This is a genomic window from Rhizobium sp. YAF28 (genome assembly GCF_052113285.1).
Lineage (GTDB): Bacteria > Pseudomonadota > Alphaproteobacteria > Rhizobiales > Rhizobiaceae > Rhizobium.
Map to the genome: position 1 here is coordinate 57672 of NZ_JBFRCX010000013.1, position 55990 is coordinate 113661.

Annotated in this window: 53 protein-coding genes and 4 pseudogenes (2 of these 57 only partly in view); 26 read left to right on the forward strand and 31 right to left on the reverse strand. The window is 60.8% G+C overall.

The features are described from left to right. From AB4Z13_RS26275 to AB4Z13_RS26315, 9 genes and pseudogenes are all read right to left on the reverse strand, one after another. On the reverse strand, window positions 1–82 hold the start of the coding sequence (locus tag AB4Z13_RS26275) for a nuclear transport factor 2 family protein (RefSeq protein ID WP_442207209.1). Its footprint begins 410 nt before the window's first position; 82 of the gene's 492 nt are visible here — the first part of the coding sequence; the start codon lies at window positions 80–82; the stop codon falls past the left edge of the window. Between the two features lie 265 nt (window positions 83–347). Further along, window positions 348–1390: pseudogene (locus tag AB4Z13_RS26280) on the reverse strand (IS110 family transposase). Between the two features lie 158 nt (window positions 1391–1548). Then, a complete protein-coding gene (locus AB4Z13_RS26285) occupies window positions 1549–2076 on the reverse strand; it encodes a nuclear transport factor 2 family protein (RefSeq protein WP_442207210.1) in 528 nt (175 codons plus the stop codon). 37 nt (window positions 2077–2113) lie between these two features. Further along, on the reverse strand, window positions 2114–3073 hold the full coding sequence (locus AB4Z13_RS26290; RefSeq protein ID WP_442207211.1) for an alpha/beta hydrolase: 960 nt from the start codon (window positions 3071–3073) through the stop codon (window positions 2114–2116). 113 nt (window positions 3074–3186) lie between these two features. Next, window positions 3187–3936, reverse strand: coding sequence for a helix-turn-helix domain-containing protein (locus tag AB4Z13_RS26295; RefSeq protein WP_442207212.1), 750 nt, complete (start codon window positions 3934–3936; stop codon window positions 3187–3189). 266 nt (window positions 3937–4202) lie between these two features. Then, window positions 4203–4556: a hypothetical protein gene (locus AB4Z13_RS26300; protein WP_442207213.1), complete on the reverse strand. Its 354-nt coding sequence runs from the start codon at window positions 4554–4556 to the stop codon at window positions 4203–4205. Window positions 4557–4826: 270 nt separating this feature from the next. Next, the gene (locus AB4Z13_RS26305) at window positions 4827–5564 is read right to left on the reverse strand and encodes a dienelactone hydrolase family protein (protein ID WP_113320267.1); all 738 of its coding nucleotides are present in this window, start codon (window positions 5562–5564) and stop codon (window positions 4827–4829) included. 309 nt (window positions 5565–5873) lie between these two features. Then, window positions 5874–6131, reverse strand: coding sequence for a CrpP-related protein (locus AB4Z13_RS26310; RefSeq protein WP_442207214.1), 258 nt, complete (start codon window positions 6129–6131; stop codon window positions 5874–5876). Between the two features lie 171 nt (window positions 6132–6302). After that, window positions 6303–6446: a hypothetical protein gene (locus AB4Z13_RS26315; protein ID WP_442207215.1), complete on the reverse strand. Its 144-nt coding sequence runs from the start codon at window positions 6444–6446 to the stop codon at window positions 6303–6305. 386 nt (window positions 6447–6832) lie between these two features. Between AB4Z13_RS26315 and AB4Z13_RS26320 the strand changes: the two genes are divergently transcribed. Both AB4Z13_RS26320 and AB4Z13_RS26325 read left to right on the forward strand, forming a co-directional pair. Then, window positions 6833–7759, forward strand: coding sequence for a sterol desaturase family protein (locus AB4Z13_RS26320; RefSeq protein WP_442207216.1), 927 nt, complete (start codon window positions 6833–6835; stop codon window positions 7757–7759). A 78-nt stretch (window positions 7760–7837) separates the two neighbouring features. Beyond that, window positions 7838–8878 carry a substrate-binding domain-containing protein gene (locus AB4Z13_RS26325; protein ID WP_442207217.1) on the forward strand — a complete coding sequence of 347 codons (1041 nt, stop codon included), beginning with the start codon at window positions 7838–7840 and terminating at the stop codon, window positions 8876–8878. 21 nt (window positions 8879–8899) lie between these two features. Here the strand turns inward: AB4Z13_RS26325 and AB4Z13_RS26330 are convergent, their stop codons facing one another. The 5 genes from AB4Z13_RS26330 to AB4Z13_RS26350 are packed head-to-tail and all read right to left on the reverse strand — an operon-like array spanning window position 8900 to window position 13942. Next, a complete protein-coding gene (locus AB4Z13_RS26330; RefSeq protein WP_439018798.1) occupies window positions 8900–10165 on the reverse strand; it encodes an ABC transporter substrate-binding protein in 1266 nt (421 codons plus the stop codon). Between the two features lie 25 nt (window positions 10166–10190). Beyond that, entirely contained in the window at window positions 10191–11030 is an 840-nt protein-coding gene (locus AB4Z13_RS26335; RefSeq protein WP_442207218.1) for a carbohydrate ABC transporter permease, read from the reverse strand. Next, window positions 11027–11953, reverse strand: a complete 927-nt coding sequence (locus AB4Z13_RS26340) for a carbohydrate ABC transporter permease (RefSeq protein ID WP_113320260.1) — start codon at window positions 11951–11953, stop codon at window positions 11027–11029. The genes AB4Z13_RS26335 and AB4Z13_RS26340 overlap by 4 nt, the downstream gene beginning before the upstream one ends. After that, window positions 11946–13109, reverse strand: a complete 1164-nt coding sequence (locus AB4Z13_RS26345) for an ABC transporter ATP-binding protein (protein WP_113320259.1) — start codon at window positions 13107–13109, stop codon at window positions 11946–11948. The genes AB4Z13_RS26340 and AB4Z13_RS26345 overlap by 8 nt, the downstream gene beginning before the upstream one ends. Further along, complete coding sequence (locus tag AB4Z13_RS26350) at window positions 13106–13942, reverse strand: metallophosphoesterase family protein (RefSeq protein WP_442207309.1); 837 nt, start codon at window positions 13940–13942, stop codon at window positions 13106–13108. Before AB4Z13_RS26350 ends, AB4Z13_RS26345 begins: the two co-directional genes overlap by 4 nt. A 297-nt stretch (window positions 13943–14239) precedes the next feature. Between AB4Z13_RS26350 and AB4Z13_RS26355 the strand changes: the two genes are divergently transcribed. Next, window positions 14240–14566 carry a hypothetical protein gene (locus AB4Z13_RS26355; RefSeq protein ID WP_442207310.1) on the forward strand — a complete coding sequence of 109 codons (327 nt, stop codon included), beginning with the start codon at window positions 14240–14242 and terminating at the stop codon, window positions 14564–14566. 160 nt (window positions 14567–14726) lie between these two features. Continuing rightward, window positions 14727–15461 (forward strand): hypothetical protein, encoded by a 735-nt coding sequence (locus AB4Z13_RS26360; RefSeq protein WP_113320257.1) that lies wholly within the window; start codon window positions 14727–14729, stop codon window positions 15459–15461. 38 nt (window positions 15462–15499) lie between these two features. Here AB4Z13_RS26360 and AB4Z13_RS26365 read toward each other — a convergent pair whose 3' ends face one another. The 4 genes and pseudogenes from AB4Z13_RS26365 to AB4Z13_RS26380 form a co-directional block, all read right to left on the reverse strand. After that, window positions 15500–15712 (reverse strand): type II toxin-antitoxin system VapC family toxin, encoded by a 213-nt coding sequence (locus tag AB4Z13_RS26365; RefSeq protein WP_442207311.1) that lies wholly within the window; start codon window positions 15710–15712, stop codon window positions 15500–15502. Further along, window positions 15696–15902: a type II toxin-antitoxin system VapC family toxin gene (locus tag AB4Z13_RS26370; protein WP_442207219.1), complete on the reverse strand. Its 207-nt coding sequence runs from the start codon at window positions 15900–15902 to the stop codon at window positions 15696–15698. Before AB4Z13_RS26370 ends, AB4Z13_RS26365 begins: the two co-directional genes overlap by 17 nt. Then, a complete protein-coding gene (locus tag AB4Z13_RS26375; protein WP_113320313.1) occupies window positions 15902–16147 on the reverse strand; it encodes a type II toxin-antitoxin system VapB family antitoxin in 246 nt (81 codons plus the stop codon). Before AB4Z13_RS26375 ends, AB4Z13_RS26370 begins: the two co-directional genes overlap by 1 nt. A gap of 260 nt (window positions 16148–16407) precedes the next feature. Then, window positions 16408–17289 (reverse strand): annotated as a pseudogene (locus tag AB4Z13_RS26380) (LysR substrate-binding domain-containing protein); the annotation flags it as partial. Between the two features lie 145 nt (window positions 17290–17434). Between AB4Z13_RS26380 and AB4Z13_RS26385 the strand changes: the two are divergent. Genes AB4Z13_RS26385 through fhuB form a run of 3 tightly spaced genes read left to right on the forward strand, consistent with a single transcriptional unit; the run spans window position 17435 to window position 22454 of the window. Further along, window positions 17435–19579, forward strand: a complete 2145-nt coding sequence (locus AB4Z13_RS26385) for a TonB-dependent siderophore receptor (RefSeq protein ID WP_442207220.1) — start codon at window positions 17435–17437, stop codon at window positions 19577–19579. After that, window positions 19573–20490, forward strand: coding sequence for an iron-siderophore ABC transporter substrate-binding protein (locus tag AB4Z13_RS26390; protein ID WP_442207221.1), 918 nt, complete (start codon window positions 19573–19575; stop codon window positions 20488–20490). Before AB4Z13_RS26385 ends, AB4Z13_RS26390 begins: the two co-directional genes overlap by 7 nt. Next, window positions 20490–22454 carry a Fe(3+)-hydroxamate ABC transporter permease FhuB gene (gene fhuB, locus AB4Z13_RS26395; protein ID WP_442207313.1) on the forward strand — a complete coding sequence of 655 codons (1965 nt, stop codon included), beginning with the start codon at window positions 20490–20492 and terminating at the stop codon, window positions 22452–22454. The genes AB4Z13_RS26390 and fhuB overlap by 1 nt, the downstream gene beginning before the upstream one ends. A 23-nt stretch (window positions 22455–22477) precedes the next feature. On the opposite strand, the gene AB4Z13_RS26400 is transcribed toward fhuB, so the two are convergent. Beyond that, window positions 22478–24736, reverse strand: coding sequence for a putative bifunctional diguanylate cyclase/phosphodiesterase (locus AB4Z13_RS26400; protein WP_442207222.1), 2259 nt, complete (start codon window positions 24734–24736; stop codon window positions 22478–22480). Between the two features lie 248 nt (window positions 24737–24984). On the opposite strand from AB4Z13_RS26400, the gene AB4Z13_RS26405 reads away from it, so the two are divergent. Then, on the forward strand, window positions 24985–25791 hold the full coding sequence (locus AB4Z13_RS26405) for a transporter substrate-binding domain-containing protein (protein ID WP_113320312.1): 807 nt from the start codon (window positions 24985–24987) through the stop codon (window positions 25789–25791). A gap of 69 nt (window positions 25792–25860) precedes the next feature. On the opposite strand, the gene AB4Z13_RS26410 is transcribed toward AB4Z13_RS26405, so the two are convergent. Further along, window positions 25861–26874, reverse strand: a complete 1014-nt coding sequence (locus AB4Z13_RS26410) for an AraC family transcriptional regulator (protein WP_442207223.1) — start codon at window positions 26872–26874, stop codon at window positions 25861–25863. A 118-nt stretch (window positions 26875–26992) separates the two neighbouring features. Between AB4Z13_RS26410 and AB4Z13_RS26415 the strand changes: the two genes are divergently transcribed. From AB4Z13_RS26415 to AB4Z13_RS26425, 3 genes are all read left to right on the forward strand, one after another. After that, complete coding sequence (locus AB4Z13_RS26415) at window positions 26993–28432, forward strand: APC family permease (protein ID WP_442207224.1); 1440 nt, start codon at window positions 26993–26995, stop codon at window positions 28430–28432. A gap of 14 nt (window positions 28433–28446) precedes the next feature. Then, on the forward strand, window positions 28447–28596 hold the full coding sequence (locus tag AB4Z13_RS26420) for a hypothetical protein (protein WP_439018785.1): 150 nt from the start codon (window positions 28447–28449) through the stop codon (window positions 28594–28596). Between the two features lie 67 nt (window positions 28597–28663). Next, window positions 28664–30661 (forward strand): primary-amine oxidase, encoded by a 1998-nt coding sequence (locus AB4Z13_RS26425; protein ID WP_442207225.1) that lies wholly within the window; start codon window positions 28664–28666, stop codon window positions 30659–30661. 59 nt (window positions 30662–30720) lie between these two features. On the opposite strand, the gene AB4Z13_RS26430 is transcribed toward AB4Z13_RS26425, so the two are convergent. Beyond that, entirely contained in the window at window positions 30721–32262 is a 1542-nt protein-coding gene (locus tag AB4Z13_RS26430) for a cation:proton antiporter domain-containing protein (protein WP_113320311.1), read from the reverse strand. Window positions 32263–32366: 104 nt separating this feature from the next. On the opposite strand from AB4Z13_RS26430, the gene AB4Z13_RS26435 reads away from it, so the two are divergent. Beyond that, entirely contained in the window at window positions 32367–33590 is a 1224-nt protein-coding gene (locus tag AB4Z13_RS26435; protein ID WP_442207314.1) for a flavin monoamine oxidase family protein, read from the forward strand. 92 nt (window positions 33591–33682) lie between these two features. Here AB4Z13_RS26435 and ftsZ read toward each other — a convergent pair whose 3' ends face one another. Then, complete coding sequence (gene ftsZ, locus AB4Z13_RS26440; RefSeq protein ID WP_442207226.1) at window positions 33683–34705, reverse strand: cell division protein FtsZ; 1023 nt, start codon at window positions 34703–34705, stop codon at window positions 33683–33685. A gap of 242 nt (window positions 34706–34947) precedes the next feature. Here ftsZ and AB4Z13_RS26445 point away from each other — a divergent pair, with 242 nt between their 5' ends. The 9 genes from AB4Z13_RS26445 to glpK all read left to right on the forward strand — a co-directional run bounded on the left by AB4Z13_RS26445 (window position 34948) and on the right by glpK (window position 44984). Beyond that, entirely contained in the window at window positions 34948–35721 is a 774-nt protein-coding gene (locus AB4Z13_RS26445) for a DeoR/GlpR family DNA-binding transcription regulator (protein ID WP_007812223.1), read from the forward strand. A 112-nt stretch (window positions 35722–35833) separates the two neighbouring features. Then, window positions 35834–37363: a glycerol-3-phosphate dehydrogenase gene (gene glpD / locus AB4Z13_RS26450; RefSeq protein WP_113320247.1), complete on the forward strand. Its 1530-nt coding sequence runs from the start codon at window positions 35834–35836 to the stop codon at window positions 37361–37363. Window positions 37364–37405: 42 nt separating this feature from the next. Then, a complete protein-coding gene (locus AB4Z13_RS26455) occupies window positions 37406–38482 on the forward strand; it encodes an ABC transporter ATP-binding protein (RefSeq protein WP_442207227.1) in 1077 nt (358 codons plus the stop codon). A gap of 9 nt (window positions 38483–38491) precedes the next feature. Further along, a complete protein-coding gene (locus tag AB4Z13_RS26460; RefSeq protein ID WP_113320245.1) occupies window positions 38492–39562 on the forward strand; it encodes an ABC transporter ATP-binding protein in 1071 nt (356 codons plus the stop codon). 3 nt (window positions 39563–39565) lie between these two features. Continuing rightward, on the forward strand, window positions 39566–40432 hold the full coding sequence (locus AB4Z13_RS26465) for a carbohydrate ABC transporter permease (RefSeq protein WP_007812230.1): 867 nt from the start codon (window positions 39566–39568) through the stop codon (window positions 40430–40432). A 14-nt stretch (window positions 40433–40446) separates the two neighbouring features. Continuing rightward, window positions 40447–41268: a carbohydrate ABC transporter permease gene (locus AB4Z13_RS26470; RefSeq protein ID WP_113320244.1), complete on the forward strand. Its 822-nt coding sequence runs from the start codon at window positions 40447–40449 to the stop codon at window positions 41266–41268. A gap of 12 nt (window positions 41269–41280) precedes the next feature. After that, complete coding sequence (locus tag AB4Z13_RS26475) at window positions 41281–41562, forward strand: DUF2160 domain-containing protein (RefSeq protein ID WP_113320243.1); 282 nt, start codon at window positions 41281–41283, stop codon at window positions 41560–41562. Between the two features lie 79 nt (window positions 41563–41641). Further along, the gene (locus AB4Z13_RS26480; protein WP_113320242.1) at window positions 41642–43372 is read left to right on the forward strand and encodes an ABC transporter substrate-binding protein; all 1731 of its coding nucleotides are present in this window, start codon (window positions 41642–41644) and stop codon (window positions 43370–43372) included. A 115-nt stretch (window positions 43373–43487) separates the two neighbouring features. Continuing rightward, window positions 43488–44984, forward strand: a complete 1497-nt coding sequence (gene glpK / locus AB4Z13_RS26485) for a glycerol kinase GlpK (RefSeq protein ID WP_442207228.1) — start codon at window positions 43488–43490, stop codon at window positions 44982–44984. Between the two features lie 73 nt (window positions 44985–45057). On the opposite strand, the gene AB4Z13_RS26490 is transcribed toward glpK, so the two are convergent. The 5 genes from AB4Z13_RS26490 to AB4Z13_RS26510 all read right to left on the reverse strand — a co-directional run bounded on the left by AB4Z13_RS26490 (window position 45058) and on the right by AB4Z13_RS26510 (window position 50823). Then, window positions 45058–46128 carry an ABC transporter ATP-binding protein gene (locus AB4Z13_RS26490; RefSeq protein ID WP_442207229.1) on the reverse strand — a complete coding sequence of 357 codons (1071 nt, stop codon included), beginning with the start codon at window positions 46126–46128 and terminating at the stop codon, window positions 45058–45060. A 17-nt stretch (window positions 46129–46145) separates the two neighbouring features. Further along, entirely contained in the window at window positions 46146–47666 is a 1521-nt protein-coding gene (locus AB4Z13_RS26495) for a DUF5060 domain-containing protein (protein ID WP_442207230.1), read from the reverse strand. 29 nt (window positions 47667–47695) lie between these two features. Continuing rightward, window positions 47696–48580 carry a carbohydrate ABC transporter permease gene (locus AB4Z13_RS26500; protein ID WP_007812244.1) on the reverse strand — a complete coding sequence of 295 codons (885 nt, stop codon included), beginning with the start codon at window positions 48578–48580 and terminating at the stop codon, window positions 47696–47698. Beyond that, window positions 48577–49476, reverse strand: coding sequence for a carbohydrate ABC transporter permease (locus AB4Z13_RS26505; RefSeq protein WP_113320238.1), 900 nt, complete (start codon window positions 49474–49476; stop codon window positions 48577–48579). The genes AB4Z13_RS26500 and AB4Z13_RS26505 overlap by 4 nt, the downstream gene beginning before the upstream one ends. 93 nt (window positions 49477–49569) lie before the next feature. Then, window positions 49570–50823: an extracellular solute-binding protein gene (locus AB4Z13_RS26510; protein WP_442207231.1), complete on the reverse strand. Its 1254-nt coding sequence runs from the start codon at window positions 50821–50823 to the stop codon at window positions 49570–49572. A 93-nt stretch (window positions 50824–50916) separates the two neighbouring features. Between AB4Z13_RS26510 and AB4Z13_RS26515 the strand changes: the two genes are divergently transcribed. The 3 genes from AB4Z13_RS26515 (at window position 50917) to AB4Z13_RS26525 (ending at window position 51899) form a co-directional block, all read left to right on the forward strand. Then, a complete protein-coding gene (locus tag AB4Z13_RS26515) occupies window positions 50917–51126 on the forward strand; it encodes a hypothetical protein (RefSeq protein ID WP_442207232.1) in 210 nt (69 codons plus the stop codon). A 178-nt stretch (window positions 51127–51304) separates the two neighbouring features. Continuing rightward, entirely contained in the window at window positions 51305–51682 is a 378-nt protein-coding gene (locus tag AB4Z13_RS26520) for a CHAT domain-containing protein (protein ID WP_442207233.1), read from the forward strand. Further along, window positions 51666–51899: a hypothetical protein gene (locus AB4Z13_RS26525; protein ID WP_113320234.1), complete on the forward strand. Its 234-nt coding sequence runs from the start codon at window positions 51666–51668 to the stop codon at window positions 51897–51899. Before AB4Z13_RS26520 ends, AB4Z13_RS26525 begins: the two co-directional genes overlap by 17 nt. A gap of 389 nt (window positions 51900–52288) precedes the next feature. On the opposite strand, the gene AB4Z13_RS26530 is transcribed toward AB4Z13_RS26525, so the two are convergent. The 3 genes and pseudogenes from AB4Z13_RS26530 to AB4Z13_RS26540 all read right to left on the reverse strand — a co-directional run. Next, a complete protein-coding gene (locus tag AB4Z13_RS26530) occupies window positions 52289–52612 on the reverse strand; it encodes a type II toxin-antitoxin system PemK/MazF family toxin (RefSeq protein ID WP_113320233.1) in 324 nt (107 codons plus the stop codon). After that, on the reverse strand, window positions 52609–52833 hold the full coding sequence (locus AB4Z13_RS26535) for an antitoxin MazE family protein (protein ID WP_007812256.1): 225 nt from the start codon (window positions 52831–52833) through the stop codon (window positions 52609–52611). Before AB4Z13_RS26535 ends, AB4Z13_RS26530 begins: the two co-directional genes overlap by 4 nt. A gap of 267 nt (window positions 52834–53100) precedes the next feature. Further along, window positions 53101–53271 (reverse strand): annotated as a pseudogene (locus AB4Z13_RS26540) (transposase); the annotation flags it as partial. Here AB4Z13_RS26540 and AB4Z13_RS26545 point away from each other — a divergent pair. Continuing rightward, window positions 53267–53419: pseudogene (locus tag AB4Z13_RS26545) on the forward strand (IS5/IS1182 family transposase); the annotation flags it as partial. The pseudogenes AB4Z13_RS26540 and AB4Z13_RS26545 sit on opposite strands and share 5 nt — an antisense overlap. A gap of 1003 nt (window positions 53420–54422) precedes the next feature. Then, complete coding sequence (locus AB4Z13_RS26550) at window positions 54423–55484, forward strand: ketopantoate reductase family protein (RefSeq protein WP_310380323.1); 1062 nt, start codon at window positions 54423–54425, stop codon at window positions 55482–55484. Window positions 55485–55566: 82 nt separating this feature from the next. On the opposite strand, the gene AB4Z13_RS26555 is transcribed toward AB4Z13_RS26550, so the two are convergent. Continuing rightward, window positions 55567–55990, reverse strand: partial view of an extracellular solute-binding protein gene (locus tag AB4Z13_RS26555; protein ID WP_442207234.1) — the end only. 1298 nt of this gene lie beyond the right edge of the window; 424 of the gene's 1722 nt are visible here — the last part of the coding sequence; its start codon lies off the right edge, out of view — the gene reads right to left on this strand; the stop codon is at window positions 55567–55569.

The following is a 55990-nucleotide window of genomic DNA, read 5'->3' on the forward strand; positions in this document are numbered from 1 at the left end:
TGTTCTCATCGGGACTGGCGGCCATGGACGCGCCCGCGGTAAACAGCGCGAGCGAGATGGTGAGAGCCTGTGAAATACGCATGTCGATCTCCAATGAAAGAACACAAGGGGGCAAAACACCAGCATTTGCGGGATTTTCCTTGGGTTCATTTGTTATTTGACCGGCATTTTCGCCGATCGGCTAAACGTCTATCTTCCGCAGGACAAAGATGTCCTTCGGTTCTCGAACCATGCTCCAATTCGTGATCCTGATGCCTCGGCTTCGGTCACAGAGTGGCGTTCGGCTCCCGGTTTCCCATTCTCCTTGAAGAGCGCAGCCCAGTCCTGCCGGGCTCGCTAGAACGACATCAGGACAACCGGGATATCGTCGACGCGCCTTCCGTGGTGCTGGTGCCGCGCGGCTCGTAGGCGCGCTGGTCACGCAGGATCTGGAAGGGGATCGTCAAAAGCTTGCGCGCGATGGCCACACGCGCCTTGTTTACTCCTCTGATCTTCAAGTGCTCGTATTGGGCGCGAAGCTGCGCATCTGTAGCGATGGCGGGCGTAACCGCCTGTTGCCCTGCTTGATGATCTTGCCGTGGAAGGTCTTGCCGCCGCTCGAATAGGTCGACGGTACAAGCCCGGCATAGGCGGCAAGCTTCTTCGGGTTGCGAAAGCGGGATATATCGTCAATCTCCGCGTCGATCAGCCGGGCGAAGAACTCGCCGATTCCGGGGATCGTCTTCAACACCTTCACATGGGCATTGGCCTTGGTCATCGCCCGGATCGTTGCTTCCGACTGCTTGATGCGCACGTCAATGTCGCCGATGAAGTCGAGGCCACGGTCGATCTGGATGCGGTCGATTTCCGCGACGTTGACCTGCGCCAGCTGGACGCGACCGGCCTTGCCGAACAGATCGCCGAGCTTCTTGAGTTGGGCTGTCTGCTCGGGATAGCGGTCAAACACTGTGACGATGCGGTTCTTCGTCATCGTGCGCAGCCGGACGTAAAACATCCGCTCGCGCAGCGCGACGCGAAGCTCTCTTGCGCGTTCGCCGGGTGCCCAAGCCTCCGGCACCAAGTCGGCTCGAAGCAGATGCGCCAGCACCGTCGCATCGATCTTGTCGGTCTTGAGCTTGGCGTCGGCGATCGCCTTGACCTTCAACGGGTGGGCGAGAACGACATCATCGCAAATGTCGTCGAGCCAGTCGTACATCACCATCCAGTTGCGCGTCGCTTCGACAACCGCATGCGAGTTCTCGCGGTACCGCTCTAGAAACCCACCGAGCGACTGGCGATCGTTCTTCACGCGGCCGGATCGCAGCGTCTTGCCACTGCTATCCTGCACCACAAGGTGGCTATAGGATTTGTGGTAATCCACGCCGATATGGTAATTATAAGAGGCAGTCATGCTTCCAACTCCCTTGTTGAGATCTGCGAAACCCCAACAGGATAAGCCGAAAGGCTGGAAGTGTGACTGTCCCTCGATCATCACCTGCATCTCAGTGATCCGTTCTCTCAACGGGCGCGGCCTCTTTCATGCCACCTCCTTGGGTCGAGAGGGATTGCTCAGCGGGACGCCTTGGCACGCTCCGCGGCACGGTTCACCAGGCTGCGGTCGCCGGTCTCATGCGTCGGCGTCATCACTAGCCGCGTGACCTTCCAGGCGCCGTCGCGCTTAGTGAGCTCGTACCGATAGTGGCCCATCAGCGACCAGCTATCGGCATCAATGCGATGAACGGCCTGGAAATCGGCCTCGGCTAATGCCGCCCTATCGCCCGCCGCGACGATCGCATGATTGGCGACAAGATGCAGCGTCCGGTCGAAGCCCGGCAGGAAGCCCGACCATTGGGCAACGATCTCGTCGGCGCTCTGGCTTGTCGCTTGCCCGCCCCAGAGGCCGGTATAATCGAGCGTAACCTGATCGGCGAAAGCCCCGCGCACACGGCTCCACTGGTGCCGATCGGCGCCGGCGGCGATGTCGGTGATCGTGTCGATGATGGCCATGCGGTCGTCGATGCCGATCGGCTCGGCGCCCGCTATATCCGGGCAGGCAAAGGGGGCGCAGATCGCCGCCATCAGGGTCAGGCGTTTCATCGGTCTCTCCTTGAATGGCGGGCTGGGGACGGTCGGGTCAGGGCTTGTTGAAGCGCCGGAAATGCTGGGCCGCGGCATCGGCAGCACGCGAGACATCCTCCGGATTGTCGTAGAAATCGAACTGGCTGACACTGTCGAGCCAGAGCTCTGAGTCGTCACTCGTCAGTAGCGAGAAAAAGGCATGGGCGCCCTGCGGCACGGCGGCCGCCTCCGAATGAACGATCAGCAGCGGCTTGTCGAGGCGGCTGGCGAGCGCGACGGAATCATAGGTCAACCACGGCTCCCAGGAGGCGAGGTTGAACTTGTTGTCATATTCGCGGATCAGCCCGCGGCCGGTCTCGGTGTAATAGGGGATCTGGTACATGAGCGCCGTCTCGTCCGTCAAGCTGGCGGCCGTGATGAGCTGCGGCGTGCCGTTCCGTTCGGCCTCTTCGGCCCTGCGTGACAGCGCGATCAGCCTGTCGACGCCATCCTTGCCGCCATAGACCTGCTCGACGATGCCGCCATTGTGCAGCCAGGGGGCGACCAGCGACACGCTCCGGAAATGGGCGTTCCCGGTCGCAGCCGCCGCCATATAGCCGGCCGATGCACAAATGCCGAGACCGGCGATCCTGGACGCATCGATCTCCGGCAGGCTGGCCAGGTAGTCGGCGGCGGCCGAAATATCTTCGGTCTTGGCGGTCGGGTCTTCCTTGAAGCGGATATTCCCGCCCGATTGTCCCCAGCCGCGGAAATCGAAGGCGAGCGCCACGAAGCCGCGCTCGGCCATCTCGCGGGCATAGAGGCCCGACATCTGCTCCTTGATCGACGTCCAGGCACCGGTGACCAGCACGCCGGGGCGCTTCTCTCCGGGTCGGGAATCGTTTGGCAGGTAGAGCGTGGCGGCGAGTGTCGTCCCCTCGTTCTCGAAGGAGACCTGCCGCGTCTGAATATCGGCGGCAAAGGCGTTCGCGCTCATCAGTGCCGCACCGATCGTCAAAAGAGCAAGGCGTCTCATCGCAAATCCTCCACCCGCTCCTCATTGCGGTCGAAGGGAATTTGGCAGGGATGAGCGCCGGCAGCTGGAGCCATTCTTGGCGATGGGTGGGTATTTCTTGCGCTTTGTGGCTGTCAGTCCATGCGGAAGGCGGCTGGTGTGGTGCCGACATGGCGCCGGAAATGCCGGCCGAAGCGGGAGACGTCGTCGTATCCAACGCGGGCTGCGACCTCCGCGACTGGTAGCCGCGTCGTCTTCAGGAGGATCTTTGCACGCTCCATCCGTTTGTGGATGACATATTGGTAAGGCGATATGCCGAAAGCCTTGCGAAAAGCGCGCACGAAATGAAAGCGGCTAATCGCGGCCGCAGAAGCGATCTCGTCCAGCGACAGATCTTCGGCGATATTGTCATGGATATAGCTGACGGCGCGCTGCAGGCGCCGGTCATCGATCGTTGCCGCCCCATCCGTGCGCGGCGACAGCAGATGCGCAAGATGGGCGGCAAGCGCGAGCTCCATCGTCTCGCGATAGAGCGATGCCGGTTCCGCGGCCGTCGAGACCGCCTGGCGCGCCAACTCTGCGAGCAGCGGATCGATGCGGCCGACAACCGGGCCCACATCCTGTGCCCGGTCGAAGCCAACATCGACAAGCAATGGATCGGTCAGTTCGAGCTTCAGATAGGAGAGGGCCGCATCATATTCGCAGATGCCGGATGTACCTGCCGGCAGGATCCAACCGTCGCCCGCGGCAAGCGGAATGGGCTTTCGCCTGTCTGATCCGACGGCGATGCGGTGGCCCGGCTGATCGGTGAGGAAGAGGCCGACAGCCATGCGTGGCAAGACGAATGCACCACCGCCGGGCGGCACATCAAAGCTTTCGGCCATCAGTCGCTTTTGCGCTGTGCGCGCCCGCAATCCGCTCATCGAGTTGATGTTAGGCCGGACAGCGTGAAATTCAATCGGATGACGGTCCGTTCCCGGCTTCGTCAGAAGTCTGAGCGTGAAAATCGGCGCCGCCTCGTGCTGGATATAAACGTGGGGACAAAGTTATGGCCATTATAAGATGTGAGCTCTAATGCCCGGCATAGAATTTGTCCGTAAGCCCTCGGTCGGGAAACCGGCCGAGGGCGTTTCATATTGGCCGCCAGCCCCTATCGGAGCGCCGGGCAGCCGCGGACATTGGCAAAGCTGATCTCGCCGGGACCTCGCCGTGTCCAGCCCTGAACGATCACACGCCGCGGCGTGACGTCGACGACGCGAGCGCGGCGGAAGCCGAAATCACGTGCCTTGTCCTCTGCCCATCGCGGATCGCAGCCACCGCGCGGCGGACGACCCCAACCGGGCGGCGGCGCGGGAGGCCTGCCCCAATCCCTGTCAGGTTCAAAACGGGGCGGCGGGCCTCTGTCGTAACCCTCGTAATATTGCGCAGACGCGATGCTCGACGTGGAGGCTACAGTGCCAAGGGCAAGCAGAATGCCGATGGCAGATTTCGTGAAGTTTATCATCAATCCAATTCTCGTTTGGGGCACACGCCTGCGGAGGGTAGGGCACATCGTGGCAAACTGATGGCCAAGCGTGCTGTCGCCACGCGGTGAGATAATTCGCTGTGCAAGCCCAATGGGCTAATGTCGCCTTCCTGCTTCAGTGCAACGGCGTGCCGTTCTGTAGGGCACCGCAGATGGCGGGCATGATCGAGCTATCACGTCAGCAAAGTTATAGCAGGTCGCAGTGTTCGCAGACCCCGCCGAGGCCGGGCGAGGTCGCATTCGCTGATCTCAGCTCAGCGTTTCTGCAAAAAGTTCGAGCAGGCGCTTCCAGTGCCGCTCAGAACCCTTTTCGCTGTAGGTCTCGCCGCGATCGGGAACGGTCCAGCCATGCGACATGCCGATATAGTTCTCGATGATGTGGTCGACGCCGCCCGTGCGGAGCGCCTCGGCAAGCCGCGCGGACTGTTCGGGCGGGAAGCTGCCATCGACGCCTGCAATGCCGACATAGACGCGCGCCTTGATATCGCCGGCGAGGCGATGCGGACTGTCGGGCGCCTCGCTTGCCAGATTGCCGCCGTGGAAACTTGCAGCTGCCGCGATCCTGTCGGCATAAGTGGCCGCTGCCGTCAGCGCCCGGCCGCCGCCCATGCAATAACCGACGGCGCCGACCGGACCGGAAACGCCTTCGGCTTCGAGCATGTCAAGGAAGGCTTGGCTGTCCCTCTTCGTCATCTCCTGCGTCGTTTCGCGGATCATCTTCATGATCTCGGCGCGCGAGGTCTCGTTGCCGAAGGAGGTGCCGTCGAAGGGGCCGTAGGAGCCGAACCGGTAGAAGAGATCGGGCAGCAGCACGATATAGCCGGCATTCGCCAGACGCTCGCCCATGATGTCGGTTGCGTCGCGCGGTCCGAGTGCATCCATATAGTAGAGAATGCCGGGCAGAACCTTGTCCTCGCTGCCGTCAGGGCGGAAAAGTGACGCCTTGGCAACGCCGTCTGCCGTGGTGATTTCAATATCGCGTTTCATCGACCAATCCCTTTGATTTTATTGCTGGCAGCCGCAAAGCCGCCGCCGCCAATCTGGCAAAGGCGGGCAACAGTCTCAAGACACGAATGCGTGGCGGAATCCTCGTTCCCTTATAACTGAGGGGGCGTATCCGGCCCTCAAGCTCACAGGGATTTCGTGGTCAAGCGGATCGCCCAGCCTATCAGGCTTCCATCAAGCCAACCTACGCTCAGACCGATGATTTTGAACACTTGAGTGAAGTTCGATGCTGCGCGGCTATGATGCTGAGAAGAGAGCGAACACGTCGTTGGCGCACGACCCGCAATACTATTACGCGCCGAACGCAGGCCGTTTGGAAAACGAAATCAGTTCCTTGACATGAGTGGCAATCCGCCCTTCACGGCTGGCGTGTTCTGCTTCCCAACCGAATTTCCACGCGTCATGTCGCGCGAGCCAATCGCCGAGGGCGCTGGTGTCACCAATGGGTATCCTGTGAGCTTCTAGATACGGGTTCTCGTGCGCCTTCAATCCGAGCACTCGAGCTCGTGAACCCGCTTCCTGCAAATCGATCAGCTCTTCAATAGTCATACGCAACCCTCATCGATGCGATGAGGCTAACATCATCGGCCGCTAACGCAAGTGATTGCTAATTAATGGGTTAATCCGCAAAGATTTGGCTGGACGGCAATCTGATCGAATAAGCAAGCCAGCGCTGATAGGCTTGCACGCCATCAGCATTCGTTGCGCCCCGGGCGGTTATCAAAGCCGGTTTTGCGGGGGCAGGGGATCGATGTCCGATGAAGTAATCCAGCCCCGTCCGTCATAGGCCAGTTCACCGTCCATGAACTTGCGGTCAGCAATACCCTCGAAGAGGTCTAGCCTCTCGATAAGCCCCTGGATCATATCACCGGCGTCTCCTGAAGGCTAGGGAGCGATGGTTAATCAAAGGTTAACATCAATCAATTTGGCAATCGGTTGATCCCCCACCTCAAATTGACGTAGCGCAAGCCTTGGAAGTCTATGTTCGCACTCGGAGTGACAAGGCTGCAAAAAATACTGCCAATCTGGTGACGACTGATGCGATTGCCGAATATCCAGATCTGTTGAGCTCTGCCGGATCTTCCACGCAGCCATGCAGAACTCGGGCGTGCATTCCGCTGCGATCAATGGCATGAGTGGCGGGAACACCGGGCCGGGGCGTTACCGGATCGATCCGTGCAGCGAGGGCGGCGCGCGATCAAGGGAGGAATTGGGTAACGCGCTTGAGGCCGGCGAGCTCCTGAGGGGACATGACATTGACGTCGAAAGCTGCCGCAGCCGCAAGGTACATTCTGGCCTATCTGTCTTGGCCACTGGTGTTTTTCTCCGGCCTGACGGGCGCCCATTTCGCCTTCGCCGGCGATCGGCCGATGGTCGCTTTTTCGGCCGTTTATGCGGGCGAGGTCCTGCTTCTCTTCCTGCTCGAACGCACCATTCCCTATGAGCAGCGCTGGCTCGAGGCGGATGGCGAAACGGCCAACGATATCGCCCACACGGTCCTGACCAAGGGCCTGGTGCAGCTGGCAGCACTCTCGGCAGCGATCTTTCCGATGCTCGCCGCCGGCCTGCTGCAGCCGCTCGCCGCCATGCAGTTCAGTCTCTGGCCCTCATCGTGGCCGATGATCTTCCAGGCGGCCCTCGCCGTCATCATCGCCGAGTTCGGCCTCTACTGGGCGCACCGCATCGCCCATGAACGGCTGTTCTTCTGGCGCTTCCATGCGCTGCACCACAGCGTCACCCGCCTCTGGGTCATCAATACCGGCCGTTTCCACGTCATCGATTCCCTGTTCAAGATAGCGTTGAGCCAGATCCCGCTCTACCTGCTCGGCGCCCCGCTGCCGGTCTTCTGGTGGCTCGGCGCCGTCACGGCCTTCATCGGCATTCTGACCCATTGCAACGTCGACATGCGGACGGGCCTTGTCGATTTCGTCTTCTCGACGCCCCGACTTCACCGCTGGCACCATTCGAAGGATCTGCGCGAAGGTAATACCAATTACGGTGAGAATGTCGTGCTGTTCGACCAGCTGTTCGGCACCTATTTCAATCCCGACCGCCCATCCTCGACCGATATTGGCATCAAGGGCCAGATCGCCCCCGGCTTCGTCAGCCAACTGGCGCAGCCCTTCACCAAGGATGGCGTGCGCCAGATCCTCGGCCGTCAGCCCAAACGCGGCTGAGAAACGGTCTTTGCCGTCATCATTTCATGACAATCCGCCCGTAAGAGCCTGCCAAACCTCGACGGAGACGGAGCGGCGATGACGACGTTGAAACAGGTTGCGCTGAGGGCCGGATGTTCGATGGCGACGGCAAGCCGCGTGCTGAACCTCAGCGGTCCCGTCAGCCAGGCGGCGACACTTCGCGTGCGCCGTGCTGCAGCCGAAGTCGGCTATCGTGCGGCCGCACCGTCTGCCCGCAGCGGCCGCCGGCCCGTTATCGGCGTGCTGGTGCCAAGCGTGACCAATCCGGTTTTCGCTTCGTCCCTCTCGGGCATCCAGAACCGCATGCTGATTGCCGGCCACAGCGTTCTCATCGCCCAGTCGAATTACGATCCCGATCAGGAGGCCAACGCCGTGGCAGGGCTTCTCGGTGAGCGGCCGACCGGGCTGATCCTGACGGTCTGCAATGGTGAGACAAGCCCGGCATTGGCGCAGGACCTGCCGCCGACAGTACTGCTTGGCAGCTCTCCAACGGCCCGATATCCTGCTGCCGTCACCGTCAACAATTATGCGGCTGGCTGCCGGCTGACCGAACATCTCTTATCCATGGGCCACCGGCGCATCCTCTATGTCTCGGGCAGCTTCAGGGGTTCAGACCGTGCGCTTTTGCGCTACCGCGGCTATCTGCAGACGATGGAGGCAGCGGGCGTGGCCCCGCTCGAAGCCCTAGAGGTGCCCTTCGTCATCGGCTACGACCAAATGGATCTCGGCCAGGTATTGCGGACATTTGCCCCGACCGCCATCATCGGCTCGAACGATCTGATCGCGCTTGGCGTCATCGGCGCCATCCATCGCGAGGGCTTGCGTGTTCCCGACGATATCTCGGTCGCCGGCTTCGACGGCATCGCCATCGGCAAGCTCATCAATCCGACGCTGACCTCGATCGAAATGCCCGATCTCAGCATGGGCGCGACGGCAGCGTCGTTGCTGCTCGATATCGTCGAGAATGATGCGCCATTGAGACACCTGGAATTGTCGCATGCCTTGCGCCCAGGCGGCACGGTGCGAAACCTCCAAAACGAAGAAACCGCCGCACCCCGTGGATGCGGCGGTTCCGGATCGAGACCGCGGGCGGCTTGAGCCGCGACTTAACGGCGAGATTTAGCTGCGCGGCAGCATGCCTTCGACGTCGGAGGCTGCGTCGTCGAGAGCTTCCTTCGGCTCGGCCGAGCCATCGACGATGCGCGACAGGTTGTCGACGATCGTCTGGGTGACCTTGACGCCATTGGTGCCGGGGAAGGCGTACCACGGGATCATGCGCGGCATCTGGCTGAGGCCTGCCTGGAAGAGCGGGTTCTTCTTGTAGAAGTCGCCGAGATATTCGGCGGACTTGGCGGCAAGCTCGTTGTTCGGCACGTAGCCGGTGCCGGGAACGACGACGGAGGCGCCATAGGGGCCGGCTGCGAACTTGGCGAACTTCCAGGCGGCATCCTGCTTGGCGGCATCCTTGGCGAGGATGACGACGGCGTTGCCGCCGGTCGGCAGATGGCCCTTGTCCGGATCGATCAGCGGGATCTGGGCGGTACGCAGATCGAACTTGGTGCCGACATTCTTGATCGTGTTGACGAGTGCGCCGGTCGTCTGGAATTCGAAGCCGACCTTGCCGGCTGCGAAGGCCTGTTCGCCGGCTGCTTTGGTGAAGACCGGCATGCCGCCTTCCTTGACGAAGCGGCTGATCAGTTCGACGGCTTTCTGGCCTTCCGGACCGTTGAAGGCCACCTTCTGCTCGTCATCGCTCAGCATCTTGCCGCCGGCACCGAAGAGGAGGGCGGAGAACATCCAATCGTCGCCCTGCCAGCGGAAGTCCATGCCGTCGACGCCGTTACCGAGCGCCTTGATCTTACCGGCGAGCGCGATGACTTCGTCCCAGGTCTTCGGCGGAGTGTCGGGATTGCCGCCGGCTGCCTTCACGAGATCGGCATTGTAATACATGATCGGGTTGGACGTGGCGAAGGCAAGGCCCACCTGCTTGCCGTTGACCTGGGCGAGCTTCAAGATCGTGTCCGAGAAGCCCTTCTCGGCCATGTTGCCTTCCTTCTGGACGAGCGGCGTCATGTCGATGGCGACATTGCGCTCGTTCAGCATGCGCAGGCGGTTGAGGCCGATGAAGGTGATGTCGGGCATTTCAGACGTGCCGGCCTGGCGCAGGATCAGCTGGATACCATCTTCATAGGTCGCCGAGGGAGCGGCGAACTGGATCTTGATATCAGGGTTTTCTTCCATGAACTTCTTCGAGATCGTGTCCATCACGTCTTTGAAGAAGCCCGGCATCGGGTAATGGATCGTCAGCGTCGTTTCGGCGTGGGCCGGCAGTGCCGCCGCCACGGACAGAGCCGCTGCTGCGAGGAACTGGGTGAAATGCTTCATCGCTCGTTCTCCTGGGTTCAGCCGGTCAGCCTTTGAGACCGGTCATGGTGATGCCCTCGACGAAACGTTTCTGCGCGAAGAGAAAAGCTGCAACGAGGGGAATGGTGATGATGATGGTGGCTGCCATCAGGGCGCCGTAGTCGTCGCCGGCTTCCGCGGCGCGGAAGTTCATCAGGCCGAGCGGCGGGGTGGCGTAACCCGGCTTGCTGATGACGATCAGCGGCCAGTAGAGGTCGTTCCAATGGGCGACGACCGAAAAGATCGCGAAAGCCGTGACCGCCGGCCAGGCATTCGGCACGATGACGCGTGAGACGATGCCGAGCTCGGACATGCCGTCGAGACGCGCAGCATGGATCAGGTCGTCCGGCATGGCGCGGAAGAACTGCAGGAACAGGAAGATCGCAAAGACAGAGATGGTGAAGGGAGCGACCAGCGCCGTATAGCCGTTGAGCAGCGACAGGCTGTCGAAGGCGACGTAGAGCGGCAGCGCCGTCGCATGGATCGGCACCAAGAGGCCGAGCAGCACGAGCACCATCATCATGCGGCCGGCACGGAACTTCAGCTTCGCCATGGCATAGGCGCAGGGGATCGCGACCAGCACCTGGAAGACGAAGATCAGCGCGCAGACCACTACGCCGTTCCACAAGAGCGTGCCCATCGCTACCTTGTCGAGCGCCTTGGTAAAATTCTGCACGTAGTAAAACTGCGTCGGGATCAGCGAAAGCGCGGCTGTGAAGATGTCGTCCTGCGACTTGCCGGCGGCCGATGTCATGAAGATGTAGGGCGCGAGGAAGATGACCGCGCCGAGTATGAGCAGTGCCAGACGTACGAGCCGGCCGGGAGTGAAGCTGGAGCGCGTCTTCATGAATAGTGCACCCGCCGGTCGAGGAAGCGGTATTGCAGGAACATCATCACCACGAGGATGGCGAGGAAGACCACGGTCATGGCCGAGGCATAGCCAACCTTCATGTAGACGAATCCCTCCTGATAGATGGTGAAAAGCAGAACTTCGGAGGCGTGATTGGGGCCGCCATCCGTCAGCGTCTTGACCGTCTCGAAGGTCTTCACGGCGTTGATGATGCTGATCGTGGTCACAAAAAGCGCCGTCGGCCCGAGCATCGGCCAGGTGACGAGGAAAAAGCGGTCGAGCGAGGATTTGGCGCCATCGATTTCGGCGGCGGCATAGAGTTCTCGCGGGATCGCCGTCAGCCCGGCGAGGAACAGCACCATGTTGAAGCCGACCGTCTGCCACACACCGATGATGGAGAGGCTGTAAAGTGCTGTTGCCGAGGAGCCGAGCCAGTTTGGCTTCGGCAGGCCGACGAGACCGATGAGCGCATTGAGCGGACCGATCGTCGGATGGAAGAGATATTGCCAGACGGTCGCCATGGCGACGATCAGCGAGACGACGGGGAGGAAATAGGCAGTGCGGAAGAAGCTCTTTCCCCAGCCCTCGCTCTCGATCAGCATGGCCACACCAAGGCCGAGCAGGATCGAGACGGGTGCCACGATCGCCGTATAGACCGTGGTGTTCCATAGCGACTTGCGGAAGGTGCGGTCGGCAAAGAGCTCGGCATAGTTATCGAAGCCGACGAAACGGAACTTGCCGACGCCGAGTTCGAAATCGGTAAAGCCGAGGAAGACGACGGCGACGATCGGCAGCAGCACGAAGAGGACGATCAGGATAATCGCTGGTAGCGTCAGCAGCCAGGCCGTCTGTGCCTCGCGTCGCTCATGCCTGACGGATGGTGCGACCGATCGGATCTCGCCTGCGGCAATACTAGCCATGGGCCTTCTCCCTGCTGGTATCGGCGGAAAGTGCGGCAGTGCGCAGCCGGCGGCCGTCGGGTGCAAAGACCATAGCCTTGTCGGGTTGAAAGGAGAGGGCGACGGGCATGCCGGCAGAAAGGCCTGCGGCATCAGCAGGCGCAAGCTTGGCAAGTACGGCCTCGCCGATTGCATCGAGGCGGCAGAACAGGATCACCTCGGAGCCGAGGAATTCCATGCGCTCGATGCGGCCGGGAAGTGAGGTCTGGCCCTCAGCCGCAAGCCGCACGAACTCCGGACGGATGCCGATCGTCACGTCGGACCCGGCAGGATTGGCTTCTTCCAACGTGAGCCTGATATCGCCGAAAGCAATCGTTCCGCCATCGGCGCGCGCCGGCAAGAGATTGATGCGCGGCTGGCCGACGAAGCGGGCGACCTCGACATGAGCAGGATCGTCATAGATGACCTGCGGAGGCGCCAGCTGCAAAAGCTGGCCGCCGATCATCACGGCGACGCGGTCGGCCATGGAGAGCGCCTCGGCCTGATCGTGGGTGACATAGACGGTCGGCACGCCGGCGCGGCGATGTAATTCGACGATTTCGCCGCGTGCATGGACGCGCAGATTGGCATCGAGGTTCGACAGCGGTTCGTCCATCAGAAAGACGCTCGGATGGCGCACCATGGCGCGGGCGAGCGCCACGCGCTGCCGCTGGCCGCCCGACATCTGGCCAGGCTTGCGCTCCAGGAGATGGTCGATCTTCAGGGCTTTGGCCGTTTCCTGCACATCGCGGGAAATGCCCGAACGAATGGCGCGGTAGCCGGGCAGGACAGGACCAAGGAAGGGAAGACGCTGAATGCGGCTTAAGCGCCGCATGGCAAGCGGAACGGCGATATTCTGGCCGGCCGTCAGATGTGGATAGAGCGCGTAGGACTGAAAGACCATGGCGATGTTGCGGTCTGCGGCCGCCACATTGGACATTTCTCGCCCGCCGATGAGGATCTCGCCGGTGTCAGCATGGTCGAGGCCGGCAAGGATGCGCAAGAGCGTGCTCTTGCCGCAGCCCGAAGGGCCTACAAGCGCGATAAATTCGCCCGGCTGCACATCGAGGCTGATGTTCCTGAGAATGGCGTTGTCGCCATAGGATTTGGAAATGGCCGAAAGCGTCAGCGGGCTCATTGCGCCGGCTCTTTCTGCACCTTGTGGACCTCGTGCGGATAGACTTCGGCGACCACATCGTCGAGCACATGTGCCTTCATGCCTGATATGGTGACGATCTCGCTCGTGACGCCGTCGCCGAGATCGTGAAGCACGGCTCCAACAAGCTTCTCGCCCGGCATCTCACGCTCCATCGTGCCAATGATGAAGGCAGCGGACGGTCCCCAGATGAGCGAGGTATCGTTGAAACGGCCCTTCCAGGCCCAGTGCAGGTGGCCGCTGGCATAAAGCGCGACATCATGGGCGGCGATCAGATCGTAAAGCCTCTGACGCTGGGCCGGGCGGATGCTCCAGTACCCGGTATCGCCTTCATCGGGCGTATCGACGAAGAGCGGCTTATGGGCAAACATCGCGATGCGCCGGCCGGCCCGCTCGGCAAGCGCCTTTTCCAGCCATGCGAATTGCGTTTCCTGCTCGTCATTCTCCATGCCCATCAGCAGGCTGTCGAGGCCGATGAGGCGCCAGTTGCCGGCATCTTCCAGCCAGTAATCGGGGCCGACGAGGCTGCGCCAGCGGCTGAGCCTTGTCGCATCGACCGGCTGCAGCGAACCCGGCAGATGGCCGACATCATGATTGCCCGGAACGATCAGCATCGGGATCTTTACCTGCTGCATCAGTTCCATGCAGAAGGTCAGATCCTCGTCCTTGTCGGCGCCATCGACGGCGAGATCGCCGGTATGGATGACGAGATCCGCACCGCTGCCGTTGACCCAATCCGCAAGCGGCTGCCAGTTGCCGTTGAAATGCGGTATCGAGGGGCTGAAATGCGTGTCGGTGATCTGGACGATCTTCATGCCGGCGCTCTCCAATAGGGCCTGCGGCAGTTTCCGGCGGCAGGCAATGCTCATGCCGCCTCTTTAGAGCGCCCCAATGTCAGGCGGGTTACAAGCGTTTCCACCCTTGTTCCAATTGTGTCGTGTAATTGTCATGAAGGGCGGATCGCGGCTGACGCCAAAGCCGCAATGTATCGGCAATCCATCGGCCCTATCCATCTTGGCGAGGATAAATCCACGCGCAGAGGACCGATCGATGAAGACAGGGAAACGGAGTTGGCCGCGGCCAATTCTTCTCGACTGCGCCCGGCCACGTTCATGCTGGCAGCCTGTGCCTCGCAGATCATGAAGAGCTATGTCGGCGTGCCGATCAGCAGCGTCATGCTGGATTACGGCCCGCCCGACAATGTCTATGAGATGCGCCCTGGTGAGCGGGCCTATCAATGGCGCAAGGACAAGACGCAGGTGGTCTCCGGCAGTTCCAGCGGCGAGGTACGCCAGACGCGCCGCGGCGAACGTTACGAAGTGACGGAGACGCCTGGTCATGTCGAGCGGACGGAATGTTTTTACACTTTCTACACCCGCAATTCCGGCGGCGAGTGGTATGTGACGAGCTTCAGGCAGCCGCAGCTCGAGTGCGAGTGACCCGCCCCTACGGCTGGCGATCGCCACGTCGGAAGTCACCGCCACGCAGCCGATTGACCTGTCGTTGATATCGGGCAGCGTGACCCAGCAGCATTTTATCGATTGGTTTCTCGGGTCCTTAAGCGCCGTCTGGCAAGCTTCTGCTGACGATGGAGAGACCATGACCCGCAAAAGCTTCGCGATATATAGCAGCGTGTTCACCGCGCTGTGGATTGCCCTCATCGGCGGTTTTCCGCTTCTCCTCTTTGCTGCCGTCAAGACAACCGCCTGCGCGGCCGACACCTGCGGCGCCGTCGCTCTGGTGTTCGGCCTGTTTGGCCGCATCATCCTGGTATTTGTCTACGCCGTCGCAATGCTGACGTTCATTGCGAGGCGATGCGCGCGCGCGGGCCTGAGCGTCTTGTGGACGCCTGCCGCGGTGCTGTGGCTGCTCGCAGCCCATGATGTTCTTCTTGCCGGGTTCAATTTCTGGGCCGTCGGTTTTTCCCTCGGCCTATTTTCCTTCAGATTTCCCGTAACGCTGCTCTTCTTCTTCGCCTTCATCATCTTCCTGTCCATCTGGAAAGGAGAGGATGAAAACCGCGCCGGCGCGCTCACGATCTCCTGGCGGTTTGCGGGCGTCAGCGCGTTTGTCTCGACGATGATCTCCGCGGTCATCTGCATCCCGATGGTCGCATCATTCGGCTGGATCGTGGGCTTGCCGCCGGGGTCCACCATTGACCTGATGTTTCTGATGGATCGCATTCTGAGCCTCAGGCTCGGGGAACATTGGATCACATATGTCAACGAGCTATGGATACTTCTTACCATCTTCGTCAGTGCGCTAGGGTATCTGGTCGTTAGCCAAAGACGCGCGGATGGACGATCAATGCCGTCGGATCCGAAGCCTGTATGAATTGTCCTGACGATTTGCGGGCCGGCGTTGGCGTAAAATTACAGAACGGTTTCGATATCAGTCTCACGAAATTCGTTATCTGTCGCCAGAATAGGAACGCCATAGTATTTCGCACAGGCGTAGTGGAGGCAGTCGCCAAGGTTAAGGCCTCTGCGGCTGGCGCGATACCGATGCGCAGCTGAAAGAGCGAGGCGCGTTGTTTCACGAGCCGGGGGAAGGTCGCGGATCTCGATCCTACGAGCCTCCAGAATTCCATCTGCAGCGCTTCCACTGCATCAGGGGCAAGCCAAACTTGTCGGGTCGCGCGAGCCCCAAAGCCGCTTCGAGCATTGCGACAGGAGAGGTGAATGGGTCGCGCGCCGCCGCGATCGCATCGGATACCCGCTTGGCCTCCGGTTCATCCGACAGGAGGGCGATGATCGCGCAGACCTCGATGAACATCAGCCTTCGTCCCACAGGGAATCAATGACCTCACGGGAAAGCGGCTTGCGGGAGGATTGTGTCAGGGAAATGCCATGCTTCTTCCTGAGCCGGGCTGCAGTCTCGGCCGGGCTCTCGCTCCTGGTACGACGTTCGATAGCCTCTTTCATGGCGATCACAATCGCATCAGTCATACTGACCCCGGCCATGGTGACGAACTCCCGCGTCAGAGCATCCGCCTCTGCGTTGTTGTTGTTGATGGCCATCGCCAGCTCCATGTAGACATTCTCTTAAATAATGCAGATCACCTTGTTCTTCATTCCAAGCTTTGAAGTCGGATGACAGATGGATCTGCGTCACAGATCGACTTTATGCCTTCCTCTTCCGGTCTCGAAAGAACAAGTTCGGACCCGACAAACGGCGAACGGCGCAATGCAGACAGGGCCGTATCCGATGGTTCGACAGACGCCGGCGCGTTGACTATCTCGCCCGATGCCGGAGGGCTGATCTTCTGCCGGTGCCGGCCAATGAAAGCCTTGGTGGCAGGCGAACTTTCGCCCTTGCGGTAGGCGATAGCCACGTCCGACGTTATCGTCACACTCCGAAGTGGCCGGTAGTGGATATCGGGCAGTTCCACCCGGCTCATGGATTGCGGTACCAGCGCGATGCCGGTGCCGATGCCGACGAGGGCGGCGATTTCGGTGAAGTCGTGTGCGATGGCCTTGACAGATGGTTCGAAGCCCGCCTCCCGGCAGGCCTGCAGCGTGTTGCGGTGAAAGCCGACTTCCGGCGGTTGGCGTGGCGTGATGAAGGTATTGTCGGCCAGTCGGGCGAGCGTATCGAAGGCCCGCTCTGAGAATTCATGATCCGCGGGCACCATGGCAACCAGCGGCTCGCGCAGCACGATCTGGACGGAAACGCCAGGCGGTATTGGCGCCGGCGCGCGGATATAGCCGAAATCGAGCAAACCGTCGGCTATGCGCTGCAGCTGCTGGCGCAGCTCCATTTCCTGCAGTTCAACCTCGACATAGGGATAGTGGCGCTTGAAGTCCCTGATCGAGCCGACGACCGCGCCGGAATAGGCAGCAGAAGCGACATAGCCGATCGAGATGCGTCCGCTTTCGCCGCGCCCGGCGCGATGGATGGCGGCGACCGTCGCCTCAGTCTGGGCTAGCACCTTGCGGGCCTCCTGAAACAGGGTCTCGCCCGAATGCGTGAGCTGCACGCCGCGCCGGCTCCGATCGAGCAGCGGCGTGCCGACAATCTTTTCGAGGCTCCTGATCTGCTGGCTGAGACCTGGCTGGGCGATGCCGAGCCTGACAGCCGCACGTTCGAAATTCCGCTCCTCGACCAGGGTTACGAAATATCGCAGATGGCGGAGTTCGAAGCCGGGGTCGGTCAGCGCCAAATTTCTCTCCTGGAACAATTCAAATCTATGACAACGGGGAAGTTTCATAACCCGCGCTTATAAAAAATTCGAGCCGCATTTATTGGACCTTCGAAAAATAACATGATTAGAAAAATCCAGTTTTACGGCATATAACGAGCCCCCAATGACTGGTTCTCTTCACCTCCTCAAATTTGCTTCGACCACAGCGCTGGCAAGCGTGCTTCTGGCGCCGCTGTTTCCGGCGACCGCGCAAGAGGCCAATCCGACGACGCTCGCCCCGATCGTCATCAGCGGCTCCAAGGACGAGGACCCGACGGCGCCGGTAAAGGGCTTCGTTGCCAGGACGAGTGCAACGGCGACCAAGACCGGCACGCCGCTCATCGAAACCCAGCAATCGATCTCGGTGCTGACGGCCGACCAGCTGAAGTCGCAGGACGCCGAAACCGTCGGCCAGGCGCTCGATTACGTGCCCGGGGTCGTCGGCGAGCCCTATGGCGCGGACCCGCGCTTCGACTCGCCGCGTATCCGCGGTTTCGACAGCCGCCAGGCGCAGTTCCTGAACGGGTTGCGCATGATGCGCACGGCAGGCGCGCCCGCGGTCGACCCCTATCAGCTCGAGCGTATCGAAGTGCTGCGCGGCCCGGCTTCTGTCATGTATGGCCAGGGCAATCCGGGCGGCATGATCAATCTTATCAGCAAGCGGCCGGTCTTCGAACGTTTCGGTGAAGTCGGCGTGCAGGCCGGCAGCTATGATACCTACGGCACCTATTTCGATTTCGGCGACATCATTCCCGGCAATTCCGATTTCGGCTATCGTCTGACGGGGCTTGCAAGGACGGCTTCGGCGCAGGTCGACGAACTCGACAATGACCGCTACTTCATCGCTCCGGCGCTCACCTGGCAGCCGGATGAAGACACCAAGCTGACGATCCTGACCAGCATCCAGCACGACAATCCGAGCACGCCATCCGGTCTGCCGCCTTCACTCACTCTCAATGCGAGGGGCGCCAACCGCCTGTCGCGGGATTTCTTCGTCGGCGACAAGAGCTTCGATACATCCGACCGGACGCTCACCAATCTCGGCTATGAGCTGGAACATCGCCTGAACGATACCTGGACCTTCCGCCAGCACCTCCGCTACCAGAATTTCGACTGGAATTATAAGGCACTCGGCATGTCGACGGCAGGCCTTACAGGCGGCCGGACGATCAACCGCAACGCCACCATCCAGGACGAGCTTCTCAACACGTTCAACGTCGACAACAACCTGCTTGCGGAATTCGAGACCGGCGAGATCCAGCACAAGATGCTGTTTGGTCTCGACTATCGCTATTACAGTAACAATGTCGGCACGGAGTTCTGGCGCGCCACGTCGCTCGATGCCTTCAATCCGGTCTATGGTTCGGTCAGGCTGATCGCCCCGACGCTCAGCACCTCCGTAGATTCCACCATGACGCAGGTCGGCCTCTACGTGCAGGACGAGCTTGCCTATGAGAACTGGCGTGCAACGGCAGCCCTTCGGCAAGACTGGGCCAGCACCGAGGGAACGTCGACGAACCGACTGACGGGTGTGTCGCGCTCACTCGACAAGGACGACCAGAAGCTGACCGGTCGCGCCGGCCTCAGCTATGTCTTCGACAATGGCATCGCCCCCTATATCGGTTATGCCACTTCTTTCGAGCCGGTGCCGGTACCTGCGACCGGTGGTCCTCTGCAGCCAACGACAGGCGAACAGGTGGAAGTGGGTGTCAAATATCAGCCGGAGGGCTGGAACGGCGTCTTCACCCTGGCCGCCTACGACCTAACGCAGAAGAATGTGCTGACGACGTTTGCGCTGCCGTCCGGCGGCACGGCGACCGGGCAGATCGGCGAGGTCAACGTCAAGGGCATCGAACTGGAAGGCGTTACCAGCCTTACCGACGGGCTCGATCTGCGCGCTGCCTATACCTACATGCAGGCCGAAATCGTCGGCGGTATCGATGACGGCAAGCGCCCGGACAATGTGCCGGAGCATGCCGCCAGCCTCTGGCTCGACTACACCTTCCCCGAGGATACGGCGCTCGAAGGCTTCGGTCTCGGCGGTGGCGTGCGCTATGTCGGCCAGCGCTATGGCGATACCAAGAACACGCTCGATCTTGACGCCATGACCCTCTTCGATGCAGCACTGCATTACGAGAAGGACAATGTGACTGCCTCGCTGAACTTCAAGAACCTTGCCGACAAGGATTATGTTGCAAGCTGCAGCTCCTTCGGCTGCACCTACGGCGATGGCAGAACGGTGATGGGCAAGCTGACCTTTCAATGGTGAGTGAATTTCGAGATGCATATGGACGGGGCATCAGCCGTCGGCGGGTGCTTGCACTGCTGGCGGCTTTCGCTATTCCCGGCAAAGCCTTTGCGGAGGCGTCCCAATCGCTGCCAAAGCGCATCGCGGCAATCGACTGGGCCATGCTGGAAACGCTGGTGGCACTCGGAATTATGCCAGTTGCCGCGACCGAGCTCGTGCAGTTCCGCAAGGATGCGGTCGAGCCCGTACTCGACCCCTCGGTTGCCGATCTCGGCCTGCGTGGATCGCCGAACCTCGAACTCCTGCGCCTGCTGCGCCCGGACCTCATTCTGATTTCGCCCTTCTATGTCAGGTTCGAGGCGAGCTTTCGGGCGATTGCGCCTGTCCTGTCGCTGCCCTTCTATAACAGGGGCGAGCCGCCCTATCAGAAGGCGGTGGATGCCGTTTCGGCACTTGCAAAGGAGCTTGGCCGCGAAGCGCAAGGCCGCGAAGTCGTGGCTGAACAGGCAGCCCTTTTCGAGGAGGCGCGCGTCAGCCTCCAGGCTTTTGCCGCGCGCCCGACCTATCTCGTCAATATCGGCGATAGCAGGCACGTCCGCATCTTCGGCGCCGACAGCATGTTCGGCGATATCCTGTCCCGGCTCGGCCTGCCGAATGCCTGGACGGACCGCTCCCGTTATACGTTCGCCGCGCCGGTGCCGATCGAAAACCTCGCCGCAGCGCCTGAGGCGCGCATCGTCATCATCTCCGATATCCCGGTCGAAGCCCGCAACGGCCTGAAGAACAGCATGATCTGGCAATCGCTGCAGCCGGTGCGCTCTGGCCGCGTGCTAATGCTTTCCAATATCAATCCCTATGGCGGCATTTCGGCGGCCGCCCGCTTCACGCGGCTTTTCAAGGCGGCGATGCTGTCGTCAGGGGAAAGGCCGTGATGAGACCCGCCGCACTCGCCGCCGCGCTTCTCGCCCTTGTCGCCTCCGCCGGCCTCTTCCTGTCGGGGGCACTCAGCCATCTGCCTTTTGCCGACTGGCCGTCCTTGCCCTTCGATGCCGGGCAGATGACGACGCAGCAGATCATTTTCGCCTACGCCGCCCTGCCGCGCGGGGCGGTTGCGATTCTAGCCGGTGCGGCCCTCGGGCTTGCCGGCGCCCTCTTGCAGCGCCTCCTGCGCAACCCGATTGCCGATCCCTCGACGCTCGGCGTCTCCTCCGGCGCGCAGCTTGCGATCGTCGTTGCGACACTGTTCTTCCCCGAGGTGCTCGATGGCTACCGCGGGCTTGTTGCGCTTGCCGGTGCGGCCGCGGCAACCGCCATCGTCTTCCTGCTCGGCTGGCGGCGCAGCTTCGAACCCATCACCATGGTGGTCTCTGGCCTGCTCGTCGGCGTTACCTGCAGCGCGCTGTCGGCGGCGATGACGCTCTCGCAGGGCGAATATCTGATGTCGCTGGTGACCTGGAACGGCGGCTCGCTCAGCCAGCAGGACTGGTCGGCGACGGTAACGCTCGGCCTCGAACTGCTGCTCGGCCTCGCCATCACCCTCCTGTTGCTGCGTCCGCTCACCCTGCTCGGCCTCGGCGACAGCAGTGCCCGCTCGCTCGGTGTGGCACTTGCCGGCACACGCATTGCTATTGCAAGCCTTGCCGTGGCGCTGAGCGCCGGCGTTGCCGCTGCCGTCGGGCTTGTCAGCTTCGTCGGCCTTGCCGCCCCGGCGCTGGTGCGCCTGCTTGGTATCCGCACGACGCGCAGCATCCTGTTGCTCTCGCCTATTGCCGGTGGGTTATTGCTCTGGTTCTGCGATGGCATCGTCCAGCTCGTCGCCTCCTCGGCCGGCGAGACCTTCCCGACGGGGTCCGTGACGGCGTTGATCGGCGGACCGCTATTGCTCTGGCTGCTGCCGCAGGTGCGCGCCGTCGAGCCGCCGCAGCCGCCCGATAGCGTCGTCGTTTCCCGCGCGCCGCTGTCGCGCCTCGTCCTCATCTCCTGCCTGCTGCCGCCGCTTGCCTGGGCGGCCCTTTGCGTTGCGCGCCTGCCGGATGGTTGGACGTTGCTCCGCGGCGATCTCTTCTGGGAGCTCTTTCCCGCCCGCTGGCCGCGGCTGGTGGCATCGGCCGCTGCCGGCGGCCTGCTCGCCATGGCGGGCGCCATGCTGCAGCGCCTCACCGGCAATCCGATGGCAAGCCCCGAGGTGCTGGGTGTCAGCGGCGGGGCCGGCGTCGGTTATGCCGTTGCCTTGAGCTTGTCCGCCAATGCCGGCGCGCCAGCCCTCTTTCTTGGCGCCGGCGGCGGCGCGATCGTCGTGCTTGTCATCGTGGCACTCTTTGCCGCCCGCCGGCATCTGCCGCCCGAACGCCTGCTGCTCGCAGGCATTTCCGTCAGCGCCTTTTCGTCGGCGATCCTGAGTGCGCTTCTTGCCGTCGGCGATCAGCGCGCCTGGCAGATCCTTTCCTGGCTCGGCGGCTCGGCTGCAGCCGCCACGCCGCAAACGGCTGTGTTCCTCGCCGGGCTCACCATTGTCATCCTGATAATCGGCCTGATCTTCACGCGATGGCTGACAATCCTGCCACTTGGCGCGCCGACCGCGCTTGCGCTTGGCTTACCGCTTGTTAGTGCTCGCATGCTGATGGTGCTGACGGCAGGCATTGCGACCGCTGCCGCTTCGCTGCTCGTCGGCCCCTTGAGCTTTGTCGGCCTGATGGCCCCGCACATCGCCCACCGTGCCGGCTTCGAAAAGGCCGGCAGCAACCTGCTCGCCTCCGCCGTCATCGGCGCTGTGCTGATGATGATCGCCGATCTCGGCGCCCGCACTGTCACTTTTCCCTATGAACTGCCGCTCGGACTCTTTGCGGCCTTCGCCGGCGCGCCATACCTTGTCTGGATGATAGGCAAAAGGCAATGAGAGCGGCCCGTCGAAATGGACGATCAGCCGCGCGCGGACGATGCGGCAACCGACTGCGGCCGCGCGGCTTCGGCAGATGGCAATGACGAGAGGAAATCAGCCGGAGGCAAGGGGCGGGAGAAAAGGAAGCCCTGCAAGTCGTTGCAGCCGGCAGCAACGAGAAAATCTCTCTGCCCCTTCGTCTCGACGCCTTCCGCCGTTGTCGCTTTTCCAAGCGTCCGGCTCAAGCCCAGGATCGCCGAAACGATGGCGGCGCCCTCGGCCTGTGTTCCGAGCAACCGCACGAAGGACCGGTCGATCTTGATGCGGTCGATATTGAACTGAATGAGGTGACTGAGCGAAGAAAAGCCGGTGCCGAAATCGTCGAGCGCAATCCGGATCCCGTGGGAACGAAGCCTGCCGAGTGTGCCCTGCGCGGTCTCGTCGATGTTGAAGAGGGCTGCTTCCGTCAGTTCCAGCTCGAGGCGTGATGGTGGCAGACCGGTTTCCGCCAGGGTCGACAGCACGTGGCGGTCGAAGTCCCGATGCCGGATTTGCGAGGGCGAGACGTTGACGGCGACCGACATATCGGCTGGCCAGCCTGCGGCTGCCTTTGCTGCGTTCCTCAGCACCCACCCGCCGAGCTGGTCGATCATGCCGGCTTCCTCGGCGATCGGGATGAACTTGTCCGGCGACAGCAGCCCAAGCGTGGGGTGGCGCCACCGCACGAGGGCCTCTGCACCCGAAAGTTTTTCATGCGCGTCAGCACGATGCACGCCCTGAAAGAAGACCTCCAGATGGCCCGGATCACCTGAATGTGCATTCTCGGCGTTATCGGGGATATACGTAGGACCGTCCAGCACGAGGCGAAGATCGTTCTTGAGGTTTTCCCGTGCCTCGACCCGGTGATCCAGAGAAGGATCATATTCGATCAGGCGGCCTCGCCCTTTGGTCTTGGCTTCATAAAGGGCGACGTCCGCACGCCGCAAAATTTCGCTCGTTGCCTCAGCCGCGTCATGAAAGGCCGCGATGCCGATCGAGCATCCGATGCGCACGACGACGTCACAGCCACGAAGCTGGAACGGCTTGCTCAGGGCCTCGATAATGGCGTTGCAGAGGAGGACGTAACTATCGTCGTCCTCCCTGACAGCAGGAAGAAGCAGGGCGAATTCATCGCCGCCGAGCCTTGCAAGCGTGTCGCCTGGTTCGATCAGGGCATTCATCCTGTCGACGGCGCCGCGCAGCAGATCGTCACCGGCGGCATGCCCATGAATGTCATTCACTTCCTTGAATTTGTCGAGATCGACAAGGGCAAGGACGGCGATCTCGCCGGACGATTTCATAGCCGCAAGGCATTGCTCGAAACGGGCTGCAAACAGCGCCCGGTTCGGCAGGCCCGTCAATACGTCATGCAGTGAAAGGTGCCGTGCGTGATGTTCGCTGGCGCTGAGCTCTCTGAGGCTGCCGCGCAAACGGCCCATCAGGGCGAAGAAGAGGCCGGCGATGACAAGGCCGGCCACGGAGAGCACGGGAACAAGCCGGCCGATGACGCGTGAGCCCGGCAGATCCGGCCTCCAGATGATGAAGCCGATCGGGTCGCCTGATGCCGTTGCCTCGATTTCGAATGCAACTTCATTCTGTTCCTGGTCCGCGGTGCGGGCATAACGAGCGCCGGCCAAACCCTGTTCGCGGCTCAGCGTATCGAGCGTGACACCGTCGAGGAAGCGGAACGCCACGAGGTAGAGCCTGTTGCCGTCATTTCCTTCCTGCGAATCCACTTTCGAAGAACCCGTGACCGAAACGACGCCGGCGACCGAAGGGCGGCCCTCAAGCCGCATCAGCTCCACCCGGCTGGGTTCCGGATCGGAGCTCGGCCCCTGCGGCGCACCGTGGTTCCTTGCTTCCAGATCCTGGATCATCGGCTGAAGCAGCGGTCGCACCCATTTGAAGCGGCGTTTCGTTTCGGGATCGGACTGTAGGGCAAGCTCGCCTGCCGGGGTCACGAGGAATGCCGCGTTGTAGCCGAATACCGTTGTCGCGATCTTGCCGAATGTCCCGGCCGATGTCGTGCCTGCGCGCTCGCTCTTGTCGCCGGCCGTCGCCGAATCCGCCAGGAGCAGTGAAGCATAGCCTGCGCCCATCAGCTGGATGTCCTGCGATACGCGCTGTACCTGATCCAGGAGGCGGCCGTTGACGAGTTGGCGCTGCCGATCAAGGGCAGCTGCGTCGCTTTCCCTCCCGGCCCAGATGGCAGCCAGGAACACCAGGCCAAGAATTGCCAGGCCGCTGATGGCAAGCAGCACCAGTATCGACCCGGACGACGTCCAGGTCGCTCTGTGAGCAAATAATCTTAAAGACGGATTAGCAGGCACGCAGTCTTCTCCCGAGCGTCCTGATACTGACCGCGATTGTTTACAAAATGCTTTTCAAGCAGCATCAAAATTGATGGCCCAAAATGATGAGCTTTTTAATCGTTTTGTGATTGGCTGCTCATTGCGCAACGCTTGCCGATGCAAGGTTGGCAATCGAGCTCTACATCAAGGTGATTGATATGTTGCGATTAGGATCTCTCTATCGTTCGAAGTTCTTCGAATTTGCCTGTGCGGCCGTTGTTGCGGTCAGTATTTTTGAGCCCGCTATTGTCCGGGCTGCCGAAAACGACAGCATCCGCATAGCCGTCGAGGGCGCATTTCCGCCGTTCAACTATGTCGATTCCAATAATCAGCTTCAGGGATTCGACGTGGATATCGCCAAGGCCCTTTGCGAGACAGCGAAGTTGAAGTGCGAATTTGTCATCCAGGAATGGACGGCGATGATCCCGAACCTGCTCGACAACAAATATGACGCGATCATCTCGTCAATGTCGATGAGCGCGGAGCGGCGAGAAAAGGTTGCCTTCACCGAGAAGTATTATGACAGCCCGACGGTCTTCATCGCGCGCAAAAACGACGAGATTGCCGGCACGTCAGCCGATGATCTGAAGAAACTGCGGCTCGGCGTGACGGCAGCAACCTCCCAGGAATCCTACGCAAAGAAATTCTACAGCGGCGTCGAAACGACCGTATTCCAGGCATCGCCGGATCTTTACAAGGGCCTTGCCGACGGCAAGGTCGATATCATCCTGGAAGACAAGCTCGCCGTCTACGACTGGCTCGCAAACACCAAGGCCGGCAGCTGCTGCGAATTCAAGGGCGAGGATATCAAGAACACCGAATATTTCGGTGACGGCGCCGGCATCGCTGTGCGCCCGACCGACAAGCCGCTGCTGGACAAGCTCAATGCCGCGCTTGCAGAAATCCAGGACGGCGATACCTACGATACGATCAACGCGAAATATTTCCCGTTCAGCATCCGCTGAGGGCGCCGGGCCGAATTCCCTTGATTCCTGCGGCTGGTCCTACGGATCTGCCGCAGCATTGTTTGCTGTCTACTGCACGCGTTCCCAATGTTTGCGGGCGCGCCACAGCACCGTCTCGTCCGCGTAACCCAGGACTTGCGCAAGCTCTTTCATTCTGACCGCGCCGTTCTGTCTCTGCAGTGTAAGGATACTTTGGCGGTATTCCCGCATCAGATCCCTCAACGATGTCCCCTGCTCGGAGAGGCGCCGTTGCAAGGTTCGCGGCGAAAGGCTGAGCTCCTGCGAAAGCCCGACGAGCGTGATGGGTTTGTGTCCCAGATAGATCCCGATCAATGATCGCACATGACCGACGGTCGAGTCCGACTGCAACAACTTGCCGCTCAGATCCGCGATATGGCGCTCCAGGACCGCCGCCAGGTCGGGCTGCTCCTGCCGGTAGACGCGGTGGGCGTCTTCTGCAGAAACGACGATGCGATTGGCAGACTCGCCGAATTTTAAGGGCGCCCGGAAAATCCGCTGCAAGGTCGTCGGATCGCGAGGCGCGCGATGTTCAAAATGGACTTCGACGGGTCTCCATCCGCGTGCGAAGCAGGCACGGACGAGCTGGCAGGACGCGGCCAGTGTGAACTCGCTGTCCTGCCGTCTCGGCCAGAGCCTGGGATCGTCGAGGCGGTAGCTCCAGACCAGATTGCCGTCTTCCTGAAAGACACCGGAATTGGTGCCGCTCTGGACGGTGTTCACATATTTCGCCAATCGTTCGAAGCCGGTACGGATCGTGCTCGATATCGAAAACAGCACGCCGATCGGGCCAATATCGCTCGGCTTGAACAGGGTTCCAAGCAATGCGCCGATCGTCGGATCTCCGACGATCGATGCCGCATCTTCGAAAATCGCCACATATCGGTTCATGGGGATCATGGCATAGGGATCGTCAAGCTGGCTGCGCAGAAGACCATGAAGGGCAAGCAATACATCTGCCTTGCCGGATTTCCGGTCGATCTGTTCGATGAGCGGCAGCAGCACAGACGCACGAATTGAAGCAAATATCTGCGCGGGCGTGCCGGTTTGCTGGGCAGATGACATGTTTTTGTTCCCCGCCGCCAGTGATGGCGCGAATTATCGATTCATTGGCATGAACTGCAATTTTGAGGCCAATCGGTGGGGGCTACCGTGTTGATGAAAATCAAAAACAGGGGTTCTCATGACAACGCACACCACTTTGGGAAATCCTCCCGATCGCCTCGCGAAAAACTCCGTCGGCCTTGCCCATATCGTCTTCTTCGTCGTGGCGGCAGCAGCGCCGCTCACCGCCGTTGTCGGGGCGACGCCCGCAGCTTTCGCTTTCGGCAATGGACCCGGTGTACCGGGTGCCTTCGTCCTGGCAGGGATCCTGTATCTCGTCTTCTCGGTCGGCTTCACGGCGATGAGCCGGCATGTCGGCGGGACGGGGGCCTTCTACACCTACATCACGCAGGGCATCGGCAAGCCGGCCGGTGTCGGCGGTGCGCTGATGGCGCTTCTGACCTACTCGTCGGTACAGATCGCCATCTACGGGTTGTTCGGTGTCTTCATGAGCGGCGCCGTGGCATCGATCGTGACGCTGCCGTGGTGGGCTTGTTCCTTTGCCGCGCTCGTGGCCGTCCATCTTTGCGGTCGGCGAAACATTGCCTTTTCAGGCACGATCCTCGGCATCTGCATGCTGGCTGAGGTCGCTATCCTTCTGCTTCTCGACATCGGCATTGTGCTGACCGGCGGTGGGCCGGAAGGTTTCAGCCTCTCCTCCTTCAGCCCGGCCATCGTATTTTCGCCGGGCCTCGGCGTCGCGCTCGTCTTTGTGGTCGGCTCCTTCATCGGTTTCGAGGCCACTGCCATCTTCGGAGAAGAGGCGGAAAACCCGGAAAAAACGATCCCGCGCGCAACCTATGCCGCCGTTTTGCTGATCACCGTCTTCTACGCGCTGTCGACCTGGGCCATCGTGCAGTTCTATGGCCCTTCGAAGGTGCAGGCGACTGCCGGCAGTGGCTTGGAAACTCTCTATTTCGTCGCCTCCGACGCGGTCCTCGGACAATGGTCGTCGCAGGTGATGAATATCCTGCTGATCACCAGCCTCTTTGCCTGCATCTTGTCCTTCCACAACACGCTGAACCGGTATTTCTACGCGCTCGGCCGCGAAGGGCTCGCCGTCAGGGCTCTGGGCAAGGTCCATCCGGTCCATGGTTCGCCCTATATCGCGGGTGCCATCCAGAGCGCCATTGCCGCCCTCGCGCTTGTCTGCTTCATCGCAGCTGGCGCCGATCCCTATACGGTCGTCTTTTCCTGGATGTCCGCTCTGGCCGTCCTCGGGATCCTGGCCGTCCAGGCCCTTGTCTGCGTTGCCATCGTTCTCTTCTTCCGGGGATTGCCGCATCGCTACAGTCTATGGACCACGACGGTGGCACCGGTCCTGGCGCTGCTCGGTATCCTCGGCTCGATCGTCCTCGTTATCGTCAACCTGCCGCTCCTGTCGGGATCGGAAAGCGTGATCGTAAAATCCTTCCCTCTGATGGTGGTGCTGACCGGCCTGATCGGGGCCGCCTTTGCGGTGCGCATCAGGACCGTGAAGCCTGAACTCTATGCCTCGCTCGGGAAAGCCTTCGAATGACGAGACTTCAACCTTTGACCCTCGTCGACCGGATGTCGCTGATCACTTTGATGGCTTTGACCATCGCCACAATCCTGATGGCGGCAGAAGCACACGCATTTTGCTCTGTCTTCTGCATCCATGGTGATCGCATGCCCGAAATGGACATCTGCTCCGGCCGCTGACGGCTGAGCCCTGCAGTGTGCAGCCAGATGCGCACTGCCACCACCCAAAGCACATGAAGGACTGACAATGGACGCCATTGTAGAAACGCTCGCCTATCCGCTCGACCCGTTGAGCCTGACAGAGATCTCGGAAGCCGTCGCAATTCTGAAGGACGAAAAGCAACTGCCGCAATCGATCCGCTTCCCGATCATTCGCCTGGAGGAGCCGACCAAATCCGACATGGCCATGCATCGCGACGGAAGGAAGCTTCCTCGGCTGGCATTTGTCCTCTCGTTGGATTCCAGTTCGGGCGAAGTCCATGAATCGATCGTCGACCTGTCGAAAAAAACTGTCGTCGAGCATAAGAGGCTGCCGCTTGAATCAGCGCCCTACGGGCAGCCACCTGTCATGCTTTGCGAGTTCGAGACCGTCGAGGCGACAGTCAAATCGGACCCGCGCTGGATCGCCGCCGTCAAGAAGCGCGGTATCACCGATGAAGATATTCCGCTCGTCCAGATCGACCCGTTTTCCTCGGGTTTTTTCGGACGGGAATTTGAAAAGGGTGCCCGCATCGTTCGCGCCGTCTCCTATTGGCGCGAAGATATCCGCGACAACGGCTACGCCCATCCGATCGAAGGGGTTGTTGCCGTTGTCGACCTGATCAGCAATCAGGTGGTCGATCTCGTCGACGACGAGACCGTCATTCCGGTGCCGAGGAAGAAGCGCAATTACGGACAGGAGTCCTTTTCCGATGTCCGTCAGGATGTAAAGCCGCTCAATATCGTGCAGCCGCAGGGACCGAGCTTCTCGGTCGATGGCTGGACAGTGCAATGGCAGGACTGGTCGTTTCGTGTGGGTTTTACGCCTCGCGAAGGTCTTGTCCTGCATGAGCTAGGTATTAAAAATGGCGGCAAGCTTCGTCCCGTGATCTTCCGTGCCTCGGTGACCGAAATGGTCGTGCCCTATGCCGATCCGACCGCCAACCACTATTGGAAGAGCGCTTTCGACGCCGGAGAATATGGGCTGGGGCGGCTCGCCAACAGCCTTGAGCTCGGCTGCGATTGCCTTGGCCAGATACACTATTTCGATATCCCGTCGGCGGATGATTTCGGCCAGCCGGTAATGATGAAGAACGCCGTTTGCATGCATGAGGAGGATTTTGGGATTCTCTGGAAGCACTACGAGTTCAGAAACGGCATTTTTGAAGTGAGGAGATCGCGCCGTCTCGTCATCTCCTTCTTCGCGACGGTCGGCAATTATGACTACGGCTTCTACTGGTATCTCTATCAGGATGGCACCATCCAGCTCGAAGCAAAGCTTACCGGAATTATCCAGACCGCGGCTGTGGCGAGTGGCCAGAAATATGCTTGGGGTGGAATGGTCGACGACAATCTCGGCGGCCCGACCCACCAGCATTTCTTCAATGCCCGCCTGCACATGGATATCGATGGCGGCGGAAATACCGTCAGCGAACACGAGTTCCAACCGCGCCCATGGGGCGAGGACAATCCCTATGGCAACGTCTTCGATACGAAGACGAGAATCTTGAAACGGGAGCTCGATAGTCCCGCCGTCGCCAATGGCGAGACCGGCCGGTATTGGAAGGTCCAGAACCCCAACGAGCAGAATTCCGTGGGCAATGCGCCCGGCTATAAAATGGTGGTCATGCCAAGTCCCCTGATGCTCGCCCAGGAGGGGTCGACCGTTGCTCAGCGTGGCGGATTTGCCAAGAAGCACATCTGGGTGACGGCTTTCGACGCGAAGGAAAAATATGCGTCCGGCGACTATCCGAATGTGCATGCAGGCGGAGACGGCCTGCCGAAATATGTCGAGAACAACCGGAATATCGAAAACGCCGATATCGTGCTCTGGCATTCTTTCGGGCATACACATGTCTGCAAACCGGAGGATTTTCCGATCATGCCGGTCGAATATGCGGGCTTTACCCTGAAGCCGAACGGCTTCTTCGACAGCAACATTGCCATGAACCTCCCCGCTGCCCGCAATGAGCATAGCCGTGACAACCACGGCTCGGCCGCTTCCGATCAGGGGGATAAGGCCAGCGGCAGTTGCTGCGGACATTGACGGGATCGCATACAGATAAGGGGCGACAGCAAGGGCGCGCCCTTATCTGCAGCCTACCCTCAGCTCTCGGTAATGCGCCGATCCTCGTCGGAGCCGACCGAGAGCTGCTTCCAGTCGAGATCTTCCTGCAATTCGAGATATTGCGTCGGCCCGATCCTGTCCTTGTCACGCAGTTCCTCCAGACGCTGGCGCTGGGCGATCACGGTGGCAATCGTCAGCTTGCGGCGCCGCACGAGCGGCGAGGTCTCGCCACGGTCCGAGGGCACCGTCCAGTGGTCCTTGCAGATCGTCCGGATGGCCTCGGCCTCGGCACCGCCTTCCTTTTCGAGCCGCTGGAACGCCGCCTCGGCGAGCGAACGTCTTGCCGCTTCCAGTTCGTCATGGAATTGGCCTTGCCGCCCGAGTTTCAGGAAGTGGATCATCGGGGCAAGTGTCGCTCCCTGGATGACAAGCGTTGCCAACACCACGGCAAAGGCTGTCAGCACGACGAGGTCACGTTCCGGAAAGTCGGCGGGCAGGGCAAAGGCGGTGGCGAGCGTGACCAAGCCGCGCATGCCGGACCAGCCGACCAGGAAGGTCTCCCCGTGCCTGAAGGGCGCCAGCAGATTGCCGCGCCGGTGGCGCGAAATGACGATCGCATGCAGGAGGAAAGCCATCGCCAGGCGCGCCAGGATGACGCCAACCACCACGATGGCGGCAAAGCCGAGCGCCCGCTCGAGCGCGTCGGCGGACATGGATTCGACGATGCTGCGCGCCTGCAGCCCCATCAGCAGGAAGGCGACGACGTTCAGCAGAAAGACGACGGTCGTCCAGACCGCGAAGGAATGCACCCGCATGCGAGGGGAATCGTCGACCGTCGACAGCGTGGCGATCGTCATGGCGCTTGCAACCGTTGCCAGGACGGCCGAGAGGTGCAGATGCTCGGCGATCAGCCAGGTCGAAAAGGCATAGACGAACTGCAGCAGGGTGCCGCCGACCGTGTTTTCGGTGATCGGTCGGAGCCGCGAGACGAAAAAGCCGAAGACGATGCCGAGCAAAATGCCGCCAGGTGCTGCGAAGCCGATCTGGAGGGCGGTCGCGCCATCGAGCCCGCCGCGCGCCTGGACCGTGAGTGCCGCTCCAAACAGCAACAGCGCCGTTGCGTCGTTAAACAGGCTTTCGCCCTTGAGCAGAGCGTCCACACGCCGATCCACCGGCAGATTGGAAAGCACGGCGGTCGCGGCAGCAGCATCGGGCGGAGCAACGATGGCGCCGAGCGTTACCGCAACCGCAATCGGCAGGCCGACCGTCAGCATGCTGATCGACACCACCACGCCCGTCGTCACCAGAACGGCAATGACGGCATAGAAGATCAGCGGCAGCAGCATGCGCCGCGCAGCCCCCATCGGGAAATCATAGGCGGAATCGACAAGCACCGGTGCGATGAATAGGGCAAGCGCCGTCGGCGGGTCGATCGGGATGACAGGCGCACCAGGCAGCATCGCCACGCCGACGCCGGCAGCGGCTAGAATGCCGGGATAGGGCAGATGCATGCGCCGGGTGATCTGCAGGAGCAGGATGGCGACGGCCAGCAGGGCAACGAGGGTTTCGAAGAAGGTCATGACGGCATAGTAGCAGGCTTTCTCGCGCATTGAAGCGGGTGCGGCTCCCATGTAAAGCTTAAGCCTATCAGGGTGATGACGAAGCGCGGAGCGAAACGGTGACGATGGACTACGACGTGGCTGTTATCGGTGCCGGCGCGGCGGGCATTGCTGCGGCACGAAGGCTGACCGATGCAGGACGCTCGGTCATCATCCTCGAAGCCAGTGACCGTGTTGGCGGCCGGGCCTGGACGGTCGAACTTTCCGGCATGCCGCTCGATATGGGCTGTGGCTGGCTGCATTCGGCCGAGCGCAATCCGCTCGTCGCGATCGGCCGCGAGGCAGGCTTTACGATCGAGCGCGGGCCGACGGCCTGGCAGAACCAGTGGTGCGATCTCGGTTTCTCGCCGGAAGAACGTGCGGCTGCCGCCGCTGCCTGGGAGGCGCTTGAAGAGCGGCTGCGGGGCAATCCGCCGGCAAGCGACAGGGCCTCGGATGCGCTGCAGCCGGATGGTGAGTGGAATGCCTATTGCCAGTCGCTCAGCGGCTATCTGAACGGCGCGCCGCTGGAGCGGCTGTCGGTTGCCGACTTCCTTGCCTATGACAATGCCGCAACCGATGCCAACTGGCGCGTGCACGAAGGCTATGGAAACCTGATCGCTGCTGCCATTCCAGACGTGACCTTGCGCCTGTCGACGCCGGTGCGCCGTATCGCGCTGACCGGTGAGGGTGTCCGGCTTGAAACCGATCGCGGTCCGGTGACGGCAGGTGCGGTAATCGCCACGGTCTCGACCAATGTTCTCGCCCGCGGCATGATCGCCTTTGACCCTGAGGCCGATGATCACCTGCACGCCGCAGCGCAACTGCCGCTCGGCCTTGCCGACAAGCTGTTCATGGAGCTTCACGGCAATCATGGCCTCGAGCCGGAAACGCATCTGCTCGGCGATGCCAGGAACGACGAGACCGGCAGCTATTATATCCGGCCGCTCGGACGTCCGGTCGTCGAAGGCTTCTTCGGCGGTAAGGGCGCCGTCGTCATCGAACAGGCTGGCCTGCTCGATGCCTTCGCCTTCGCCCTCGACCAGCTGTCATCGCTCTTGGGGAACAACATGCGCCGCCACCTGCGTCCGCTCGCAGCCTCGTCCTGGTGCCACACGGATTGGGTTCGCGGCTCCTACAGCCATGCCCTGCCCGGCCATGCCGGCGCCCGCACCATCCTCGCGCGTCCGGTCGCCGACCGACTGTTCTTCGCCGGTGAGGCGACGCATCAATCGGACTTCTCGACGGCACATGGCGCCTGGGAGAGCGGGTTGCGGGCCGCCGACGAGGTGATTGGCAGCCTCAGTTAAGAGCTGCGATAAAAAAACCGAGCGGTTTTTCGCCGCCCGGCTTTCGGATGATGATGCTTTCACAGGCAACGCAATAAGGCGATCTTGCCGCCTTATTGCAACGTGCGGCCCTGAAGCTGTCCTGCGGCGAAGTCCGGCACGGCAGCGGTCGCTCCAGCGCCTTCAAGTCCGGTCGCGACGACCGAGACGCGGAACCTGCCGTCGAGGCTGCGGTCGAAGATTGCGCCGACGACGATTTCGGCGTCGTCCTGCACTTCATCGCGAATGCGGCTTGCGGCCTCGTCGACCTCGAAGAGGGTCATGTCGGAACCGCCTGATATCGAGATCAGCACGCCCTTGGCACCTCTCATCGAGATATCGTCGAGCAGCGGGTTGGCGATGGCAGCTTCCGCCGCCTTCATCGCGCGTCCCTCGCCCTCAGCCTCGCCCGTGCCCATCATCGCCCGGCCCATGCCGCGCATGACGGACTTCACGTCGGCGAAGTCGAGATTGATCAGGCCTTCCTTGACAATGAGATCGGTGATGCAGCCAACACCGGCATAAAGCACACGGTCCGCCGTCATAAACGCATCGGCGAAGGTGGTCTTCGCGTCCGCAATGCGGAAGAGGTTCTGGTTGGGAATGACGATGACGGTATCGGCCGCCTGACGCAGAGCTTCGATGCCGGCTTCCGCCATCTTCATGCGGCGATTGCCTTCGAAGGTGAAGGGCTTGGTGACGACGCCGACCGTCAGGATGCCGGCCGAACGTGCCGCATGCGCAATGACGGGGGCCGCACCCGTGCCCGTGCCGCCGCCCATGCCGGCGGTGACGAAACACATATGAGAGCCACTCAGGTGATCCATGATCTCGTCGAGCGATTCCTCGGCAGCAGCGCGCCCGACTTCCGGCAGGGAACCGGCGCCGAGACCTTCCGTAACATGGGCGCCGAGCTGGATGCGGCGCGTCGCCTTGGAGGTCGCGAGCACCTGGGCGTCCGTATTTGCAGCGATGAAATCAACGCCCGCCAGTTTTTCGGCGATCATGTTGTTGATCGCGTTTCCGCCACCGCCGCCGACGCCAATCACCGTGATCTGCGGCCGTAGTCCCGTAATGCCGCTCTTGGCGTCTGTCATCGAACTCTCCTTTTGTCCCTCGTGCATGCTCCGCCCCGTCGCGGATAGCGAATCGCATAATACGTTAAGCGCGCAACAAGGCAGAGGCGGGGCGAGCTTTGCAATATCCAAAGGGATTTCGGCACTCGTTCATATTCGAAAAGACCGCACGGCGAGATTGATCCGGAGGATCGCACCAGCAGCGATTGCTTTGCCTCGAGGCGAAGTTTGGCTAAAGATGAAAGTGAAACGAGGGAGGGCGCATGTTTCTGTCGGATCGTCAGGAGAAGATCATCGCGCTTGCGAGGTCGTCGGGCCGGGTACTGGTCGATGATCTGGCGGCGCAGTTTGCCGTGACACCGCAGACGATCCGCAAGGATCTGAACGATCTTTGCGATGCGCAGCTTCTGACGCGCATTCATGGCGGCGCAACCTTCCCGCGAGGGACGGAGAATGTCCGCTATGACGCCCGGCGCCAGATCGCCGCAACGGAAAAACAGGCGATCGGTGTTGCTGCCGCTGATCTCATCCCCAATAACAGCTCGCTCTTCATCAATATCGGCACGACGACGGAAGCGGTCGGAGAGGCGCTCTCCGATCATCACGAATTGATGGTGATCACCAATAACATCAATGTCGCCAATAGATTGCGGCTGATCGACAATATCGAGGTGGTGATTGCCGGCGGCGTGGTACGCCAATCCGACGGTGGTATCGTCGGGGAAGCGGCCGTCGATTTCATCAGGCAGTTCAAGGTCGATTATGCCGTGATCGGCGCCTCCGCGATCGATCCGGATGGCGCTTTGCTCGACTACGATTTCCGTGAGGTGAAGGTGGCCCAGGCCATCATCGCCAATGCCAGACACGTCATCCTGGTAGCAGATTCGACCAAGTTCGAACGGACAGCACCCGTCCGTATCGGCCAGATTTCGCAGGTCCACACCTTCATCACCGACCAATGCGATTCGCCTTCTATCCGCACTATCTGTCAGCAGAGCGGTGTTGTGCTGGTCGAAACAGCGAAAGCTAACCGCTGATTTTAACGGTGAACAACATTCGTTTGACATTCGAAAAATTTTCGGTTTAATCATCCTCACTTTCGCAATGGTGGGGGAACCGTTGCGCTGTCCTGGCTCAAAGAGGGGGAGCATGAGCCGTATCAACGATATTTTCGTCATTGGGGGCGGGATCAACGGCTGCGGGATCGCGCGCGATGCGGTTGGCCGTGGTTATACGGTCGCGCTTGCCGAGATGAATGATTTCGCCTCCGGCACCTCGTCGGGTGCGACCAAGCTCATCCATGGCGGATTGCGTTATCTCGAACATTACGAGTTCCGGCTGGTGCGGGAATCGCTGATGGAGCGCGAGATTTTGTGGGCCATGGCCCCGCACATCATCTGGCCGCTGCGCTTCGTGCTGCCCTATCACAAGGGCGGCATCCGTCCGGCCTGGATGATCCGGCTCGGCCTGTTCCTCTACGACCATCTCGGCGGCCGCAAGCTTTTGCCGCCGACGGCGGTCTTGAACATGCGCACCGATCCGGCGGCAAAGCCGCTGAAGGCGCTGTTTTCCAAAGCCTTCGAATATTCCGACGGCTGGGTCGACGATGCCCGCATGGTGGTGCTCAATGCCCGCGATGCCGCCGACAAGGGCGCGCTGATCATGCCGCGCACCAGGGTGGTGTCGGCCAGACAGGAGAAAGATGCTCAGGGAAACAGCGTCTGGACGATCGAGACGATCAACACGGTGACCGGCAAGAGCGAGCGCCATCAGGCCCGCATGCTCATCAATGCCGCCGGTCCCTGGGTCGATCATGTCATCCGTTCCGCCTTCGGCCAGAACGAGGCCCGCCATGTGCGTCTCGTCCAGGGCAGCCACATCATCGTCAGGAAGAAGTTCGAGGGACCGCGCGCCTATTTCTTCCAGAACCCCGACAACCGCATCATCTTCGCCATCCCCTACGAGACCGACTTCACGCTGATCGGCACCACCGATCGCGACTACACCGCCGATCCGAAGGACGTGAAGATCTCCGAGGAAGAGACGCTCTATCTCTGCAATGCGGCGTCGGAATATTTCAAGGAGCCGGTCAAGCCCGACGATATCGTCTGGACCTATTCGGCAGTTCGCCCACTTTTCGACGACGGCGCCTCGAAGGCACAGGAAGCGACGCGTGACTATGTCTTGAAGGTCGAGGGCAAGCAGGGCGAGGCACCGCTTCTCAATGTCTTCGGCGGCAAGCTCACCACCTATCGGCGGCTGTCGGAACATGCACTCGAAAAGATCGGCGAAGCGATCGGCGTCAAGGGCAGGCCGTGGACGGCGGGCAGCCATCTGCCGGGCGGCGACTTTCCGGTGCAGGGCTATGAGGGCGAAGTCGGCAAGCTCAAGGCGAGCTATCCGTTCCTGACCGAGCCCCATGCCCGCCGGCTTGTCCGCCGCTACGGCACGAAAGCCGCCACGCTTCTCGGCAATGCCCAGAAGACAGAAGATCTCGGCAGGCTGTTCGGATCCGATCTCTACGAGGCCGAGGTTCGCTACCTGATCGAACATGAATGGGCCAGGCACGCGCAAGACGTGCTCTGGCGAAGAACAAAGGATGGCCTGCGTCTTTCGAAGGAGCAGGTGAGATCACTGGAGGAGTACATGGCTGCCATACCGGCACAGATGGCCGGATAAGGTGGCGTGTGGTCCCCGTTGCGAGGAGGCACGGGAATCGGAATGCTGGAGCTGCGAAACGCCGCCAAGATGGTGGGCGCGGACTATCATATCTATCCGACCGATCTGGTCCTCGAGCGGGGCACGCTGAATGTCCTGCTGGGGCCGACCTTGTCGGGCAAGACGTCGCTGATGCGGCTGATGGCGGGGCTTGATCGGCCGACGGAAGGCTCCGTGCATTTCGACGGCGCCGATGTCACCGGCATGCCGGTGCAGAAGCGCAACGTCGCCATGGTCTACCAGCAGTTCATCAATTATCCGGCACTGACCGTCTATGAGAACATCGCCTCGCCGATGCGCATTTCCGGCAAGGATGCGGCTGCGATCGACCGCGATGTGCGCAAGGCAGCCGAACTCCTGAAACTGACGCCCTATCTCGATCGCACGCCTCTCAATCTCTCCGGCGGCCAGCAGCAGCGCACCGCGCTCGCTCGCGCCCTTGTCAAGAATGCCAGCCTCGTGCTGATGGATGAGCCGCTTGCCAATCTCGACTATAAACTGCGCGAGGAATTGCGCGAGGAACTGCCGAAGATCTTCGCCCAGTCGGGGGCGATCTTCGTTTACGCCACCACCGAGCCTTCCGAAGCGCTGTTGCTCGGCGGCAATACGGCAACGCTGAACGCCGGCCGGGTCACGCAGTTCGGGCCGACGATCGATGTCTATCGGCGACCGGTTGATCTCGCCACCGCCGGCATCTTCGCCGATCCGCCGCTGAACGCCATTGAGGTCACCAAATCAGGTCATGTCTTTGTGCGCCCGGGCGGGGGCACGCTTCCGGTTCCGGCCCATCTTTACACCGTGTCCGATGGACCCGTGACGATCGCCTTCCATCCGCACCATCTCGGGCTGGCGCCGCAGACCGGCGATGCGGCTCGCCTCAAGGCGCGCACGCTGGTGTCGGAAATCACCGGCTCGGAGAGCTTCGTTCATCTGGACTATGACGGCGTGCGCTGGGTGATGCTGGCACACGGCATTCACGACATCGATCCGGACATGGAGATCGAAGCCTATCTCGACACGCGCCACTTGATGGCATTCGGCGCCGATGGGCAGGCCATCGCCACGGTTGGAAAGGTTTAGGAGAGCACAATGGCACGCATCACGCTCGACCATATCCGCCACGCTTACGGCGCCAATCCGAAGAGCGATAAGGATTATTCGCTGAAGGAAGTCGACCACGAGTGGAATGACGGCGGCGCCTATGCGCTACTCGGCCCCTCCGGCTGCGGCAAGACCACGCTGCTCAATATTATCTCCGGTCTTCTGCAGCCGTCACATGGCCGCATCCTGTTCGACGGTAAGGATGTCACGGACCTTTCGACCCAAAGCCGCAACATTGCGCAGGTCTTCCAGTTTCCGGTCATCTACGACACGATGACGGTCTACGACAATCTTGCCTTTCCGCTGCGCAACCGCGGCGTGGCAGAAGCGGATGTCGACCGACGCGTACGCGACATTCTCGAAATGATCGACCTTGCCGGCTGGGCGAGGCGCAAGGCGCAGGGCCTGACCGCCGACCAGAAGCAGAAGATCTCGCTCGGGCGCGGGCTGGTGCGCAACGACGTCAACGCCATTCTCTTCGACGAGCCGCTGACCGTCATCGATCCCCATATGAAATGGGTGCTGCGTTCGCAGCTGAAGCGGCTGCACAAACAGTTCGGCTTCACAATGGTCTATGTCACCCATGACCAGACCGAGGCTTTGACTTTCGCCGAGAAGGTGGTCGTCATGTATGATGGCCAGATCGTCCAGATCGGAACGCCGGCCGAGCTCTTCGAGCGGCCAAGCCACACCTTCGTCGGTTATTTCATCGGCTCGCCCGGCATGAACGTGATGCCGGCAAAGATCGACGGCAGCAGCGTCAGGGTGGGCGACGAGACGCTGACGCTCGACTATGCGCCCAAGACCGAGGGCGCGGCCAAGACCGAGCTCGGCATCCGGCCGGAATTCATCCGGCTCGGACGGGAGGGCATGCCGGTATCGGTGAGCAAGGTCGAGGATATCGGCCGCCAGAAGATCGTGCGCGCCCGTTTCGCCGGCCAGCCGATTGCAATCGTCGTGCCTGAGGATGGCGAAATCCCTGATGACGCCCGCGTCAGCTTCGATCCCTCAGCCATCAGCATTTACGCCGACAGCTGGCGTGTCGGCAGGGAGGCCTGACCCATGCAGAAGACGTGGAACAACAAAGCCTGGTTTCTGGTCCTGCCGGTGTTGCTGCTCGTGGCATTTTCGGCCGTCATCCCGCTGATGACCGTCGTCAACTATTCGGTGCAGGATACGTTCGGCAATAACGAGTTCTTCTGGGCCGGCACGGACTGGTTCGTCCAGACCCTCCATTCCGACCGTTTCTGGGAAGCATTGCAGCGCAACCTGCTCTTCTCCTTCATCATTTTGGCGCTGCAGATTCCGCTCGGCATCTTCATCGCGCTCAACATGCCGAAATCGGGACCGGGCGTTCCCGTCTGCCTCGTCTTGATGGCCTTGCCGCTCCTTATTCCCTGGAACGTCGTCGGCACGATCTGGCAGGTCTTCGGCCGTGTCGATATCGGCCTGCTCGGTCACACGCTGGAAGCGATCGGCCTCGACTACAACTATGTGCGCGATCCGGTCGATGCCTGGGTGACCGTCATCATCATGGACGTCTGGCACTGGACGAGCCTTGTTGTGCTGCTCTGCTATGCCGGCCTCGTTTCGATCCCGGATGCCTATTATCAGGCGGCCAAGATCGACGGAGCCTCGCGCTGGTCCGTCTTCCGCTACATCCAACTGCCGAAGATGAAGCGTGTGCTTCTGATCGCCGTGCTGTTGCGCTTCATGGACAGTTTCATGATCTATACCGAACCCTTCGTCGTCACCGGCGGCGGCCCCGGCAACTCTACGACCTTCCTCTCCATCGATCTGGTGAAAATGGCGGTCGGCCAGTTCGATCTCGGCCCTGCGGCGGCCATGTCGATCATCTACTTCCTCATCATCCTGCTGCTCTCCTGGGTGTTCTACACCGTGATGACCAGCGGCGACGCGAACGGCTGAAGGAGGGCGCAGACATGACCAAAAAATACAAACCTGCAGGCAACCTTTCCTGGCTCGTCCCGACGATCTACATCATCTTCCTGATCCTGCCGATCTACTGGCTCGTCAATATGAGCTTCAAGGAGAATGCCGAGATCACCGGCGCCTTCTCGCTGTGGCCGACGAACCCGACGGTGCGCAACTATGCGGTCATCTTCACCGATCCGTCCTGGTACAACGGCTATATCAACTCGATCATCTATGTGGTGATGAACACGGTGATCTCGGTCGCCGCAGCACTGCCGGCTGCCTATGCCTTTTCGCGCTATCGCTTTCTTGGCGACAAGCACCTGTTCTTCTGGCTTTTGACCAACCGCATGGCGCCGCCGGCGGTCTTCGCGCTGCCCTTCTTCCAGCTCTATTCGGCCTTCGGCCTGATCGACACGCATATTGCCGTCGCACTTGCCCACTGCCTGTTCAACGTGCCGCTGGCGGTCTGGATCCTCGAAGGTTTCATGTCGGGCGTACCCAAGGAGATCGACGAGACGGCCTATATCGACGGCTATTCCTTCCCGCGCTTCTTCATCAAGATCTTCATTCCGCTGATCGCGAGCGGGGTGGGTGTCGCAGGCTTCTTCTGCTTCATGTTCTCGTGGGTCGAGCTGCTTCTTGCCCGCACGCTGACGACCACGGCCGCAAAGCCGATCTCGGCGATCATGACGCGCACCGTCTCGGCTTCCGGCATGGATTGGGGGGTGCTGGCAGCAGCCGGCGTACTCACCATCATTCCCGGCGCCCTCGTCATCTATTTCGTCCGCAATTACATCGCCAAGGGCTTTGCCCTGGGTCGCGTCTGAGGAGGACCGGACATGAGCTTTTCCTGGATGGCCTGGACGCTGCCGACGGCGCTGTTCTTCCTGACGATCCTGGCGCTGCTGATCGGCATGAGCGTCTGGGAATATTTTTCGCCGGGCGGCTCACCGCGCGTCGGCTTACTTCGTTTCGAGACGACGCGCGGCGACCGGCTCTTCATTTCGCTGCTCGGCGCAGCATTCATTCATCTTGCATGGCTGGGTCTCATCGGACCCAACCTGTGGTGGGCTCTTGGCATCTCCGTGATCTACGCCGTCGGCGTGTTCCGCTACGTGTGATGCCAAGGTGATACGGATGGCCGGGGGTACTGGCCGCCTGAGACGTAAGACCTGCAATCGCAAACCCTGGGAGGATATTATGCGAAAGCACTTACTGACGACGACAGCAGGCTTGCTGCTGGCGATGACTGCGTCGGCCTATGCCGGCATGGACGAGGCCAAGACATTCCTCGACAAGGAAGTCGGCGATCTCTCGACGCTTTCCCGCGCCGACCAGGAAAAGGAAATGCAGTGGTTCGTTGATGCCGCCAAGCCCTTCGCCGGCATGGACATCAAGGTCGTCTCGGAAACGCTGACGACGCATGAATATGAATCGAAGGTGCTGGCGCCCGCCTTCACTGCAATCACCGGCATCAAGATCACCCATGACCTGATCGGCGAAGGTGACGTGGTCGAAAAGCTGCAGACGCAGATGCAGTCGGGCGAAAACATCTATGACGCCTATGTCAACGATAGCGACCTGATCGGCACCCATTGGCGCTACCAGCAGGCTCGCTCGCTGACGGACTGGATGGCCAATGAAGGCAAGGACGTCACCAATCCGGGCCTCGATCTCGACGACTTCATCGGCACCAAATTCACGACCGCGCCGGACAAGAAGCTCTACCAGCTTCCCGACCAGCAGTTCGCGAACCTCTACTGGTTCCGCTATGACTGGTTCAACGACGAGAAGAACAAGGCCGATTTCAAGGCCAAATACGGCTACGACCTCGGCGTTCCCGTCAACTGGTCTGCTTATGAGGACATTGCCGAATTCTTCACCGGTCGTGATGTGAACGGTAAGAAGGTCTTCGGCCACATGGACTATGGCAAGAAGGACCCGTCGCTCGGCTGGCGTTTCACCGATGCCTGGTTGTCGATGGCCGGCAATGGCGACAAGGGCCTGCCGAACGGCCTTCCTGTCGATGAATGGGGTATCAAGGTCGACGAGAATTCGCGTCCGGTCGGTTCGTGCGTTGCACGCGGCGGCGATACCAATGGTCCGGCTTCCGTCTATTCGATCGCGAAATATCTCGATTGGATAAAGGCCTACGCTCCGCCGGAGGCAGGCGGCATGACCTTCTCCGAATCCGGTCCGGTGCCGGCACAAGGTGCGGTCGCCCAGCAGATCTTCTGGTACACGGCCTTCACGGCCGACATGGTCAAGCCCGGCCTGCCGGTCATGAATGATGACGGCACGCCAAAATGGCGCATGGCTCCGAGCCCGCACGGCGTCTACTGGAAGGACGGCATGAAGCTCGGCTATCAGGACGTCGGTTCCTGGACGCTGATGAAGTCGACGCCTGACGATCGCGCCAAGGCTGCATGGCTCTATGCGCAGTTCGTCACCTCGAAGACCGTGGACGTGAAGAAGAGCCATGTCGGCCTCACCTTCATCCGCGAATCCACCATTCGCGACAAGAGCTTCACCGAACGTGCTCCGAAGCTCGGTGGCTTGATCGAGTTCTATCGCTCGCCGGCCCGCGTTCAGTGGTCGCCGACCGGCACGAACGTTCCTGACTATCCGAAACTCGCGCAGTTGTGGTGGCAGGCGATCGGCGATGCCGCTTCCGGTGCAAAGACGGCGCAGGAAGCCATGGACTCGCTGTGCGGCGAACAGGAAAAGGTGCTGCAGCGCCTGGAACGCGCGAAGGTGCAGGGCGATATTGGCCCGAAACTCGCCGAGGAGCATGATCTCGCCTATTGGAACGCAGACGCGGTGAAGAAGGGCAACCTTGCGCCGCAGCTGAAGATCGAGAACGAGAAGGAAAAGCCCGTCACCATCAACTATGACGATCTCGTCAAGAGCTGGGCCGACGCCAAGAAGTAGGCGTCAAACTGGCCGGGCGCGGCTGCGCCCGGCCATCGCTAAATTTCCATGATAATAACGGGAACAGAGCTGCCGTTCCGGCGGAACGACGGCTGCTGCGCAGGAAACAGATGTCATGAGCGGCCATATCCTTGCCATCGACCAGGGCACGACATCGTCACGAGCCATAATTTTCGACCCTCAGATGCGGACCGTATCCTCGGTCCAGACGGAGATCACCCAGCATTTCCCACAGACCGGCTGGGTGGAGCATGATGCAAACGAAATCTGGGACACGGTGCTTTCGACGGCCCGCGACGCCCTGGCAAAGAGCGGCGCAGCTCCTGGCGCAGTCGCCGCCATCGGCATCACCAACCAGCGGGAGACGACCGTCGTCTGGGAAAAAGCCACCGGCCGGCCGCTTCACAAGGCGATCGTCTGGCAGGACCGGCGCACGGCGGAAATGTGCGACCGGCTGAAAGTCGATGGCTATGAAAAGCTCTTCACCGCCAAGACCGGTCTGCTTCTCGATCCCTATTTTTCCGGCACGAAGCTGCGCTGGCTGCTCGACAATGTCGAGGGACTGCGTGCCCGTGCCGAAGCCGGAGAGGTCTGTTTTGGTACCATCGACAGCTGGATCATCTACAAGCTGACCAGCGGGCGGGCGCATGTCACCGATGCGACCAACGCCTCGCGAACCCTGCTCTACAATATCGCCGAGAACCGTTGGGACGACGAGCTTCTCGAGATCCTGCGCATCCCGCGGGCGCTGCTGCCCGAGGTCAAGGACAGTGCCGACGATTTTGGCACGGTCGATCCTGACATCTTCGGCGCGGCGATCCCGATCCTCGGGGTCGCGGGCGACCAGCAGGCGGCGACAATCGGCAATGCCTGTTTCGAACCGGGCATGGTGAAGTCGACCTACGGCACCGGTTGTTTCGCGCTCCTGAATACCGGTGACGACCGCGTCCACTCGAAGAACCGGCTGCTCACCACCATCGCCTACCGTCTGAACGGCAAGACCACCTACGCGCTGGAAGGGTCGATCTTCATTGCCGGTGCGGCCGTGCAGTGGCTGCGTGATGGTCTCGGCATTATCGGGAACGCATCGGAAACCGGTGCTCTGGCTGACAGAGCCGATCCGCAGCAAAGGGTCTATGTCGTGCCCGCCTTCACCGGCCTCGGTGCTCCCTATTGGGATCCGGAGGCGCGGGGCGCGATCTTCGGCCTGACGCGCAACAGCGGCCCGGCGGAGCTGGCGCGCGCCGTCCTGGAATCGGTCGCCTACCAGACGCTCGACCTGCTGGTGGCGATGCGCAGCGATTGGGGCGACCATCCGATCGAAACCGTGCTGCGCGTCGATGGCGGCATGTCGGCCTCCGAATGGACCATGCAGCATCTCGCCAACATTCTCTCAAGTCCGGTCGATCGGGCGGCGACCTTGGAGACGACAGCGCTCGGAGCAGCCTGGCTTGCCGGATCGAAGGCCGGTGTCTGGCCGGACCGGACGGAGTTCGCGCGCGCCTGGGCGAGCGACCGTAGCTTTGAGCCCGATATGACTGACGTAGACAGGCAGGCGAGAATTGTCGGCTGGCGCAACGCGATTGCGCGAACACTCAGCACGGTGACCTGACCTAGCGCGGACCACCACCGTGGGGAAAGAGCCGGGCGGTGTCAGGCCGCCCGGCTCATCGATATGTCTTGCTTCAAGTGTCGAGCCGGTTCTGTGTCTGCCGGTCGAAGAAGTGCACCTTCGGGGTCGCAAAGGACAGTTTGATCCGCTGTTCGGGTGCAAGGCTCACGCGTTCGCGCACAACCCAGGTGAGTTCCTTGCCCTCGACCTCGACGGCGACATGGGTTTCCGAACCGGTCGGCTCAATGACCTTCACGATCGCTTCGATGCCCTCATCGCCACCGAGCGAAATATCCTCCGGACGGATGCCGAGCGTCAGCGACTTGCCCGAGGAATTCTCTGGCGCTTGCGAGAGTTTGACGCGCGCGCCGCCGGGAAGAGCAAGGCTCGGGCTACCGGAATTCTCAAGCGTGCCCTCGAGGAAATTCATCGCCGGTGAGCCGAGGAAACCAGCGACGAAGATGTTGCTCGGCCGATCGTAGAGTTCGAGCGGACTGCCGATCTGTTCGACATGGCCGCCCTGCAGCACGACGATCTTGTCGGCCATGGTCATGGCCTCGATCTGGTCGTGCGTGACATAGACGATCGTCGTCTTCAGGCGCTGGTGCAGCGCCTTGATCTCCGCCCGCATCTTGACGCGCAGCTTCGCGTCGAGGTTCGACAGCGGCTCGTCGAAGAGGAAGACCTTCGGATCGCGAACAATGGCGCGGCCCATGGCGACGCGCTGGCGCTGGCCGCCCGAAAGCTGGGCCGGCTTGCGCTCCAGCAGCGGCTGCAGGCCGAGGATCGCGGCAGCCTCCGCCACCTTTTTGTCGATCTCTGGCCGCTTGGCGCCGGCAAGCTCTAGCGCAAAGCCCATGTTCTGGGCGACCGTCATCTGCGGATAGAGCGCGTAGTTCTGAAAGACCATGGCGATATCACGGTCCTTCGGCTGCAGATTGTTGACGACGCGCCCGTCGATGCTGATCTTGCCGGCGCTGATTTCCTCCAGGCCGGCGATCATGCGCAAGAGCGTGGACTTTCCGCAGCCGGACGGGCCGACGAGGATGACGAACTCGCCATCGGCAATCTCGACATCGATGCCGTGGATGATGTCGACCGAACCGAAGGATTTCTTGACTTTGTTGATGCTCAATCCGGACATGGGGGCTCCTTCTATCCTTAGCGCTTCCTGCGCACGCGCAGCGCCTGATGCGGCTTGCGGGGAAGCTTGACGCCGAAAGCAGCATCCGGCTTGCCGCCGCGCACGATCGCGCCATGACGGGTGGGATGCGGGACGGGTGCAGCGACCTTCTCGGCCGGTGTGATCGTCATCTCCCAGGTATCGATGATATCGACATCGTAATTGTCGTCGTCGAGCGGCAGACCCGATGACCAGATGACCGGCTGGTGCTCGCCGAGATAAATCAGCCGGAAATCATCGTCGCCGTCCCGCGCACCCGAGACACGCGACCAGGGCCATTCACCGATAATGCCGAGCGGCTCCAGCCCGTGCTTCACATCCGCCTCGAGCAGATCGCGCAGGAAACCGATGCGCTTCCAGGCCTCGCCACGCAACTCGCCGCCCTTGGCCCACCAGATCAGGTCCTCGGGATGCGAATAGGTCTCGCCGTGGCCGGCATAACCGCCGCGCGCTATGGTGATCCAGTAGCGATGCACCAGTTCCTGAGCGCAGAGATTGCCCCAGGACTGCAGGATATCGCCCTCGTATTCCGGCTCGTCGTTGACGACCGGCTTGCCATAGGCGTTGCGCCATTCTTGCGTGCGCTTGACGTCGGGGTTCTGGATGCAGGTATGGGTGACCCAGGGCTTGCGATGGTCGAAATTCGCCGTCACGTCGCCATTGTGGATCGAGCGCAGGTGTTGGTAGGGATCGTTTTCTTCCAGGATATGGAAGTAGCGGTCCCACTGCTCCATTGGCTTGGTATCAATCAGGAAGTCATATTCATTGGCAAGCGACCACCAGACATTCCGGTAAGCAGAAAGCCGCGCCGCGAGATAGGCGACATAGCGGAAATCCTGCTCGGCCGACATGTCGGCATAACCCCAGCGGTCATAGGGGTGAAAGATGATGATATCGGCCTCGATGCCGAGCGCGCAAAGGGCTGCCACCTGCCGGTCGAAATGCTTGAAGAGGGCAGGGTTCGGCCGGTCGAAATCCTCCCTGCCATCAGCCCCTTTTTCGAAGCAGGCATGTAGCGGCTCATTGGTATTATAGGGATAGTCCTTCGGGAAGACGCCCATGCGGATCTTGTTGAAGCGGGTTTTCTTCAGCGTCTCCAGTGTCTGGTTCTGCATCTCCAGCGGCTGATGCGTCCAGGCATAGCAGGTCGTGCCGAAGGAGAAGAAGGGCGTTCCGTCGGCATAGCCGAAATGGAACTTGTTGCGCACCCGCACCGGTCCATGATTGCCTGCCGACGGCGCGGCTGCTGTAAACGAACCCGTCTTGCCGTCGAGTGCCGACGTCTTCGAGCGCGTCTTGAAGGACCATTCGCCCTCGACGTCGGGCATGAAGCGGATGCGGTAGGTGCCGTTTCCGTCATAAAAGCCCGGCACGCGGACCTCGCGGCTCTTGTGCGTGAACACGGCATCGAATGCCACGTCGAGATAGGGATTGCCTTCGGACGGGCCGGCAAAGGCCGCTTCGAACACGCCCCATTTTTCGACTGCTGCATCGGACATTCTGTCTCTCCTCGTAAACAAGATTTCGGTCAGCCCTTGACGGCTCCGGAGGTCAGTCCGGACACGAAGTAGCGCTGGAACATGAGATAGACGATCGTCGCCGGTAGCACGGTCATGACGATCGCGGCGTTGAGCTGGCCGTAATTGCTGGAAAACTGACCCTGGAACGACATGAGGCCGAGCGGCAGGGTCCACATGTGCTGGTCCTGCAAAAGGACGAGTGCCATGGCGAATTCGTTCCAGGTGGAGACGAAGTCGAGGATCAGCAATGCGGCGAGAACCGGCAGGCAGACGGGCAGGAAGATCCGCCGGAAAATGGTGAAATGCGTCGCGCCATCGATGAGGGCTGCCTCCGACAGCTCCTTCGGAATGCCCTTGAAGAAGCCGTGCAGGATGAAGACCTGATAGGGAACGCCGAAGGCGATATAGGGCAGGATGACGCCCGGATAGGTGTCGATGAGCCCGAAGGAATTCACCAGCGTGAAGAGCGGTGCGAGCATCACCTGGAAAGGGATCATCGTGCCGAAAACGACGAGCAGCAGGAGCGCCTTGCTGATCTTCAGCTTGATCTTGGCAAGCGCGTAGGCGGCCATTGCCGACAGCGCGAGGCCGAGCGGCACCTTGATGACGGTGATGATGACGCTGTTGAAGAAGGAGCTGGCAAAATTGCCGCGGCTCCAGGCGTCGGCGTAGTTTTGAAAGGCGAGTTCGGTCGGCGGCATGAAGGCGCCGGTGCTGGTGACCGCGGCCGGCGTCTTCAGTGAGGTGAAGACGATGAAGACGAAAGGCGCGACCCAAATCAGCGCGACAAGGATGAGGGCGATCCACAAGCCGATCAGGATGGGGTCGCGCTTCAGGCGAAGGGGCTTGGTGTCGATGTCGAGATCGTCGGCTTGCGCTCCGAGAACTGTCACGATTCGACCTCCTCATGCTTTTGCGTCCAGCGCAGATAGGGGATGACGATCGCCATGGTGATTAAAAGCAGCACCACCGAGATCGCAGCACCGCGGCCGAAATCAAAGATCTGCATGGCCTGGGTGAAGGCCCAGAGCGCCAGCATCTGGGTCGACTGGGCGGGACCACCGCCAGTCAGGCCATAGACGATGTCGAAAGCCTTCAGCGACGAGATGATGGAGAGAACCAGAACGATGGTAATGGTGGGACGCAATGCCGGCAGTGTAACATGCTTGAAGACGGCCCAGCGGCCGGCGCCATCGATGCGGGCGGCTTCCACCAGCGTCTGCGAGACGTTCTGAAGACCTGCGAGGAACAGCACCATCGAGAAGCCGACGGTCTGCCAGAGATAGGCGATGAAGACGGAATAGAGCGCGATATCCTTGTTGCCGAGCCAGTCCTTGATCCAGGTCTGCATGCCCCAGGAGGTCAGCATCTGGCTGAACAGGCCGAAGAAGGGATCGTACATCCACTTCCACATGGTGGCGACGGCGATCGGCGCAATGATGACGGGCAGGTAGAAGATGGCGCGCAGGCTGTTGCGGCCGAAAATCTTCTGGTTGAGGCTGAGCGCCAAGAGCAGCCCGACTAACGGCGGGAAGATCAGGCTCATCAGCGTCCAGATCACGGTATTCCGGAAAGCAACCCAGAAGACCGGATCGCGCGTGAAGATCGCCGTATAATTCGCGAGGCCGACGAAAGGCCGTTGCGGATCGAGCCCGTTCCACTTCTGGAAGCTAATAATAACCACGTTCAGCATCGGGTAGAGCGCGAAGATCGCGTAAATGGCCAGAGCCGGGACGAGCAGGATGAAGGCCTGCACGCGTGGATCATGAGTTGTTTGGCGCAATGACATGCTCACCTCCGGGCAGGGCACGATCCTGCCGGTCTTGCGAATGCGGCGCTAGCCGACCGACATTGTGTCGGCCAGCCGGCGTCTCGGGAGGAGTTAGGTTCTACCGGCGATGAAGGCCTGCATCTGCTTGGCTGCTGCGGCCGGCTCGATGCTGCCGGAGGCAACATCGTTGATGACGCGGAAATATTCCGTCGTCACGTCAAGCGGAAAGGCCTGGTCGCCATTCATGTAGATCTTGCTGTAGGTCTTGAAGATATCCAGCCACTCGGCTTCCAGAGGCTTCTGGTTGGTGTACTGGACATTCTTGTTGACCGAGATCGAGCTGATCTGGCCGACGAGATCCTGCTGCACTTTCTTCGACAGGAAATAGTCGATGAATTTCGCAGCCATGTCCGGGTTCTTGGTTTTGGTGCTGATGTAATTGTACTCGGCAAAACCATAGAGGCGGTTGGTATTGGTCGGGAAGGGGAAGATCCCGTAATCGTCGAGATTGACGCCGCTGCCGGACAGCTGGCCGACCAGCCAGTCGCCTTCCAGCATCATCGCCGCGCGGCCGGCGGTGAAGAGACTATAGGACTGCTTGTTGTCGATGCCCATGAAAGGCTGCAGCGTATAGTCCTTCGTCCACTTGGCGAATTCGGTGAACGCGTCGGTCGCGCAGGGCTCCTTCGACCAGTCGAGCTTCATCAGCTTCAGCTGATCGTGCTTTTCGGCGCCGCATTTGGTTTCCAGGATCACATCCATCAGGCGCATGACGTGCCAGTTGACGGTGCCGCCGAAGGTGAAGCCCGGAATGCCGGCTGCCTTCAGCTTGTCGGCTGCGGCCAGAAGCTCGTCATAGGTCTTCGGCTCTTCGGTGATGCCGGCCTGCTGGAAGAGCTTCTTGTTGTAATAGACGGCCTCACCCTTGAAGGTGAAGGGGGTGCCGTGCTTGCCGCCCGGATAGAGATCGGCAAAGGCAGCTGCCGAGGGAAGCAGCTCGTCGTTCCACTTGTATTCGGTGTAGTACTTGTCGAGCGGCAGCGACAGGCCGGCCTTCACATATTCGCCGCCAAGGCCAAGGCCTGCCCAGCTGAAATAGATGTCCGGGCCGCGGTTGGAACCGGCAGCGACGCGCAGCGCCGTCTTGTGCTCGTCGACGGCGCGCTGGACGATCTCGATATGGGTTCCCGGGTTTGCTGCTTCGAAATCGCTCGCAACCTTCTTCAACGCCACGTTGGCGGCATTATTGTCGAAGTTCAGCGTCCAGAGCGTGATGTCCTCGGCCTTGACGGGGGTGACCGCAACAGCCGCAATTGCGATGGCGGCCACGCATGAAGACTTCAATTTTGCAGAAAGGGTCAGCATTACGTCCTCCTCTTGTAAGCTGGAGCCTTTCTTGCCGGATGCTCATTGACATGTCAACTGGTATGATGAGCTAACCATAGGAATGGGCGTCTTATGATCGATGCCAGTTTCGTTGAGGCCCTGGGGGAGGCGGCCGCGGCCGGGAGGATCCGTTTGTTGGAATGGTTATTTCGGGTTGGAAAACCTGGCGCCTTCCAGCTTCGGCGTCCAGCCTCGTACCTGCACGGTAGCTCGATGCTCGTTGCGCTGACCAATGAGGAGATTGCCCCATCGCCTCTGATGAAGCATTCTTTGCCGCACTGAACAAGATGGAAATGATATCGGCTCAAGTGACAAGCTATCGATAAACGCGTGCGGCGTTGAGCGACATGCTCGCTACGACCGACGTTTTGAAGGTGCTCTGCCATGGGCAAGTCTGGAAAGACGTCGTGAAGTCGCGCTCATCATTGACCACGACGGCAACCCGCCGCCAGGCTACACCATGTCGGCTCTCGTCGCCGCCAACCGTGGGCATCGATTTGGCCGTATGGCGCTCAAAAACCAGACGACAGCGGCGAAAACGGTTTTTCTCAGGGCTTGTTCGTCGGGTATCGTCTCCGTCGGCGGCCTCGACGAACGGACGAGCTTCGCAACGCTCCTGAGCCGTGTCGGCACGAGCGCTGTCGTAGCGCCGCGCTGGAAAATTGACGCAGAGCTGGCATTGCCCACCCTCGACGAAGCGATAGCGGGCTCCGTGGCAGGGCAACCGCTGAACAAGGCGATGAGCTCTGCCGTCGCCGCCGCGATCAACCGGGAGTGCCGGCATGGCAAGCCCATTCTTTTGTCATCGAGGGAGCCTGGGAATGAGCATTGCAGATGATCTCAACAAGAAGGGTGCGACGCCCGAGACGATCCTTCAGGTCCTGGATACGACCGTCTTCGAAGCATCGGGCGACCTATCGCCTGATGAGATGATGTCGAATTTGAAAGCGGTGGTCGATGACAAGGCAGACGTGGATGAGGCCCTCGAAACGCTTCGCAAACATCCAGAACTCCTCAATGAAATTGCGTTGCTGTGGATTGCGCACGCTGCGTAGCAACGGGAGACCGAGCAACTGATTTCCGAGGCGATCGCGGACGCGGATCGCCAGATGCCGATGCTGGAGATTGGCGCGGTGACACTCATCGCCCTCTAAGCGATCTACACCTTCGGCCCGGACAAACCGACGAATGTGAAATGGACCATCAGGCAGCGCAAGGAAGGGACATTCGAAGAAATCAAAAGTGACGCCGAATTTGCCGACCTCAGCCAACCAGTGAAGGCTTTCTTGGATTGTTTACCGGCGCGACCAAGGGGAAGAAATAGACTGACTGGGATGGCATTTCCGGCCGCCGGTCCTTCAAATCAACCACTATCGATACTTGAACCTCGTGGTCACTGAAACGTCGAAGTGCACAGGAATCTGACGTAGGCATAAATTCGTAATTACGCGATACCCAAAAAAACGGCGAGGGACCGGGTGACTGCTAGGAGAGCATCATCTTCCAGGCGACCAATCATCGTACCAATTCTTTCGCGTTTCACGGACATGGCTTTGTCCACCATCACTTGCGAGGCTTTCCGCAATCCGCTTTGCGCGGTTGGCTGAATTGTTGGCCGAATGAGCGGCGCATCGATGAGTGTACTGGAAATCAGCAGCACAGTGACCGTGCCTGTCGCGTCGAACTGATCGGCCTGGATGACAAGTGCCGGACGAGGCTTGCCGAAATCGCCGCTGGTTACGACGGTGACGATGTCACCACGCCTCACGCTTCACCTTCGGAGTCCAGGTCGCCGAGAGCGGCATCGAGGAAATCTTGCAAATCACGGTCGCCAGCATCGGCAAGGGCTGTCTGAACGGACTGACGATGGCATTCGGCGGCAAAACCGGGGCGGCGAGTATCGGGGACCCATATCTGCACCGGTCGCAGGCCGGCAGCCCGCAATGTTTCACGACGCTTTTGAACTCTTTCGTTGACAGAGGTGGCCATAAGGAAACTCCCTTGACGTTGTTACATGTAACATAAGAACCAGCTGCTGTCATGTCAACGTGGCCGGAGAAGAGAAGCGCCAGCTTTCCTCGGCTCATGGGGAAACGAACCAGCTTTACCGAGCCAACGATTCGACCAGAGAATATACGACCGTCAGCAGGGTGTTCGCGACCAGCACCAGCGACCAGCGATGATGTCCCTGGGAGTTGTGTAGCTCGTTCGATCGTCGAGCTTCCCGGGCAGAGCCGGGAACGGGTCAACTTGAGCGGGCAAGTTGATAAGCGGATCATCGCTTATTGTAGCGATGTTTTCCGGTGTCATGTATCGCGAGCGCTGAACAGCCCACTCGTCATTTTGCTCCAGCAACAAAGCGCCGACGAGTCTGAAGATGGCATCGTCGTTGGGAAAGATGCCGACGACCTCTGTCCTTCGCTTGACGGCCGCGGCAGTCAACTTGAAGCGACTGGCAAGTGCTTTTCTGTCAATTTTACTGTTCGTGTACAGCCAAGAAGCTACCAGCTCAGCCCGACATCCCTCCAGGCAAAGGAAAGTTTTTGGAATCGCCTTGTCGGTGACTTCCGCGTAGCTCCGCCGACGATTGGTTCTTCAACAGCCCCACCCTGCATCTTTGCCAGGCAGCGGAAAGGACCTTGGACACGGCGGCTGAACGCAAAAGTCCGCAGCTACAGTTTCAAAATCCAGAGGTCCACAGTCATCGCCGCGACCGGGCACAAACGGGTTCCTCAATTTAGAAAACCGAAAATATCGGACCGACCGCGATTGAGAGACGCCGAAAATCTGCTCCAAGCCGGGGGTGTGACTACGGTTGGACTACGCCCTCCCTTCGTGGCGGGCGCTAGTCTGATCCTGACTGAGAGAGAATCGGACCTTGATCGCCGCTACGCATTAGCTGCCAAGCAATCGCGGAAACGCTTCAGTTTTGGTCGCGGTCACTTTTAGTGAGCGCTTCAGCAACGTGTGGCCGTAGCTCTAGCGCCTCTACATGCCTTCATAGTTTGTGTAGGACCGGGCAAGTCGAGCAGATCTTCGTTCGGTCGAAGGCGGGTTGCCATGCGTCTCGACATGACGGACTTTGAGGCGTCCATCGCCGCGAGGCTGCACCAGCCAGTCATGGCCCGGACGATCTCGCCCGGCTCGGAGGTCGGGCTGCGTGATTGGACGACGCCCGGCATCCAGAATGGATAATTGCGTCGTTTCACATTTTGGAGATTTTTCCTACGATCTCTCACGAAATCTCGGGAGGATTTCGGCGTATCCACGGACATCGGCCTCTTACCGGGTGGCGTGGTGGATCATCGACAGGGGAGGTTGCTGATGATGTCGGATACGCTGACGACCGCTCTCCAGCATTGGCGCAAGAGACGGCGCGCGGAGGTCCTCGATCTCGACGGTCACGTGGTCGAAACCTTGAAAAGGGCGGGCCAGAGCGCGCCTGTCAATCAACGGATCGTCGAGATCGCCCGCGCCATCGGAGCGCGACAGCCTTTCGGCGCAACCGTCAAACGCCACCCTTATCGAGGCATGAATGGCCGTTACCGGCCGGAGCAACAGTATGAGAGGAGAAGTTCATGGGTTGGGATGAGACGCGCGGTCCGCGGATTGCATTTGTTGGAACGGGCGCGCAAGGCGCGTCCATCGGGGCGGATTTCGCCTTGGCGGGCCTTGACGTCACCTTCATCGAGCAATGGCCGGAGCATGTGATGGCGATCCGTGAAAAGGGCATCACGGTGAACCTGCCGAAACGCACCATCAATGCGAAGGTCCCGGCTTTACACCTGTGTCAGGTCGCCGAAATCAAGGAACCCTTCGATGTCGTGTTCCTCGTGGTAAAAGCCTACGACACCAAATGGGCATGCCAGCTGATCGAGCCATGTCTGGCGCCTGATGGGCTGGTCGTCGGTCTCCAAAACGGCATGACGCATGAGGATATTGCCGACGTGGTCGGCCGCGAGCGGACGATCGGCGCCGTCATCGAAATCGCCTCCAATATGTTCGTGCCCGGCGTCACCAACCGGCAGAACGATCATGACACGTCCTGGTTTGCGCTCGGCGCGCTCGATCCGAAGACGCAGGATCGCGTGGAAGCAGTCGCCGATCTGCTGCGCAATTCCGGCACGGTCGAAGTGATGGACGACATTCGTTCCGCCAAGTGGATGAAGCTTGTCGTCAATGCCGCCGAACTTATTCCGTCCGCCATCATCAATCTGCCGCTCGCCGATGCAGCGCGCGCACCGGGCATGCTCGAGGTCATGCGGGCCGCCGGATATGAGGCAATGCGGGCAGCACTCGCCGACGGAGCCAAAATCGTTCCGATCATCGGCATGCCGCCGGTGACCACCAATCATCCGGAACGTTATGTCGATCAGATCTTCGACGAAGTGCTGAAGACCTTTTCACAGGCCGACACATTGACGACGTCGCTGCAGGATTGGCGCAAGGGACGCCGAGCGGAAGTTGGGGAGGTCAATGGCTGGGTTGTCGATATACTGCGCGTGCACGGACAGGAAGCCCCGGTCAATCAACGGGTCATGGACGTGGCTTTTGATATCGAAGCCGGTCAGATTGATGCGCGACCGGAGAATGCAGCACTACTGATCGAGGCATACCAGGCCGTGATGGCACACAGCTAGGATAAGAACAGGCGGCTTTTTGGGGCCGTGGTAAATATCCACGGCCACCCGTCGTCGTTCATCGCCGGTGCATTTTGATTGACTAAACCGTGCTTTGCCGTGTCCAGCTCCTCTGCGTGGATTTGAGGCTTTCTTCAATTTGAGCGGCGGCGTGCTCAAGGGCAAGCCGCGGCGTCTTATTGCCGAGCAATGCCTCATGGATCTCTTCGCCGAGGACCTTCTCGATCGTCGTATATTGTGGGATCTTTGGGCGCTGCCAGGTCTGCAGAAGGTTCTTCTTGGCGAGCTGGTCCACGAAACGCACGATCGGCGAACTTGCGGCAGCCTCCGGATCGGCACTGACGGAAAAACGCGGCGCGACCGGAAATCCGTTTTTCACATGCGCTTTCATTGCTTCTCTCGATGCCATCCAGGCGATCGCATCGGCGGCCAGTTCCACTCGTTCCTCGGGCAGATTTGTCGGAATGCAGAAGAGAAAGCCCCCGATCGGCGAGGCGCGCGTGCCG

Coding starts and splice junctions, on each gene's coding strand:
- AB4Z13_RS26355 (WP_442207310.1), top strand. CDS start 14,240: ATGCTGGCAGCCTGTGCCTCGCAGATCATGAAGAGCTATGTCGGCGTG.
- AB4Z13_RS26480 (WP_113320242.1), top strand. CDS start 41,642: ATGCGAAAGCACTTACTGACGACGACAGCAGGCTTGCTGCTGGCGATG.
- AB4Z13_RS26435 (WP_442207314.1), top strand. CDS start 32,367: ATGGACTACGACGTGGCTGTTATCGGTGCCGGCGCGGCGGGCATTGCT.
- AB4Z13_RS26375 (WP_113320313.1), bottom strand. CDS start 16,147: ATGGCCATCAACAACAACAACGCAGAGGCGGATGCTCTGACGCGGGAG.
- glpK (WP_442207228.1), top strand. CDS start 43,488: ATGAGCGGCCATATCCTTGCCATCGACCAGGGCACGACATCGTCACGA.
- AB4Z13_RS26285 (WP_442207210.1), bottom strand. CDS start 2,076: ATGAAACGCCTGACCCTGATGGCGGCGATCTGCGCCCCCTTTGCCTGC.
- AB4Z13_RS26320 (WP_442207216.1), top strand. CDS start 6,833: ATGACATTGACGTCGAAAGCTGCCGCAGCCGCAAGGTACATTCTGGCC.
- AB4Z13_RS26360 (WP_113320257.1), top strand. CDS start 14,727: ATGACCCGCAAAAGCTTCGCGATATATAGCAGCGTGTTCACCGCGCTG.
- AB4Z13_RS26430 (WP_113320311.1), bottom strand. CDS start 32,262: ATGACCTTCTTCGAAACCCTCGTTGCCCTGCTGGCCGTCGCCATCCTG.
- AB4Z13_RS26295 (WP_442207212.1), bottom strand. CDS start 3,936: ATGGCCGAAAGCTTTGATGTGCCGCCCGGCGGTGGTGCATTCGTCTTG.
- AB4Z13_RS26550 (WP_310380323.1), top strand. CDS start 54,423: ATGGGTTGGGATGAGACGCGCGGTCCGCGGATTGCATTTGTTGGAACG.
- AB4Z13_RS26305 (WP_113320267.1), bottom strand. CDS start 5,564: ATGAAACGCGATATTGAAATCACCACGGCAGACGGCGTTGCCAAGGCG.
- AB4Z13_RS26315 (WP_442207215.1), bottom strand. CDS start 6,446: ATGATCCAGGGGCTTATCGAGAGGCTAGACCTCTTCGAGGGTATTGCT.
- AB4Z13_RS26410 (WP_442207223.1), bottom strand. CDS start 26,874: ATGTCATCTGCCCAGCAAACCGGCACGCCCGCGCAGATATTTGCTTCA.
- AB4Z13_RS26350 (WP_442207309.1), bottom strand. CDS start 13,942: ATGAAGATCGTCCAGATCACCGACACGCATTTCAGCCCCTCGATACCG.
- AB4Z13_RS26465 (WP_007812230.1), top strand. CDS start 39,566: ATGCAGAAGACGTGGAACAACAAAGCCTGGTTTCTGGTCCTGCCGGTG.
- AB4Z13_RS26290 (WP_442207211.1), bottom strand. CDS start 3,073: ATGAGACGCCTTGCTCTTTTGACGATCGGTGCGGCACTGATGAGCGCG.
- AB4Z13_RS26505 (WP_113320238.1), bottom strand. CDS start 49,476: ATGTCATTGCGCCAAACAACTCATGATCCACGCGTGCAGGCCTTCATC.
- glpD (WP_113320247.1), top strand. CDS start 35,834: ATGAGCCGTATCAACGATATTTTCGTCATTGGGGGCGGGATCAACGGC.
- AB4Z13_RS26490 (WP_442207229.1), bottom strand. CDS start 46,128: ATGTCCGGATTGAGCATCAACAAAGTCAAGAAATCCTTCGGTTCGGTC.
- AB4Z13_RS26525 (WP_113320234.1), top strand. CDS start 51,666: ATGAGCATTGCAGATGATCTCAACAAGAAGGGTGCGACGCCCGAGACG.
- AB4Z13_RS26415 (WP_442207224.1), top strand. CDS start 26,993: ATGACAACGCACACCACTTTGGGAAATCCTCCCGATCGCCTCGCGAAA.
- AB4Z13_RS26310 (WP_442207214.1), bottom strand. CDS start 6,131: ATGACTATTGAAGAGCTGATCGATTTGCAGGAAGCGGGTTCACGAGCT.
- AB4Z13_RS26370 (WP_442207219.1), bottom strand. CDS start 15,902: ATGTTCATCGAGGTCTGCGCGATCATCGCCCTCCTGTCGGATGAACCG.
- AB4Z13_RS26455 (WP_442207227.1), top strand. CDS start 37,406: ATGCTGGAGCTGCGAAACGCCGCCAAGATGGTGGGCGCGGACTATCAT.
- AB4Z13_RS26470 (WP_113320244.1), top strand. CDS start 40,447: ATGACCAAAAAATACAAACCTGCAGGCAACCTTTCCTGGCTCGTCCCG.
- AB4Z13_RS26390 (WP_442207221.1), top strand. CDS start 19,573: ATGGTGAGTGAATTTCGAGATGCATATGGACGGGGCATCAGCCGTCGG.
- AB4Z13_RS26520 (WP_442207233.1), top strand. CDS start 51,305: ATGTCGGCTCTCGTCGCCGCCAACCGTGGGCATCGATTTGGCCGTATG.
- AB4Z13_RS26425 (WP_442207225.1), top strand. CDS start 28,664: ATGGACGCCATTGTAGAAACGCTCGCCTATCCGCTCGACCCGTTGAGC.
- AB4Z13_RS26345 (WP_113320259.1), bottom strand. CDS start 13,109: ATGAGCCCGCTGACGCTTTCGGCCATTTCCAAATCCTATGGCGACAAC.
- fhuB (WP_442207313.1), top strand. CDS start 20,490: ATGAGACCCGCCGCACTCGCCGCCGCGCTTCTCGCCCTTGTCGCCTCC.
- AB4Z13_RS26300 (WP_442207213.1), bottom strand. CDS start 4,556: ATGATAAACTTCACGAAATCTGCCATCGGCATTCTGCTTGCCCTTGGC.
- AB4Z13_RS26445 (WP_007812223.1), top strand. CDS start 34,948: ATGTTTCTGTCGGATCGTCAGGAGAAGATCATCGCGCTTGCGAGGTCG.
- AB4Z13_RS26405 (WP_113320312.1), top strand. CDS start 24,985: ATGTTGCGATTAGGATCTCTCTATCGTTCGAAGTTCTTCGAATTTGCC.
- AB4Z13_RS26535 (WP_007812256.1), bottom strand. CDS start 52,833: ATGGCCACCTCTGTCAACGAAAGAGTTCAAAAGCGTCGTGAAACATTG.
- AB4Z13_RS26510 (WP_442207231.1), bottom strand. CDS start 50,823: ATGCTGACCCTTTCTGCAAAATTGAAGTCTTCATGCGTGGCCGCCATC.
- AB4Z13_RS26475 (WP_113320243.1), top strand. CDS start 41,281: ATGAGCTTTTCCTGGATGGCCTGGACGCTGCCGACGGCGCTGTTCTTC.
- ftsZ (WP_442207226.1), bottom strand. CDS start 34,705: ATGACAGACGCCAAGAGCGGCATTACGGGACTACGGCCGCAGATCACG.
- AB4Z13_RS26330 (WP_439018798.1), bottom strand. CDS start 10,165: ATGAAGCATTTCACCCAGTTCCTCGCAGCAGCGGCTCTGTCCGTGGCG.
- AB4Z13_RS26495 (WP_442207230.1), bottom strand. CDS start 47,666: ATGTCCGATGCAGCAGTCGAAAAATGGGGCGTGTTCGAAGCGGCCTTT.
- AB4Z13_RS26515 (WP_442207232.1), top strand. CDS start 50,917: ATGATCGATGCCAGTTTCGTTGAGGCCCTGGGGGAGGCGGCCGCGGCC.
- AB4Z13_RS26460 (WP_113320245.1), top strand. CDS start 38,492: ATGGCACGCATCACGCTCGACCATATCCGCCACGCTTACGGCGCCAAT.
- AB4Z13_RS26335 (WP_442207218.1), bottom strand. CDS start 11,030: ATGAAGACGCGCTCCAGCTTCACTCCCGGCCGGCTCGTACGTCTGGCA.
- AB4Z13_RS26385 (WP_442207220.1), top strand. CDS start 17,435: ATGACTGGTTCTCTTCACCTCCTCAAATTTGCTTCGACCACAGCGCTG.
- AB4Z13_RS26340 (WP_113320260.1), bottom strand. CDS start 11,953: ATGGCTAGTATTGCCGCAGGCGAGATCCGATCGGTCGCACCATCCGTC.
- AB4Z13_RS26325 (WP_442207217.1), top strand. CDS start 7,838: ATGACGACGTTGAAACAGGTTGCGCTGAGGGCCGGATGTTCGATGGCG.